Origin of the sequence: Promicromonospora sp. NPDC050880, from assembly GCF_044456525.1 — a bacterium.
Taxonomy (GTDB): Bacteria; Actinomycetota; Actinomycetes; order Actinomycetales; family Cellulomonadaceae; genus Promicromonospora.
Genome location: NZ_JBITFV010000011.1, coordinates 110,301 through 166,472, shown reverse-complemented (window position 1 = coordinate 166,472; position 56,172 = coordinate 110,301). Strand labels below are relative to the sequence as shown.

Sequence of the window (56,172 nt, the reverse complement as noted above, 5' to 3'; positions counted from 1 at the left end):
ACGGCGGCCGCGGCGGGCGAGCCGGTCGCCACGCCGGACCTGGCGGGCGACGTGCCGTTCGGTCCGCTCCCGTTCGAGAAGTGGCTCACGGCATGAGCGCGGAGCTGGCCGAGGGCGAGTCGCGCCTCCTGTACCCGCCGCCGGGGCTCCCACCGGGGGCGGGCGGCCCGGCGTCGGCGGGCACCCCGGACGAGGACCTGCGCGTGGTGGGAGCCAGGCACCCGGGTCGCTGGGTCGCCACGGCGGTGGTCGGCGTCCTGCTGGCCATGGTGGTCTCGTCCCTGGTCACGAACGACCGCTGGGAGTGGGACGTCGTGGCCCGCTACCTCACATGGCCCTCGATCCTGGAGGGCGCGTGGGCCACGGTGCGGCTCACGGTGACGGCGTCGGTCGTGGGCTTCGCGCTCGGCACGGTGCTGGCCCTGATGCGGCTGTCCCGCTCGCCGCTCCTGCAGGCCGTGTCGTGGGCGTACACGTGGGTGTTCCGGTCGGTGCCGCTGCTGCTGCAGCTCCTGCTCTGGTACAACCTCGCGTACCTGTACCCGGTGCTGAGCCTGGGCATCCCGTTCGGACCGGAGCTCCTGTTCTTCGACACGCTCGACCTGATCGACAAGTTCTGGGCCGCGATCCTGGGCCTCGGCCTGTCGCAGGCGGCGTACAGCGCAGAGATCGTCCGCGCCGGCATCCTCGGCGTCGACCAGGGGCAGCACGAGGCCGCCGCCTCCCTGGGCCTGCCGCGGCACCGCCAGGTGCGGCGCATCATCCTGCCGCAGGCCATGCGGTCCATCGTGCCGACGGCCGTGAACGAGGTGATCGGCCTGCTCAAGGGCACCTCGATCGTGTACGTGCTGGCATACGGCGAGCTGTTCTACATCGTGAGCGTCATCTACGGCCGCAACGGCCGGGTGGTGCCGCTCCTGATCGTCGCCGCGATCTGGTACCTCGCGCTGACGACGCTCATCACGGTGGTCCAGTACTACGTCGAGCGGCACTACGCCAAGGGCGCGCTGCGCACCCTGCCGCCCACGCCGGTCCAGCGCGTGCGGTGGGAGCTCCAGGTCGGCTGGTCGCGCCTCACCGGCTCCCCCGTGCCCGACGGCGTCCCGCCCGCCCTGGCCGCACGCGTCCGGGTCGGCCGGTGGGTCGCGCCGCGCACCGCACCCACCGGACCGAAGGGAGGTGCCGCATGACCGGTGGACTGCTGGAGATCCGGGGCGTGCACAAGTCGTACGGCCTGCTGGAGGCGCTGCGCGGCGTGGACCTGACGGTCCGGCCGGGCGAGGTCGCCGCCATCATCGGCCCGTCCGGGTCGGGCAAGTCGACGCTGCTGCGCGCCATCAACCACCTGGAGAAGGTGGACCGCGGGTTCGTGTCCCTGGACGGCGAGCTCATCGGGTACGCCCGGCGCGGCAGCACCCTGCGCGAGCTCACCGAGCGCGAGATCCTGCGGCGGCGCACCCGCATCGGGTTCGTCTTCCAGAACTTCAACCTCTTCCCGCACCTCACCGTGCTGGAGAACGTCGTCGAGGCGCCGATCTTCGCCCAGGGCCGGCCCCGCGCCGAGGCCGAGGCGGAGGCGCGCGAGCTGCTCGCCCGGGTCGGGCTCGCCGACCGGGCCGGGGACCGCCCCCGGCAGCTCTCCGGCGGCCAGCAGCAGCGCGTCGCCATCGCCCGCGCGCTCGCCCTGCGGCCCGCCGTCGTCCTGTTCGACGAGCCGACGTCTGCCCTGGACCCCGAGCTCGTGGGCGAGGTGCTCGGCGTCATCAAGGAGCTGGCCGGCACCGGCACCACGCTCGTCGTCGTCACCCACGAGGTCGGGTTCGCCCGCGAGATCGCGGACACCGTCGTCTTCATGGACGAGGGCGTCGTGGTCGAGCAGGGGCCGCCCGCCGACGTGCTCGACCACCCCGCCAACGACCGCACCAGGGCCTTCCTGGAGAAGGTCCTGTGACCCTCGACCTCCGCCTGAACCCGAACCCCGCCCCGACCCTCGACCGCCGCCCGAACCCCGCCCCGACCCCCGCCCCGAAGGGAACCACCGTGACCGTCTCCCGACGCGCCACCCGCCGCCTCCTCGCCCTGACCGCCGTGCCGCTGCTCGCCCTGACCGCAGCCTGCTCGGCGGCCAGCACCGAGCGCCCCGAGACGGAGGAGTCCGCCGGCCTCGCCGGGAACGCACCCGAGTCCGCCGGTCTTCAGGTCAGCACCAGCCCCGACCAGGACCGCGTCCGCAGCACCGAGTCCGCCGACGCCGTGGCCCTGTTGCCCGACGAGTGGGCCGACAAGGACGAGATCACCGTCGCCGTCAGCGGCAGCGGCGCCCCGCCGCTCGTCTTCCTCGCCGACGACGACAAGACGCCGATCGGCCACGAGACCGACATCGCGCAGCTCGTCGCCGACGCCCTCGGCAAGGACCTGAACCTGGAGGTCAAGGCCTGGGCCGACTGGCCGCTCGCCCTCCAGTCCGGCGACGTCGACGCCGTCATCTCCAACGTCACCGTCACCGAGGAGCGCAAGGAGACCATCGACTTCTCGAGCTACCGCGTCGACGAGCTCGGCTGGCTCACCGCCGCCGACTCCGACCTGGTCATCGACTCCCGCGAGGACATCGCCGGCAAGATCGTCGGCGTCGGCTCCGGGACCAACCAGGAGAAGATCCTGCTCGAGTGGGACCGCCTCAACCAGGCCGACGGCCTGGAGCCCATCCAGGGCCCCGAGTACTACGAGCAGCTCTCCGACGTGCTGCTCGCCCTCCAGTCCGGCCGCGTCGAGGCCTACGTGGGCCCCAACGCGTCGCTCGCCTACCAGGCAGCCGTCTCCCCGGAGGACTTCAAGGTGGTCGGCACCCTGAACGGCGGCTGGCCCGACACCGCCCAGATCGCGGTGGCCACCAAGAAGGGCGCGGACGCCGCCGACGCGGTCACCGCCGCCCTCAACCACGCCATCGAGGACGGCTCCTACCAGCAGGTGCTGGAGCGCTGGGGCCTCGAGGTCGAGGCCGTGGACCGCGCCGAGACCAACCCGCCCGGCCTGCCCAAGACGGAGGAGTGAGCCCCATGACCGAAGCCATCCGCGTGCCCCTGTCCGTGCTCGACCTCGCCCTGGTCGCCGACGGCTCCACCGGCGCCGCGGCGATCCAGCGGGCCGTGGCGCTCGCGGTCGACCTCGACGCCCTCGGCTACCGGCGCGTCTGGTACGCCGAGCACCACCTCGCGCCCGGCGTCGCCTCCGCGGCGCCCGCCGTGCTCGCGGCCGCCGTCGCAGCCCGCACCTCGCGCATCCGCGTCGGCTCCGGGGCCGTGCTCCTGTCCACGACGTCGCCCCTGATCGCCGCCGAGCAGTTCGGCACCATCGCCGCCCTGCACCCCGGCCGGGTCGACCTCGGCCTGGGCCGCGCGTTCACCGTCCCCCGGCCGGCCCCGGCCGCGACCGGGGGAGACGAACGTGGGAACAGTCGCGCCAAGGCGGCCCAGAACCCGATCAAGGCCACGTTCGACGGTGGGCGGGCAGCGGCGAGCGCCGGCGCCGTACCGCGGCTCGTGGACGGGCTGTACGTGCCTCCCGCGCCGCCGAACGGGTTCAACGACCCCGCGCTGCGCGAGCGGATCCTCGCCCAGCAGGAGGTGATCGGCGCACAGCGCGAGCCGGCCGGCTTCCGCGAGGAGGTCGAGCTCGTGCTCGACGTCCAGCGCGGCACCTACCGCGACCGCAGCGGCGGCGCGTACACGAGCCCGCCCGTCGAGGGGGCCCAGTTCGACCTCTGGCTCCTCGCGTCCAGCGGCGGCGAGAGCGCCCGCGTGGCCGGCGAGCTCGGCCTACCGCTCGCGGCCAACTTCCACGTCAGCCCCGCCACCGTGCTGGACACCGTGGCGGCCTACCGGGAGGCGTTCCGGCCCGGGGTGCTCGCCGAGCCGTACGTCATCGTGTCGGCCGACGTCCTCGTCGCGCAGACCCTCGAACGCGCCCGCGTCCTGGCCGAGCCGTTCGCCGACTGGGTGCTGTCCATCCGCCGCGGCGAGCGCGGCGCCATCGCCTACCCGTCGCCGTCCGCCGCGACCGCCTGGACCGACCGGCCCGACGCCGAGCGTGCCCTCGTGGCCGACCGCGTGGACACCCGGATCGTCGGCGACCCGGACACCGTCGTCGAACGCCTGGAGACGCTCGTGCGCGTCACCGGCGCCGACGAGCTGCTGGTCACCACCGCCACCCACGACCCCGCCGAGACCCGCCGCTCGTTCGAGCTGCTGGCGCGGGCCTGGGGGACCGGTGAGCGGGCCGCGACGAGCCCCGGCCGGGTGGCCAGCGGCGTCTGAACCCGGTCCGCCGTCCGACAACCAACAACCCCGCACGGCCCCACGCGAAGGAGAACCCCATGCCCGTCGAGTTCCTCGGCATCGCCGCCACCAGTGACGCCTCCGAGACCACCGCCCGCACCACCGCGCCCTTCGACCCCGACTACCTGGTCCGCATCGCGCGCGCCCACCGGGACAACGGCTGGACCCGCATCCTGTTCGCCTACGGCTCCTCCGGGCCCGAGCCGGCGGCGCTCGCGGCCCACGTCGCCGCGCACGTGCCGGACATCGAGCTGCTGCTCGCGCACCGGCCCAACGTCTCCTACCCGACGTACGCCGCGAAGACGTTCGCGACGCTGGACCAGCTCTCGGGCGGGCGGCTGTCGGTGCACTTCATCTCGGGCGGCAACGACCACGAGCAGGGCCGCGAGGGCGACACCCTCACCAAGGACCAGCGGTACGCCCGCACCCGCGAGTACATCCAGATCGTGAAGCGGGCCTGGACCAGCGGCGAGCCGTTCGACCACCACGGCGAGTTCTACGACCTCGACGACTTCGTGCTCGACGTGAAGCCGGTCGAGGGGCACGTGCCGACCATCTCGTTCGGCGGCTCCTCCGAGGCCGCCTACCCGGTCGGCGCCGCGGAGGCCGACATCTACGCGGTGTGGGGCGAGCCGCTGGACCGCACCGCGGAGCAGATCGCCCGGGTGCACGTCGAGGCCACCGCGGCGGGCCGGGCGACGCCGCCGCGCATCCACGCCGCGTTCCGGCCGATCATCGCCCCCACCGAGGAGCTGGCCTGGGAGAAGGCGCACCGGGTGCTGGACCGGATCGAGGCGCGCAAGGCGGCCCAGGGCGGAGTCCTGAGCCGACGCCACCCGATCGACAAGCCGGAGAACGCGGGCTCGCAGCGCCTGCTGGAGATCGCCGCCCAGGGCGAGCGGTTCGACACGGCGTTGTGGACCGCCACGGCGAAGGCGACCGGTGGCGCCGGGAACTCGAACGCGCTGGTCGGCACGCCCGAGCAGGTCGCGCAGGCCCTCCTCGCGTACTACGACCTGGGGGTGCGGGTGGTCTCGGCCCGCGGCTACGACCTGCTGGACGACGCGATCGACTTCGGCCGCTACGTCATCCCCCTGGTCAAGGAGGGCGTGGCGGAGCGCGACCGCGCCGCGGCGGCGCAGGCGGCGGCCTGATGCGCTTCCAGGTCCTGGACATCGCGTTCAACCCGCCCCACCCCGTCACCGGCCGCGAGGTGCCGCCCGCCGACCGGCTGAACGGGATCGTGGACACCGCGGTGCTCGCGGAGGAGCTCGGGTTCGACTCGTTCGCGGTGGGGGAGCGGCACGCCGGCCCGGTGCTGTCCTCGGCCCCGACGGTGCTGCTGGGCGCCATCGCGGCCCGCACGTCCCGCATCCTGCTCTCCACGGGCGTCACGGTGCTGTCCCTGCACGACCCGATCCGGCTCGCCGAGGACCTGGCCACCATCGACCAGCTCAGCCGCGGCCGCCTGGAGATCGTCATCGGCAAGGGCAACGAGGACCTGCAGTACCCGCTGCTCGGCCTGGACATCGCCAAGCAGTACGAGTACCTGCGGGAGAACTACGAGCTGCTGCGGCTGCTGCTCTCCGCCGAGGACGTCACCTGGGAGGGGCGGTACCGGCACCGGCTGGAGCACGCGACCACGCTCCCGCGCCCGTTCGCGGGGCCGTTCCGCATCTGGCACGGCTCGGCGACGTCGCAGTTCGCCGTCGACCTGGCGGCCGAGCACGGCGACCCGATCGTCAGCGCGAACGCCCTGCAGCCACGCGAGAACTACGCCGTGCTCATCGACCGGTACCGGGAGCGGTACGCGGCCGCGGGGCACGACCCGGCCTACGGGTTCGTGGGCGCGGGCTCGGGTGGTCTTTTCCTGGCCGACACCACGGAGGCGGCCATCGAGCAGTACCGGCCCATCTACGAGGGCCAGGTGCGCCAGCAGGACCAGCGCAGGCACGCGCCGGGCGCAGTCGGCAAGGTGACGAGCTTCCGCACTCTCCAGGACGCCGTCGACCGCGGACCCGCGCTCGTGGGCTCGCCCGAGCGGGTGGCCGAGAAGATCCTCGACTACCACGCGTCGTTCGGGCACGTCCTGCAGTCCGTGTCCGTGAACCACCTGCTCGAACCGGCCCGGCAGGAGGACGTGCTGCGCCGGTTCGCGGCGGAGGTGGCGCCCGTGGTCCGTGCCGAGGTCGGCACGGAGCTGTGGGGTCCGCGGGACGCGCGGCGCGCCGCCGGGTTCACGGCCGCGCACGGCACGGGGCCGCTCGCCGAGGTAGGTCCGGGGGTGGACGGCCCCGAACGGCGACACGCCGGGACAATTGCCCCGAGTTTCCGCGATTCCACCCCGTCGGCCCGGCGGTGACCATGGCAGGATGACGCCATGGCGCTCACGGGACAGGTCAAGGAGGAGCTCGCTCGGGTGAGGGTTGCGAAGACGTCGTGCCGCAAGGCCGAGGTCTCCGCGACGCTGAGGTTCTCCGGCGGTCTCCACATCATCTCCGGTCGGGTCGTGATCGAGGCGGAGCTCGACACCGAGTCCGCGGCGACGCGGCTGCGGCACGCGATCCACGACCTGTACGGGCACAGCAGCGAGCTCATCGTGGTGCAGGCGGGCGGGCTGCGGAAGAGCTCGCGGTTCGTGGTGCGCGTGGTGCGCGAGGGGGAGTCGCTGGCCCGTCAGACCGGCCTGCTCGACGCCCGGGGCCGCCCCGTGCGCGGGCTGGCCCCGGAGGTCGTGTCCGCCGGGGTGCAGGAGGCCGAAGCCGTCTGGCGCGGCGCGTTCCTCGCCCACGGCTCCCTCACGGAGCCCGGGCGGTCGATGGCGCTGGAGGTGACCAGCCCCGGACCGGAGGCGGCGCTCGCCCTGGTAGGCGCCGCGCGCCGCCTCGGCGTCGCCGCCAAGTCCCGCGAGGTGCGGGGCATCGACCGCGTCGTCATCCGCGACGGCGACTCCATCGGCCGCATGCTGGAGCGCATCGGCGCTCCCGAGACGCTCAAGGTCTGGGAGGAGCGCCGCGAGCGCCGCGAGGTGCGCGGCACCGCCAACCGCCTGGCGAACTTCGACGACGCGAACCTGCGACGCTCGGCCCGGGCCGCGGTGGCGGCGGGGGCGCGCGTGCAGCGGGCGTTCGAGATCCTGGGCGACGAGCTGCCCGACCACCTGCGGCAGGCCGGTGAGCTGCGGCTGGCGCACAAGCAGGCGTCGCTGGAGGAGCTGGGCCGCCTGGCCGATCCGCAGCTTTCCAAGGACGCCGTGGCGGGCCGGATCCGCCGGCTGTTGTCGACGGCCGACAAGCGTGCCCTGGAGCTGGGCATCCCGGACACGGAGGCCGGCCTCCCCGCGGACCTGCTCGACCTCTGAGCGGAGCGGACCATACTTCACCCGGACCGTGCCGGATGTGCCACTTCCGGTTTGTGAGAACGAACAGAACCGGGAGTTCCACACTGTCCGGCTCGGGTCACGGTCGGGTGCGGTTCGGGTATAGGCTCGAAATCGTCAGGTGACGACGCCGTGACCATCGCGTTTCCCGTTCGGGTCGTCGCGAGGTCGCGGTGCCCGGAAAACCCTGACGAACGCACTTCACCGTCGGCCATCGACGGGAGTGGCGACAGATACAAGGAAACGTGTGCGCCGGGACGGCCGGCGCCCCTGAGGAGGGCATTGTGACCATCCGCGTCGGCATCAACGGCTTCGGCCGTATCGGCAGGAACTTCTACCGGGCTCTCGTGGAGTCGGGTGCGGACATCGAGGTCGTGGGCGTCAACGACCTGACCGACAACAAGACTCTCGCGCACCTGCTCAAGTACGACACGACGCTGGGCCGCTTCGGCAAGTCGGTCGACTTCGACGACGACAACATCATCGTGGACGGCAAGAAGATCCGTGCGCTGGCCGAGCGCGACCCCGCGAACCTCCCCTGGGGTGAGCTGGGCGCGGACATCGTCATCGAGTCCACGGGCTTCTTCACGGACGCCACCAAGGCGAAGGCGCACATCGACGCCGGCGCCAAGAAGGTCATCATCTCGGCCCCGGCCAAGAACGAGGACGCGACGTTCGTCATGGGCGTCAACCACGAGCAGTACGACGCCGCGGCGCACCACATCATCTCGAACGCGTCGTGCACCACGAACTGCCTCGCCCCGCTGGCCAAGGCCCTGAACGACTCGATCGGCATCGAGCGTGGCCTCATGACCACGATCCACGCCTACACGGGTGACCAGAACCTGCAGGACGGCCCGCACAAGGACCTGCGTCGTGCCCGTGCGGCCGCGCAGAACATCGTGCCCACCACCACGGGTGCCGCCAAGGCCGTCGCCCTGGTGCTGCCGGAGCTCAAGGGCAAGCTGGACGGCTACGCCCTGCGCGTGCCGGTCATCACCGGCTCGGCCACGGACCTCACCTTCGAGGCCCCCCGCGACGTCACCGTCGAGGAGGTCAACGCCGCGGTCAAGGCTGCCGCCGAGGGCCCGCTCAAGGGCGTCCTGGAGTACGTGGACGACGAGATCGTCTCGTCGGACATCGTGACCAACCCGCACCAGAGCATCTACGACGCGAAGCTCACCAAGGTGATCGGCAACCAGGTCAAGGTCGTCTCGTGGTACGACAACGAGTGGGGCTACTCGAACAGCCTCGTCTCGCTCACCGTGTTCGTCGGCGAGAAGCTCTGACGCCTCTCGTCCCGGCGTGAACCCCGACGTCCGCGTGCGCATCGGCCAGCCGGCGCACGCGGACGTCGTCATGTAACGAAGCTTCGACCGGCCTCGTGGCGGCCGGTCCCCGACCTGGAGTGCTCATGAAGACCATCGACTCCCTCGGCGACCTGCGCGGCAAGCGCGTCCTGGTCCGCTCAGACTTCAACGTCCCGCTCGACAAGGAGACCGGGGCGATCACCGACGAAGGGCGCATCGTCGCCGCCCTGCCCACGCTGCGGCGTCTGGCGGACGCGGGCGCCCGTGTGGTCGTGACCGCGCACCTCGGCCGGCCGAAGCCCACCGACGGCTTCACTCCGGAGGCGAAGTACTCGCTGGCGCCCGTCGCGGAGCGCCTGGGCGAGCTGCTCGGCGCCCCCGTCGCGCTGGCCGAGGACCTTACCGGCCCGTCGGCGCAGAAGACCGTCGCGGAGCTGGCCGACGGCCAGGTCGCCCTGCTGGAGAACGTCCGTTTCGACCCGCGCGAGACCTCGAAGGTCGACGCGGAGCGTGCCGAGCTCGCGGGCGAGCTGGCACAGCTCGCGGACGCCTTCGTCTCGGACGGCTTCGGCGTGGTGCACCGCAAGCAGGCCTCGGTGTACGACGTCGCGCAGGTGCTGCCCGCCGCGGCCGGCGACCTGGTGCTCAAGGAGGTCGAGTCGCTCTCGAAGGCGACCGGCGACCCGGAGCGGCCCTACGCCGTGGTGCTCGGCGGCTCCAAGGTCTCGGACAAGCTCGGCGTCATCGCCAACCTGCTGACCAAGGCCGACCGCCTCCTCATCGGTGGTGGCATGGTCTTCACGTTCCTGGCGGCCAAGGGCCTGTCGGTGGGCAACAGCCTGCTGGAGAGCGACCAGATCGACACCGTCAAGGGCTACCTCGCCACCGCCGAGGAGAACGGCGTCGAGATCGTGCTGCCGGTCGACATCGTCGCGGCGGACTCGTTCGCCGCGGACGCGCCGCACCAGGTCGTCGCCGCCGACGCCATCCCGGACGGCACCATGGGCCTCGACATCGGCCCTGAGTCGGGCAAGCTCTTCGCCGGCAAGCTCGCGGACGCGCGGACCATCGCGTGGAACGGCCCCATGGGCGTGTTCGAGTTCGAGGCGTTCGCCGCGGGCACGCGTGCCGTGGCGCAGGGCATCGTGGACGCGACAGCCGCCGGCGGGTTCTCCATCGTGGGCGGTGGCGACTCCGCCGCGGCCGTGCGTGCGCTCGGCTTCGACGAGGCCGGGTTCAGCCACATCTCGACCGGTGGCGGCGCGAGCCTGGAGCTGCTGGAGGGCAAGGAGCTCCCCGGCCTCACCGTGCTCGCCGACTGACCGTCCTGATCCCAGAAGAAAGAAGAAGAACGTGGCAACCACCCGCACGCCCCTGATGGCGGGCAACTGGAAGATGAACCTGGACCACCAGCAGGCGATCAGCACGGTCCAGAAGCTCGCGTGGTCCCTCAAGGACGCCAAGCACGACTACGCGGCGGTCGAGGTGGCGGTGCTGCCGCCGTTCACCGACCTGCGGTCGGTGCAGACCCTCGTGGACGGCGACAAGCTCGAGCTCGTCTACGGTGCGCAGGACGTGTCCAAGCACGAGTCCGGTGCGTACACGGGCGAGATCTCCGGGGCGATGCTGTCCAAGCTGGGCTGCACCTACGTCGTCGTCGGGCACTCGGAGCGCCGGGAGTACCACGCCGAGTCGGACGAGCTGGTCAACGCCAAGGTCCGTACCGCGTTCGCGCACGGCCTGACGCCGATCCTGTGCGTCGGTGAGGGCCTGGAGGTGCGCAAGGCGGGCGACCAGGTCTCCTACACGCTGGCGCAGGTCGAGGCGGCGCTGGCCGACGTCCCGGCCGAGCAGGTCGCCCAGATCGTCATCGCGTACGAGCCCGTCTGGGCCATCGGCACCGGCGAGGTCGCCACACCCGAGGACGCGCAGGAGGTCTGCGGTGCGATCCGCCGGGTGCTCGGCGAGCTGTGCGACCAGACCGTCGCCGACGGCGTCCGCGTCCTGTACGGCGGCTCGGTGAAGTCGGGCAACGTCGCGCAGATCATGGCGCAGCCCGACGTCGACGGCGCCCTGGTGGGCGGCGCGAGCCTGGACCCCGAGGAGTTCGCGAAGATCGCGCGGTACCAGTCTCACGTCACCGCCTGAGACCGGAGCTGAGCGCACGTCAGGCGTGCAGGTCACCCGGGTGATCTGCACGCCTGACACGTCGTGGTTCCGAGACCGGTACGCAACCTGGCTGAGGTACTCTCACTCGGGCGCGATGTTCCAGGTACGGCTCCCTTTCCAGGCTTCACGAAGTCCTGAACAGGGGGTTCGCACTGTGAGGTACGTCTCGCTTACTCTTGACCGGAAATCCGCCGCCGGGTGACGCCCGGCACACCTACAACCGAGGACGTGAACCCGTGGACGTGCTCCGCATCATCCTGGAAGTCCTGCTGGTCCTGACCAGCGGCTTCCTCACCATGCTCATCCTGCTCCACAAGGGCAAGGGTGGCGGGCTGTCCGACATGTTCGGTGGCGGTATCTCGATGGGCGCCGGCTCGTCCGGCGTGGCCGAGCGAAACCTCAACCGCATCACCATCGCCTTCGCCCTCGTGTGGGCCGTGGTGATCGTCCTGCTCGGCCTCATCCAGAAGGTCAGCTGACCCGGTCGCCAAGCGCCTAGCAGCTGACGGCCACACACAGAGGGGACGACAGACGTGGCATCAGGCGGTCATGCGATTCGAGGGAGCCGGGTAGGCGCCGGCCCCCTCGGGGAGACGGAGCGGGGCGACACGGCCCCGCGCGTCCGAGTTTCTTACTGGTGTGCCAACGGGCACGAGACGGCGCCGAGCTTCTCGGTGGGTGAGGATGTGGAGGCCCCCGCACAGTGGGACTGCCCACGCTGCGGCTTCCCCGCCGGGATGGACCCGGTCAACCCGCCTTCCCCCGTGCGCAACGAGCCCTACAAGACGCACCTCGCCTACGTGAAGGAGCGCCGGTCCGACGAGGACGGCGCAGCACTCCTGGAAGAGGCGCTGGAAGCGCTGCGCGTCCGCCGTGGCGGCCGCGTCGCAGGCTAAGAGAATTAGCACGCCGAGGGAGAACCACGGCGACGTAGAACTGGAGCGGAACGAGCACCCGGGAAAGGGGCCGTTCCGCTCCAGTTCTCTGTTCTCCCTCGCCGTCGTTCTACGTCGGCGGGGTCCCGGCGGCCTCGGCGTCCAGGAGCCACAGCGTCCGGGACAGCCCGACGGCGCCCGCGGCGGGCACCTCCGACACCGGGTCGCCGGCCAGCGCGGCCGCGACCCGGTCCGCCTTCTCGGCACCGGCCGCCACGACCCACACCTCACGCGCGGACCGGATCGCGTCGAACGTCAGCGAGACCCGCTCCGGCGGAGGCTTGGGCGAACCGTGCACGCCCGTGGTCACGCCCTGTGCGGCCAGACCCTCGTGCCCGGGGAACAGCGAGGCCACGTGCCCGTCCGGGCCCATGCCGAGCAGCAGCACGTCGAACGTGGGCACGGGCACCGACCCGTCGCCCGGCGCCGCGTGCTCGCCCAGGAGCGCGGCGTAGGCTGCAGCCCCCTCCTCGGGTGTCGCCACCGACGACGGGCCGGGCATGGGGTGCACGTTGGCCTCCGGGAGGCCGTGCCCGGCGACGAGCGCGTCGAGCAGGGCCTCCCGTGCCTGCGTCTCGTTCCGGTCGGGATCGCCGTCCGGGAGGAACCGCTCGTCGCCCCACCACAGGTGGACGCCCGACCAGTCGACGGCCGGCACCAGCGGGCTCGCGGCCACGGCCGCCAGGGTCGCGATACCGACCGTGCCGCCCGTGAGCACGACGTGCACGGGGGAGCGGACCGACTGCACGTCCAGCACCCGCGTGAGCAGCCGTGCGGCCGCCGCCTGGGCGAGCACCTCCTTGTCGGGGTGCACGACGACGAGCCGCACGCCGGTCGCCTGGGACATCAGGCCGCCGTCCGCGTCGTGACGGTTCCCAGGCCCCGAATGAGGGTCTCCTCGAAGACCTCGTCCGGGTCGAGCCGCCGCAGCTCCTCGATGAGGGCCTCGTTGAGCGCCCGGATCGGCAGGGCGATCCGTCGCGCCGGCTTGCCGGGCTGCGTGATCGTCACCGTGCGCCCGTCGGGGCGGTCGAGGACGATCGGCCCGCTCTTGCGCTCCAGCGTCACCCGCGTGATCGCGTCGTCGCTGTCGGTGCGCACCACCTCGGCCGGGCAGTTCAGCCGGGCGCCCAGCCAGCCCGCCAGGAGGTCGAGCGACGTGTGCCGCTTCTGCCCCTCGACGGTCACGCCGAGCACCGGCTCGTACGGCGGCTGGTCCACGGCCGCCGCGATGAGCGCCCGCCACAGGGTGACGCGCGCCCACGCGAGGTCCGTGTCCCCGGGGGCGTACGCCCCTGCGAGGTTGCCCAGCATCTCCACCGGGTTCTTGGCCACCGTGCTGTCGATGATCCGCCGCGTCGCCATGGCGCCCACCGGGTCCTGCGACGGCACCGCCGGCGCCTCGCGCGGCCACCAGGCCACGATCGGGGCGTCGGGCAGCAGCAGCGGCATCACGAGCGTGTCCGTCCGCTCCAGGAGCGGGCCGAAGGCGCGCAGCACCACCACCTCGGAGGCACCGGCGTCACCGCCCACGCGGATCTGCGCGTCGAGCCGTGCGTCCGTACCGCGCGCCGCGGGGGCCACGACGATGACCCGGCACGGGTGCTCACGGCTCGCGTCGTTGGCGGCCTCGACCGCCTCCTCGACGTCCCGTTCGTCGGCCAGGACCACCAGGGTGAGCACGCGGCCCAGGGCCACCGCCCCGCCCTCGTCACGCAGGCGCACCAGGCGCTTGTTGACGTCGTTGGTCGTCGTGTCCGGCATGTCGATGATCACGGTCGCCTCCAGGTCCTGCCGTCGCGCTCCATCATGGCGTCTGCCGACGCCGGACCCCAGGTGCCGGACGCGTACGGCTCGGGCTGACCCTTGCGCGCCCAGTACGACGTGATCGGGTCGAGGATCTTCCAGGAGAGCTCGACCTCCTCCCGCGTCGGGAACAGCGGCGGGTCGCCCAGCAGCACGTCCAGGATGAGCCGCTCGTAGGCCTCGGGGGAGGACTCGGTGAACGAGTGCCCGTACCCGAAGTCCATGGTCACGTCACGCACCTGCATGGCCGTGCCCGGCACCTTGGCGCCGAACCGCATCGTGACGCCCTCGTCGGGCTGCACGCGGATCACCAGGGCGTTGTTGCCGAGCTCGGACGTCAGGGACGACTCGAACGGCAGGTGCGGCGCCTTCTTGAACACCACGGCCACCTCGGTGACGCGGCGGCCCAGGCGCTTGCCGTGGCGCAGGTAGAACGGGACACCCGCCCAGCGGCGGTTGTCGACGTCGACCCGGATGGCGGCGAAGGTCTCCGTGGTGGAGTCCTTCGCGATGCCGTCCTCGTCCAGGAAGCCCTGCACCTGCTCGCCGCCCTGCCACCCGGCCTCGTACTGGCCGCGGGCGGTGTGCTTGCCGAGGTCGCGCGGCAGGCGCACCGACGAGAGCACCTTGATCTTCTCGGCGCGCAGCTCGGCGGCGTCGAAGTTCACCGGCTCCTCCATGGCCACCAGGGCCAGGAGCTGGATCAGGTGGTTCTGGATGACGTCGCGGGCGGCGCCGATCCCGTCGTAGTACCCGGCACGGCCGCCGATGCCGATGTCCTCGGCCATCGTGATCTGCACGTGGTCCACGTAGCTCGAGTTCCAGATGGGCTCGAACATCGTGTTCGCGAACCGCAGCGCCAGCAGGTTCTGGACGGTCTCCTTGCCCAGGTAGTGGTCGATGCGGAACACCGAGTCCGGGTCGAACACCTTCGACACCACGGCGTCGAGCTCGCGCGCGCTGGCCAGGTCGTGGCCGAACGGCTTCTCGATGACCACACGGCGCCACGCGTCGACCCCGTCGCCGTCGGCGTCGTTGTCGGGGCGCGACAGCCCGTGCTTGGAGAGCTGCTCGCACACCACCGGGAACGCCGACGGCGGGACCGACAGGTAGAACGCGTGGTTGCCGCCGGTGCCGCGCTCCTTGTCCAGGGTCTCGACGGTCTCCCGGAGGCGCTCGAACGCCTCGTCGTCGTCGAAGGAGCCCTGCACGAAGCGGATGCCCTCGGCGAGCTGGCGCCACGTCGCCTCCCGGAACGGGGTGCGGGCGTGCTCCTTGACGGCGTCGTGCACCACCTGCGCGAAGTCCTGGTCCTCCCAGTCGCGCCGGGCGAAGCCGGTCAGGGCGAAGCCGGGCGGCAGCAGCCCGCGGTTGGCGAGGTCGTAGACGGCCGGCATGAGCTTCTTGCGCGACAGGTCACCCGTCACACCGAAGATCACGAGACCGCTCGGGCCCGCGATGCGCGGCAGCCTCAGGTCGAGAGGGTCGCGCAGGGGGTTGACCCCCTGCGCGATCTTGGCTGGCCTCACCGCTCGCCGGCCCCGTCGAGCCCGGCCTTGGTGGTCGTCAGGAGCTCGTCCCAGCTGACCTCGAACTTCGTCACGCCCTCGTCCTCCAGCTGTGCGGTCACCTCGGCCATGGAGATGCCCTGCGCCTCGATGGCCGCGATGGTCGCGGCCGCCTGCTCGCCCGAGCCGGTCACGGTGTCCGCCAGCACGATGCCGTGATCGGCGAACGCGTCGAGCGTCTTCTCCGGCATGGTGTTGACGACGCCGGCCACGACCAGCTCGTCCACGTACATCGTGTCGCGGTACGCCGGGTCCTTGACGCCGGTGGACGCCCACAGCGGACGCTGCGGCTGGGCACCGGCGGCCGCGAGGGCGGCCCAGCGCTCACCGGCGAAGACGTCCTCGTAGGCGGCGAACGCCAGCCGGGCGTTGGCGATGGCGGCCTGGCCGCGCAGCGCGAGCGCCTCGTCCGTGCCGATCGCGGTCAGGCGCTTGTCGATCTCGGTGTCCACACGGGACACGAAGAACGACGCCACCGAACCGATCACGGACAGGTCGTGGCCCGCCTCCTTGGCCTGCTCCAGGCCGGCCAGGAAGGCGTCCATCACCGCCCGGTACCGCTCGATGGAGAAGATCAGCGTCACGTTGACGCTGATGCCCTTCGCGAGGGTCGACGTGATCGCGGGCAGACCCTCGACGGTGGCGGGGATCTTGATCATCACGTTCGGCCGGTCGACCGTCTCCCACAGCCGGACGGCCGTGGTCTCGGTCGCCGCCGTGTCACGGGCGAGCCGCGGGTCCACCTCGATGGACACCCGGCCGTCCACGGCGGACGTGGCGTCGTAGACCGGGCGCAGCACGTCGGCGGCGTCCCGGACGTCGTCGGTGGTGATGCGCTCGACCGCGGACTCCACGTCGGACCCGGCCAGCTCGGCCAGGATGCCGTCGTACGCGTCGCCGTGGGCGAGCGCGGCCGCGAAGATCGTCGGGTTGGTCGTCACGCCCACGACGTTCTTCGTGGCGACCAGCTCCGCGAGGTTGCCGGTGCGCAGCCGCTCACGGGACAGGTCGTCGAGCCAGATGGCGACACCCGCCTCGGACAGCCGCTCGGTGGGGCTGACGTTCTCGCCGCTGTCGCTGGTGCTGTCAGTCATCGTGCCCTTCCTCTCTCGTGTCCAGGTGTTCCGGCGCGGTTCAGGACGCCGCCTCGATCGACTCCTTGGCGGCCTGGGCGACCGCCTCGGCCGTGATGCCGTACTCGGCGTACAGGGTCTTGTAGTCCGCCGAGGCGCCGTAGTGCTCGAGCGACACGATGCGGCCGGCGTCGCCGACGACCTCGCGCCAGCCCTGCGCCACGCCGGCCTCGACCGACACGCGGGCCTTCACACCGGACGGGATGACCGACTCGCGGTAGGCCTCGTCCTGCTTGTCGAACCACTCGCGCGACGGCATGGACACCACGCGGGCCTGGACGCCGTCGGCCGCGAGGATCGCGCGCGCCTCGACGGCGAGCTGCACCTCGGACCCGGTGCCCACCAGGACGACGTCGGGCGTGCCCTCGGTGTCCAGCAGCGTGTAGGCGCCCTTGAGGGTGCCCTCGGCGCCGGCGAAGCCGTCGGTGCCGCGCGGGTAGGTGGGCACGTTCTGCCGGGTCAGCACGAGGCCGGCCGGGTTCTTCGTGTTCTCCAGGATGCCGCGCCACGCCCAGGCGGTCTCGTTCGCGTCCGCCGGGCGGACGACGTCGAGGTTCGGGATGGCCCGCAGCGCCGCGAGGTGCTCGACCGGCTGGTGCGTCGGGCCGTCCTCGCCGAGACCGATCGAGTCGTGCGTCCAGACGAACGTGGACGGGATGCCCATCAGCGCGGCCAGGCGGACCGAGGCCCGCATGTAGTCGGCGAACTGCAGGAACGTGCCGCCGTACGGGCGGGTCAGGCCGTGCAGGACGATGCCGTTGAGGATCGAGCCCATCGCGTGCTCGCGGATGCCGAAGTGCAGGGTGCGGCCGTACGGGTCGCCCGGGAACTTCTTGGTCGCGTGCTCGGTGGGCACGAACGACGGCACGCCGTCCATGGTCGTGTTGTTGGATCCGGCCAGGTCGGCCGAGCCGCCCCACAGCTCGGGCAGCACGTCCTTGAGGGCGGTCAGCACCTTGCCCGACGCCGCACGGGTCGCGACGCCCTTCTCGCTCGCCTCGAACTCGGGCAGCGAGTCGGTCCAGCCCTCAGGCAGCTCGTGCGTGCGCAGGCGCGCCAGGAGCGCGGCCTGCTGCGGGTTGGCCTCCGACCAGGCGGCGAAGGCGGCCTCCCAGGCCTCGCGCTGCGTGGCCTGGCGCTCGGCGACGGAGCGCGTGTAGGCCAGCACCTCGTCGTCGATGGCGAACGTCGCCTCGGGGTCCAGGCCGAGCGCGGACTTGAGACCCTTGATCTCGTCGGCGCCCATGGCCGAGCCGTGGATGCCACCGGTGTTCTGCTTGGTGGGCGACGGCCAGCCGATGATGGTGCGCAGCGCGATGATCGACGGCTTGCCGGTCTCCGCCTTGGCGGCGTCGAGCGCGGCGGCCAGCGCGTCGGTGTCCTCGGCGTAGCCGCCGTCGCCCGAGGTCCAGTCCACGCGCTGGGTGTGCCAGCCGTAGGCCTCGTAGCGCCCCAGCACGTCCTCGGTGAACGCGATGTTGGTGTCGTCCTCGATCGAGATCTTGTTGTCGTCCCAGATCACGATGAGGTTGCCGAGCTGCTGGTGACCCGCCAGCGAGGAGGCCTCGGAGGTCACGCCCTCCTGCAGGTCGCCGTCGGAGGCGATGACGTAGACGTGGTGGTCGAACGGCGACTCACCGGGGGCGGCGGCCGGGTCGAGCAGGCCCCGCTCGCGGCGCGCGGCGAACGCCATGCCGACGGAGGACGCGAGGCCCTGGCCCAGCGGGCCGGTGGTGATCTCGACGCCCGCGGTGTGGCCGTACTCCGGGTGGCCCGGGGTCTTGGAGCCCCAGGTGCGCAGCGCGGCGATGTCGTCCATCTCGAGGCCGTAGCCCGCGAGGAAGAGCTGCAGGTAGATGGTCAGTGACGAGTGGCCGGCGCTCAGCACGAAGCGGTCGCGGCCCAGCCACGACGGATCGGCCGGGTCGTGGCGCATCGCCTTCTGGAAGAGGAGGTACGCGGCCGGCGCGAGCGAGATCGCGGTGCCGGGATGTCCGTTGCCCACCTTCTCGACGGCGTCCGCGGCCAGCGCCTTGATGGCCTTGACCGCTCGCTCGTCGAGCTCCGACCACTCCAGGGGCTTCAGCACGGGGTCGAAAGCGTTCACGAGTCCTCTTTCTCTCCGCCGGCGGCCCCTGTCCTGCCCGGAGAGCGGACGGGCCTCGGAGCCGTGCAGCGTGCGTGCGGCGGCGGCGGGATGCCGGCCGCCCTTCATTCGATGGCGTCAACAACCCTATACGCGCGTGTCTTCCGTCGCGCAGGGCTGTCCACAGGCTGCACAGGCCCCTGGCCGGGGACATATCTCACAGGCTGCTGCGGGAATGCGGGGCGCGACCGGGTCGCGGGGCGACGTACCATGGGCACGCACCGCGTCGGCAACAGGGCCTACCAGGTGCGACACCGACCTCCGGACCCTCCCGAACGGAACTGCGACGCGCGTGAGAACGAGCCACCCGACCACCGGCCAGACCGCGCGTGCCGAGACGTCCGGCGCCGAGGAGCCCACCGCCGACGTCGGACAGCGCCCGGGCGGCTGGTTCCTGCGGAGGGCGGGTGCGTACGTCGCGCTGACCAAGCCCCGCGTCATCGAGCTGCTGCTGGTGACCACGGTGCCCACGATGATCCTGGCCGCGGACGGCCTGCCGGGCTTCTGGCTGATCGTGGCCACGCTGATCGGCGGCGCCGGCGCCGCGGGCAGCGCCAACGCGTTCAACATGTGGTGGGACCGGGACATCGACCAGGTGATGAACCGGACCAAGAAGCGCCCGCTGGCGACCGGAGAGATCACCCCGCGCGCGGGCCTGGTGTTCGCCTCGATCCTCGGCCTGCTGTCGCTGGCGTGGTTCGCGCTGGTCATCAACTGGGCCGCGATGTGGCTCACCCTCGCGGCCATCGCCATCTACGTGGTCGGCTACACGATGATCCTCAAGCGCCGCACGCCGCAGAACATCGTCTGGGGCGGCATCGCGGGCTGCATGCCGGTCTTCATCGGCTGGGCCTCGGTGACCGGTGGGCTGAGCTGGTCCGCGCTCGCGCTGTTCGGCATCATCTTCTTCTGGACGCCGCCGCACTACTGGCCGCTGTCGATCAAGTTCAAGAAGGACTACGCGAACGCGAACGTCCCGATGCTGCCGGTGGTCAGCGACGACAAGCGCGTGGCCGCCGAGATGGTGGGCTACACGCTCGCGATGATCGCCTGCTCGCTCCTGCTGACGCCGCTGGCCGGGATGTCCTGGGTCTACACCGTGGTGGCCGCCGCGCTGGGTGCGTGGTTCCTGTGGTCCACGATCGCGATGCTGCGCCGGGCACAGGGCCGCGCGAGCGGCAAGCTCGGCGCCATGAAGGTGTTCCACGCGTCGATCACCTACCTGTCGCTGCTCTTCGTCGCGGTCGCGGTGGACGTCTTCCTGCCGTTCTGAGGTCGCCACCGGGGGTGTTTCGTCAAGGCGGTCTTCTGTTCATATTGTTCGGGCCCATGTAGTGGTTCATGATTCGGCCCGTGTCGGTGTCCCCGCCTAGGCTGACCTGGTGACCGAGACCCCAGCCGACCGAACCACCGCTCCTGCCGACCAGCCGGCCCCGCAGTCCTCGGGCTACTCCGCGGGTCTGCCGACGGCGTCCGCCGTCGTCCCCGAGAACGACCTCGGGCCGCGCCGTGCCGCCCGTGAGAAGTCGCGGGTCGCCCCCGACTACGCGCGGGCCTGGCTCCTGCTCTCCGCGATGCGGACCGAGCTCTTCGACAAGGCGCAGCTCTCCCGCGCGGACCAGGTGATCCTGGACTGCGAGGACGCCATCGACGTCTCGCTCAAGGACGAGGCGCGCGAGAACGTCATCCGGTGGATCAAGAGCGGTGGCAGCGCGTGGGTGCGGATCAACGACCGCACCGCGCCGTCCTGGGCGGACGACGTCGCCTACCTGCGTGGTCTGGACGGGCTGAACGGCGTCATGCTCGCCAAGACCGAGAGCGCGGACGACGTGGTCGACACCGCCCAGCGGCTCGGCGGCGACGTCCCGGTGATCCCGCTCGTGGAGTCGGCCCTCGGCATCGAGGAGGCCGTGCACATCGCCAAGGCGCGCGGTGCGTTCCGGCTCGCGTTCGGCTCGGGCGACTACCGCCGCGACACGGGCGCCGCCAACGAGCCCATGGCCATGGCCTACCCGCGCACGCGGCTCGTGCTCGCCAGCCGCATCGGCGGCCTGCCCGGTCCCGTCGACGGCCCCACGGTGGGCTCCTCGCACGCCCTGCTGCGCGAGCAGTCCGCCGACGCGGTCAACCTCGGCATGACCGGCAAGCTCTGCCTGGACTTCGAGCAGTCCAGCGTCATCAACGAGTCGTTCGCGCCCAGCCCGTCCGACGTCGCCTGGGCCGTCGACTTCTTCGCCGAGTTCGAGGCCGCCGGCTCGGTGATCCGCGACGGCAGCGACAAGCCCCGTCTCGCCCGCGCCCAGGTGATCCGGTCGCGCGCGGAGCTGTTCGGCATCAACCCGGCCTGACCGCGCCATCGCGCCGGGCCGGGCCCGTCGTGCCCGGCCCGGCGTGGCGTCCTCCCGGCGTGCCCCGCCCCCGTGGCGGGCCGGGCTCGGCATGATGGGGCGGTGTCCACCGCCACGGCCCACCTGCAGCCGTCCCACCCGCAGCGGTCCCACCTGTCCCACCAGGCGTCGTCCCGCCGGGTCTCCGACCGGCCCCGGGCCGACGTGCTCGACCGCGCCCTGCGGGACTACCTCGCGCACCTGAGCGTCGAGCGTGGCCTCTCGGCCAACACCGTGGCGGCCTACCGGCGCGACCTGGTGCGGTACACGGCGTTCGTGGACGCCGCCGGACGCACCGACCTCGCGGGGGTCACCGAGGCCGACGTCACCGGCTTCGTCGAGGCGCTGCGGCAGGGGTCCGACGGCGGCCGGCCGCTCTCGCCGTCGTCCACCGCCCGCGCCCTGGCCGCCGTGCGGGGCTGGCACCGGTTCGCCCAGGCCGAGGGGCTCGCGGTCGACGACCCGTCGGCCGAGGTGCGGGCACCCACCCAGCTCCGGCGTCTGCCGCACGCGCTGTCCGTGGACGACGTGGCCGCCCTGCTCGACGCCGCGGGCACCGGCGACGGGCCGCTGCCCCTGCGTGACCGGGCACTGCTGGAGCTCCTGTACGCCACGGGCGCGCGGATCTCGGAGATCGCGGGGCTCGACGTCGACGGCGTGGGCGACCCGGGTGCCGTCCGGCTGCTGGGCAAGGGGTCCAAGGAGCGTGTGGTGCCGGTGGGCTCGTTCGCCCGCGACGCACTGGAGGCCTACCTGGTGCGCGCCCGCCCGGAGCTGGCCGCGGCCGGCCGGGGGACACCCGCGCTGTTCCTCAACACGCGCGGCGCGCGGATGTCCCGCCAGACCGCCTGGGCGGCGCTGCAGGCCGCCGCCGCGCGGGCCGGCCTGACCGAGCACGTCTCGCCGCACACGCTGCGGCACTCGTTCGCCACCCACCTGCTGTCCGGAGGCGCCGACGTGCGCGTGGTCCAGGAGCTGCTGGGGCACGCGTCGGTGACCACCACGCAGATCTACACGATGGTCACCCCCGACGCGCTGCGCGAGGTCTACGCCGCCGCCCACCCGCGCGCCCGCGAGCGGTAGCCGCCGTCCGAAGGACGCCACGCCGAGGCTTCGACCCGGCGGTGCCCACACTCTGGTATAGCGTGGCGGGCGTGAGCGAGGCACCCAGCCAGGAGGGAGCGGGCACGATGACCGACATGCTTCTCGGGAAGACGGTCGTCGGCGCACCCGAGGACGCAGACGCGGTGCGCGACGTGGTCGGGCGCGTGATGCCCGACCTGCCGGAGCCCGCGCCGCTGACGAGCCACGGCCCGGCCCGCATCATCGCGATGTGCAACCAGAAGGGCGGGGTCGGCAAGACCACCACGACCATCAACCTGGGCGCGTGCCTGGCCGAGTACGGGCGCAAGGTGCTGCTGGTCGACTTCGACCCGCAGGGCGCCGCGTCCGTGGGCATCGGCGTGAACCCGCACGAGCTCGACCTCACGGTCTACAACCTGCTCATGGAGCGGGGCGTGGACATCCGCGACGTGCTCATCCCGTCGGGCATCGAGAACCTCGACGTGCTGCCCGCGAACATCGACCTGTCGGCCGCCGAGGTGCAGCTCGTGGGCGAGGTCGCCCGGGAGTCCGTGCTGGCCCGCGCGCTGCGCCCGGTGATGGACGACTACGACGTGATCCTCATCGACTGCCAGCCGAGCCTCGGCCTGCTCACGGTGAACGCCCTGACGGCGGCGCACGGCGTGCTGATCCCGCTGGAGTGCGAGTTCTTCGCGCTGCGCGGTGTCGCGCTGCTGGTGGAGACCATCGAGAAGGTGCGGGACCGACTCAACCCGGCCCTGGAGATCGACGGTATCCTCCCCACCATGTACGACTCGCGCACCCTGCACTCCCGGGAGGTCGTGGCCCGGGTGCACGAGGCCTTCGGCGACACCCTGCTGCACTCCGTCATCGGGCGCACCGTGAAGTTCCCCGACGCCACCGTCGCCGCCGAGCCGATCACCGCCTACGCCCCGGGCCACCCCGGTGCCGCGGCGTACCGTCAGCTCGCCCGGGAGCTCGTGGCCCGTGGCGACGCTGCCTGAGGCGGAGGCGCCGCCCGAGGCCGACACGCCTGCCGACGAGCGGCGCTCCTCCCGCACCTTCCAGGTCCGGCTGCACAACTTCGAGGGGCCGTTCGACCTGCTGCTCTCGCTCATCGCGAAGCACAAGATGGACGTCACCGAGGTGGCGCTCGCCGTCGTGACCGACGAGTTCGTCGCGCACATCCGGGAGGCCGAGCGCGCCTCGCGCGAAGCGGCGGAGCGCGGTGAGGTGCACGAGTCCTGGGACCTGGGCGTGGCCAGCGAGTTCCTGGTCATCGCGGCCACGCTGCTCGACCTCAAGGCGGCCCGCCTGCTGCCCGGCGTGGTGGACGAGGACGCCGAGGACCTGGAGCTGCTCGAGGCCCGGGACCTGTTGTTCGCCCGGCTGCTGCAGTACCGCGCGTACAAGGAGGTCTCCAAGCTCGTCGCGGAGCGGATGGCTGCGGGCGGACGCCGCGTGCCGCGCCTGGCGCCCCTGGAGCCGCACCTCGCCGCGATCCTGCCGGAGCTGGTGTGGGACACGACGGGGGAGCAGCTCGCCGAGCTCGCCGCGAAGGTGCTGGCGCCGAAGCCGCCGCCCGTGGTGGGCCTCGCGCACCTGCACGGTTCCGCCGTGAGCGTGCGCGAGGAGGCCGGCGTCATCGTCCGGCGGCTGCGCACCGAACGGTCGGTGACGTTCCGCGCGCTGACGGCGGGGACCGAGCGGCTGGTCACGGTGGCCCGGTTCCTGGCGCTGCTGGAGCTGTTCCGCGACGCGCTGGTCGGCTTCGAGCAGGTCAGCCCGCTGGGCGAGCTCACGGTGCGGTGGACCGCGGGCCCCGCGGACGGGGAGAAGTACCTCGATCCGGCCGCCGGCCCGAGCGAGTTCGACGAGGACGACGAGACCGAGCAGCCCGGAACGGAGGCGACAGCATGACCGTCGAGGAACAGGCCCTGGCCGACGCCCCGGCCCCGGACACGGAGGCCGACGCCGCTCCTGCCCCCGCGGCACCGGACGAGCCCGCGCTCGTCGACGTGCACACGCTCCCGGGCGGGGCGCACGCCGCGATCGAGGCGGTGCTCATGGTGGCGGACGCGCCCATCGGCGCGGACCGTATCGCGGCGGCGCTGAACCTGACCCAGGACGAGACGGACGACGTCCTGCACGAGCTGGCCGACGAGTACGCCGGCCACCTCGGCGGCCGGCCGCGCGGCTTCGAGCTGCGCCGGACCGTGGACGGGTGGCGCATCTACTCCTCCTCCGCGCACGCGGACCCCGTGGGCCGGTTCGTGCTGGACGGTCAGTCGGCGAAGCTGAGCCAGGCGGCGCTGGAGACGCTCGCGGTGGTCGCCTACCGGCAGCCGGTCACCCGGGGCCAGGTCAGCGCCGTGCGCGGGGTGAACGTGGACGGCGTGGTGCGGACGTTGCTGACCCGGGGGCTGATCGCCGAGATCGGGCAGGACCCGAGCTCGGGTGCGGTGTTGTTCGGAACCACGGGATACTTCTTGGAGCGGATGGACCTCTCGTCGCTCGACGAGCTGCCTCCGCTGGCGCCGCACCTGCCGGACCTCGACACGATCGACGGGCTGGACGGGCTGGATTCCTAGGTACCTGCGTGGTGCCGGGCCGCCCGGGCGGCGTCCTTCCCGACTCACCGAGAGACGAATCATGAGCAACGAACGCCGCGGCGGGAGCCGCCGCGAATCCAGTGGTGGCCAGCAGCCCCGCCGTGCCGACCATGCAGGCAAGGGCGGCAAGAACTTCCGGGGCGGCAGCTCCGCGAAGAGCCGCGCCCAGGCGAACGCGCCCCGGCGTCGGCCCGCGAAGCCCGCGGAGCAGGGCCGTGACGTGCACGTCGAGGACGGCGTGCGGCTGCAGAAGGTGCTCGCCCAGGCTGGTCTGGGCTCCCGCCGGGCCTCCGAGGAGCTCATCGCGAGCGGACGCGTCGAGGTGGACGGCCAGATCGTCACGGAGCTCGGGGTGCGGATCGACCCGGCGACCGCCGTCGTGCACGTGGACGGGCTGCGGATCCAGCTCGACCAGGCGAAGGTGACGATCGCCCTGAACAAGCCGCTCGGCGTGGTCTCCACGATGGACGACCCGAAGGGGCGCCCGACCGTCGCCGACCTGATCAAGAACCGCGAGGAGCGCCTGTTCCACGTGGGCCGGCTCGACGCGGACAGCGAGGGCCTGCTGCTCCTGACGAACGACGGCGAGCTGGCCAACCGGCTCTCGCACCCGAAGTACGGCATCGCCAAGACCTACCTGGTCACCGTCGAGGGCGAGGTGTACCCGCGCACCGGCCGCGAGCTGCTGAAGGGCGTCGAGCTGGAGGACGGCGTCGCGAAGATGGACGCGGTGCACGTGCTCCAGCAGATCGACGGCCTCGCGATGCTGGAGGTCGTGCTGCACGAGGGTCGCAACCGCATCGTCCGGCGCATGTTCGAGGCGGTCGGCCACCCGGTGACGCGCCTGGTGCGCACCCGCATCGGCCCGATCCCGCTGGGTGACCTCAAGCCGGGCCGCACCCGGGTGCTGGGCCGCACGGAGCTGGGCACCCTGATGAACGCGGTGGACCTGTAACCTCGTCCGCTGAGTGCTGGGTACTCGTGGCCCGGGACGCACTCCAGCAACAGATATCCAGCACTCAACGGAAGTGAGCGAGTACGTGACCAGTCCTGTGGTGATCGCCATCGACGGCCCCTCCGGGTCCGGCAAGTCCAGCGTGTCCAAGGCGGTCGCGGCGCGGCTCGGGCTGGCCTACCTCGACACCGGTGCCATGTACCGCGCGGCCACGGTGTGGAGCATGGAGACGGCGGACCTGGACGACGCGACGGCGGTGGCGACCGCCGTCCGCGCGATGCCGCTGGTCATGGGGCTCGACCCGGCCGCGCCCGGTGTGGAGCTGGACGGGCGGGACGTCTCGGTGACGATCCGCAGCACCGAGGTCACGACGAACGTGTCCAAGGTCGCCTCCAACCTGGAGGTGCGTGCCGAGCTCAAGCGGCTCCAGCGGGAGCTCATCGACCAGGAGTCGAGCACGACGCAGGCCGTGCGCTCGGGCGGGCGCGGCATCGTCGCTGAGGGGCGCGACATCACCACGGTCGTGGCGCCCGACGCCGACGTCCGCGTGCTGCTGACCGCCTCGGAGGAGGCACGCCTGCGCCGCCGGTCGCTGGAGGTGCACGGCGCCGCCGACGACTCGGCCGTGGACGCCACGCGCGACCAGGTGCTGCGCCGTGACCAGGACGACGCGAAGGTGACGCAGTTCCAGGTCGCCGCGGACGGCGTGGTGACCGTCGACTCCAGCGACCTGGACTTCGAGCAGACGGTCGACGCCGTGCTCGCGGTGGTCGCACGGGCGACGGGGCGCGAGGTCGCGCCGTCGGCGTGAGCCGCGGCGCGGTGTGGCAGGTCATACCCGCGTGGGTCGGCCTCAGGGCGGCGGGCCTGCGACAATAGGGAGCATGACCCACGACTCCTCTGCATCGGAGGCTGCTGCGCTGGACGCCGCGGCCCGAGATGATGCTGCCCTCGAGCTCGACCTGAACGAGACGGAGGACGACCTCGCGCGCGAGCGGGCGCTGCGCGCCGGCCTGGCGGAGTTCGAGCTCGACGAGGCGGACCAGGAGCTCCTGGACGCCGAGTGGTCCGACGAGGAGTCCGAGGCCGAGCAGATCCTGCCGGTGCTCGCGATCATCGGACGGCCGAACGTCGGCAAGTCGACCCTCGTGAACCGCATCCTCGGCCGCCGCGAGGCCGTCGTCGAGGACAAGCCGGGCGTGACGCGCGACCGCGTGTCCTACCCGGCGGAGTGGTCCGGCCGCCGGTTCATGCTCGTGGACACGGGCGGCTGGGAGGTCGATGTCGCGGGCATCGAGTCCAAGGTCGCCGAGCAGGCCGAGGTGGCCATCTCCCTGGCCGACGCCGTCGTCTTCGTGGTCGACGCCGCCGTGGGCGCCACCGCGACCGACGAGCGCGTGGTCGAGCTGCTGCGGCGGTCCGGCAAGCCCGTGGTGCTGGCCGCCAACAAGGTGGACGGCGCCTCCGGCGAGGCGGACGCCGCCTACCTGTGGTCCCTCGGCCTGGGGGAGCCGTACCCCGTCTCCGCGCTGCACGGCCGAGGCACCGGCGACCTGCTCGACGCCGCGATCAAGGCACTGCCCACGACGTCGGCGCACGGCACGCTGCGGCCCGCCGGCCCGCGCCGCGTGGCGCTCGTCGGGCGGCCCAACGTCGGCAAGTCGTCGCTGCTGAACAAGATCGCCGGCGAGGAGCGCGTCGTCGTCGACGAGGTCGCCGGGACCACGCGCGACCCCGTCGACGAGCTCATCGAGCTGCGCGGCACCCCGTACTGGTTCGTGGACACCGCGGGCATCCGGCGCCGCGTGCACCAGACCCGGGGCGCCGACTTCTACGCGTCGCTGCGCACCGCCGCCGCGATCGACAAGGCGGAGGTCGGCGTGGTCCTGGTGGACGCGTCCAACCCGCTGACCGAGCAGGACATCCGCGTGATCCAGCAGGTCGTGGACGCCGGTCGTGCGCTGGTCATCGCGTACAACAAGTGGGACCTCATGGACGAGGACCGCCGCCCCTACCTCGAGCGGGAGATCGAGAAGGAGCTCGTGCAGATCCAGTGGGCCCCGCGGGTCAACCTCTCGGCGCGCACCGGCTGGCACGCCGAACGCCTGGTGCCCGCGATCGAGCGGTCGCTGGCGTCCTGGGACCGGCGCATCCCCACCGGCAAGCTCAACGCGTTCCTCGGCGAGCTCGTCGCCGCGCACCCGCACCCGCTCCGGGGCGGCAAGCAGTCGCGCATCCTCTTCGCGACGCAGGCCTCGACGCGTCCGCCGCGGTTCGTCATCTTCGCCACCGGGTTCATCGAGGCCGGGTACCGCCGGTTCATCGAGCGTCGCCTGCGCGAGACGTTCGGCTTCGAGGGCACCCCCATCGAGATCTCGGTCCGCGTCCGCGAGAAGCGCCGCCGCTGACGACTCGGGCGGTCCGATGCCCACCGGGCCGCCCGATCGCGGTACCTTCGGGTCGTGCTTCCGGCCAGTATCCCCAGCCCCGACCCCGTGTGGTCGCAGTTCAGCCTGGGCCCGCTCACCATCCACACCTACGCTCTGTGCCTGCTGGCGGGTATCGCCGCCGCCGCGTACATCACCGACCGGCGCCTGCGGGCGCGGGGTGCCGCGCCCGGGCTCGCGCTCGACGTCGCGATGTGGGCAGTGCCGATCGGCATCGTCGGCGCCCGCATCTACCACGTGCTGACCCACCTGGGTGACTTCACGGGGCCCGGCGTGGACCCGTGGGCCTGGGTGCGGATCTGGGAGGGCGGCAACGCCCTGTTCGGGTCCCTGCTCGGCGGCGCCGTCGGTGTCTGGATCGGGTGCCGCATCTCCGGCCTGCGCTTCTGGTCCTTCGCCGACGCCCTCGCGCCCGGCCTGCTGGTCGCCCAGGCGATCGGGCGGCTCGGCAACTACGTGAACCAGGAGCTGTTCGGCCTGCCGACCACGCTGCCGTGGGGCCTGGAGATCCGCTCCGACGCGCCGATGTTCCCCGAAGGGACTCCTGAGGGCACACTGTTCCACCCGCTGTTCCTGTACGAGATGATCTGGAACCTCGTCGGCGTGGCCGTGCTGCTCACGATCGAGCGGCGCGTGACCCGCCGGAACGCGGCACTGGACACGCCTGGCTCGGGCCTGCGCTGGGGCCGCCTGTTCGGTCTCTACCTGGTCTGGTACGGCCTGGGCCGCAGCTGGCTGGAGGCCATCCGCATCGACCCGACCAGCGACGCGCCGCTGGGGATCCCTGCGAACATCTGGACGTCGGGGATCGCGGTGCTGCTCGGCGTGGCGATCGTCGTCGTCCAGGGGCGTCGGCACACCGAACCGGAGCTGTCGGTCTACGTGCCGGGCCGCGAGCCGGCCGACGACGAGGATCCGGACGCGGAGACCACCTCGGCCGAGGCTGACGGCAAGGCCGACCGCAAGGCCGACGACAAGGCCGAGGACAAGGCCGACGGTGGCGTGGAGACCGACGAGGCCGACCGCCCCGTGGATCCCGACGCGAGCCCGGTCGACCCGGCCGGGGCCAAGTAACAGGCGGTCCAGAGGTGCCCGGGAGGCACCCCCCCCGGGGGGGGGGGGGGGGGGGGGGGGGGGGGGGGGGGGGGGGGGGGGGGGGGGGGGGGTGTGGTGGTCCACCACCCCCCCCCCCCCCCCCCCCCCCCGCGGGGCACATCTTCTCGGGCCGGTCGGCCCGGGAAGCACGGCCCGCAACCCGCCTGCCCCCCGCGCGGCCCGTACCCCCGGACACACCCCGCACGCCCGGGCACACCCCGCACGCCCGGGCACACCTCGCACCCCCGGGCGCACCTCGTACCCACCCGTCGTGTGCTCACCCTCACAGTGGCCCCGCTTGTTCCCCGTGCACCGTCCTGCGGAGGATGAGGGCATGCCACCTACGAGCCCCGGGGACACCTCTGCCGTCGTTCCCGCCGGACGCCGGGCCTGGTGGGCGGTGGCCGCCGTCCTGCTCGCGGTGGCCTGGGGCGGCAACGAGTTCACGCCCCTGCTCGTGATGTACCGCGAGCGGGGCGACATCGGCCCCGTCATGGTCGACGCGCTGCTGGCCGTGTACGTGTTCGGTCTGGTGCCGGCGCTGCTGCTCGGCGGGCCGTTGTCCGACCGGTTCGGCCGCCGTCCGCTGCTGCTGCCCGCCGCACCGGTGTCGGCGGTCGGGTCGCTCGTGCTCGCCCTGGACCCGTCCAGCCCCGTGGTGCTCTCGATCGGCCGCCTGCTGTGCGGCGTCGCACTCGGTCTGGCCATGGCGGTGGGCTCCACCTGGGTCACGGAGCTCAGCGCCGCCGCGGGCGACCGGGCCGCCGGACCCCGCCGTGGCTCACTGTCGCTCACCGCGGGATTCCTCGCCGGTGCGGGCGTGGCCGCCATGCTCGCGCAGTTCGCGCCCTGGCCCACGCTCCTGTCCTACGCGCTGCACGCGGCCGGGGCGCTGCTCGCCGGAGCGGTGCTGCTGCGGGTCCCGGAGACCCGCCCGGCCAGGCCTCGTGCCGAGCGTGCCCCGCTGGTCGACGACCTGCGCATCACCGCCGCGCGGAACCCGCGGTTCCTGCGCGTCGTGGTGCCGCTGGCGCCGTGGGTGTTCGGCTGCGCCGGCTGCGCCTTCGCGGTGCTGCCCAGCCTGCTGACCGACCACGTCGGGGGCCTGCCCATCGCGTTCGCCGGGATGATGGCCATCCTGGCCCTCGGTTGCGGCATCGGCATCCAGGTGGTCGCCCGGCGGATCGACACGCCCACGTCGGCCCGGGCATCCGTCGTCGCGCTGGCGATCATCGCGGCGGGGATGGCGCTCGCCGCCTGGGCGTCCGGGTCACTGTCGCTGGCGGTGGGCGTCGCGGCCGCCGTCGTGCTCGGGACCGGGTACGGGCTGGCGCTCGTGGCCGGACTGAGCGAGGTCGCGCGGATCGCCGGGCCCGGGCAGCTCGCCGGGCTCACCGCCGTCTTCTACTCCCTGACCTACCTCGGGTTCTTCGTGCCGATGGCGCTCGCCTGGCTGCGCGACACCTGGACCTACGCCGAGATGTTCGGGTTCGGCGTGGTCGCCGTGCTGCTCTGCCTGACGGTCGTCGCGGCGTCGTCGCGCACCGCGCCCCCGGACCGGCTGCGACGGTAGCCGGTTCGGCAGGACCAGGTCCCACGCCGGACCTGCTACGGCCCGGCGATCGCCTCCGTCCTGCGTGCCACGTGCCGGGACAACAGCATCAGCAGCACGACCTCCAGCCCGATCGTGGCCGCGCCGACGGCAGCGGTGGCGGGCGAGCCAGGCATCATGAATGCGGTGTGTCCCACCAGGATGCCGCCCGCGAGCCAGACACGGTGCCGGTCGCCCCAGTCCGGGGCCGCCGTCCAGCACAGCACCACCCACCCCGCGCCGAGCCCGACGAGGGCGCCGGCCGTCACGGGTACCACCAGCGGCAGGGCGGTGCCCTCGAACGGCGACGCCGGAGCGAGCCCGGGCGGCAGGAGGAGCAGGAGGAACACGACGGTCGCCAGCCCGAGAACCGCGCCTACCACCCCGGGCCGAGGAACGGACGCCGCGGGCGCCGGGACGGTCATACGGACCCGGGGCACCACGCGCAGCGCCAGCCAGGCCAGCAGCACCATGGCCACCACGTACGCGGCCGTCCAGCCCCACGGGGTCAGGTACCCCGGGTCCTCGGTCCACGAGATGACCACCCGCAGGCCCACCACGCCCAGCACCGCCAGCAGGCCGACACCGGCGAGCCCACCGGCGCGCAGGTACGGCCGCCCGCGGTGGGCGGGGAACAGGAGATCCGTCAGCAGCACGGGGACGAGCACGCTGAACACGACGTGCACGCCGACCTGGGACACCCAGTAGCTCCAGTTCACGCCGAGTGCCCGCAGGCCCCAGTCGGCGGCGCCGTACATGTCCGGGCTGGTCAGGGCCTGCAGCCCGAGACCGTCCTCCGCGAGCTGGTAGACCAGGCCCAGCAGCACCAGGGTCGGCCAGCCACCTCCGGCGCGTACCGCGGCCTCGCGTACCACCAGCACGCCCGCGCCGTACATCACCAGCAGCAGCGGCAGGAGAAGCCACGCGCTCGGCACCGCCACGGCCGTGAACGTCAGCTCGGCGCACACCGTGGTCAGCAGCGCCAGCATCCAGGCGGCCCGCAGCCGCCCCGTCGGTGCCTTCACCATCGTTCCCCCTCGTGCTGTTCGTCGGCGTCCCTGTTCAGCGGTGCACCGGTGTCGGGTAGTCCTTCAGGGTGACCGTCCGAGCCACGCGGTCCATGCCGCGGCCGACCAGCGCCTGGGGCAGGTAGGGCAGCAGACGCACGGACAGGTTGCGCCTCCGGATCTGCCCGCGCGTCCGCGGCATCAGGCCGCCGTCGCCGGACGCGCGGGCGAATGCGTGCGCCCGGGCCGTGAACTCCCGCATCTCGTCCTCGTAGGCGCGGAACGCCCGGGTGTGGTCGCCGTCTGCCGCTGCGAGCTCCCCGGCCAGGACGTACGCACCCACCAGGGCCAGGCTGGTGCCGATCCCGGACATCGGGGACGCGCAGTAGCCGGCGTCCCCGAGCAGAACGGTACGGCCGCGCGACCAGCCGTCGACCTCGACCTGGACGACCCGGTCGAAGTAGAAGTCCGGTGCGTCCCAGATCGAGTCGAGCATCCGCGGGATCTCCCAGCCCTGACCCGCGAAGGCGCGCAGGACCGTCCGCTTCTGCTCGTCGACGTCCCGCCGGTCGTGGTCCAGCGGTGGCGAGGGCAGGAAGAAGCCCGCCAGCGCGGTGCCCGGCGTGCGCTGCGGGTACAGGCCGGCGGTCCGGCCCGGACCGCCGGCGCCGCCGGGCATGGTGTACATGAGCTGCCACCCGTCGAGGTCCACGTCCGTGGTGATGCTGTACATCGACAGGTACAGGCCCAGGTCGCGCACGTACTCCTCGTGCGGGCCGAACATCAGCCGGCGGACTGCGGAGTGCACACCGTCCGCTCCCACCAGCAGGTCAACGTGCCGTGGCTCGCCGTGGGCGAACTGGACGTGTACGCCGTCGTGGTCCTGCTGGGCGGCGATCACGGAGTCGTCGAACACGTACTCGACGTCGTTCAGGGTCGCCTCGTACAGGATCCTGGCCAGGTCGGTGCGCTTGATCGCGAGCTCGGCGACGGGGCCGCCCGAGTCGCCGAACACGGCGGGGTCGAACGACGCGACGCGGGTGCCGCGCTCGTCGACGAAGGCCATGCCGCGAGCGCCGGTGTGCGCCGCGCGGACGGCCGGGACGATCCCGGTGCGCGCGGCCACCTCCCGCGCGGTGCCACGGATGTCCACGGCATGGCCGCCCGTGCGCGGGGCCGCGGCACCTTCCACCACTGTGACGTCGAAGCCGTACCGGTGCAGCCAGTAGGCGAGGGTTGGTCCGGCGATCCCGGCGCCGGAGATGAGGATGCTCCGGTTCTTCGTGTGCTCTCCCTGTGTGTCGTGGGTGTGGCGGTGCGTGTCTCGGTGCGGCGGGAACCGCAGATGCGTACGGCGTATCGCTGTTGTGCCGCGTCTCGACCGTAGCGAGGATTCACGCAGAACAGTGGACGAACGGGGAGACAAGTGTTCTGGGCGGGTGAGAAACCGACCTAGTACACTTGGGGCGTCCCCTCGAACCGTCGGAGGAGTGCCATGTCGTCGCAGCAGTCCGCACCGCCCTACCGGACGATCGCCGCCGAGATACGTGCCCGGATCGTGTCGGGCGAGCTGCGACCGGGTGACCGGGTCCCGTCGGTCCGCCAGATCGCGTTGCGCCGGGGCGTGGCGCTCGCGACGGCGACGCGAGTTATCGCCGTCCTGCGCGACGAGGGGCTGGTCGAGTCCCGGGTGGGTTCCGGCACCGTGGTCGGCGTGTCGGCCGGGCGCACGGTGCCGGCCCGGCGGGACCGGCCACCGGCCCTCCCGCTGCCGTCGGCATCCGTCGGGCCCGCCCAGGGGCAGGCCGAGCGGGTGCTGGGCCGTGTCGACGTGGTGCGCGCGGCCATCGCGCTGGCCGACACCGAGGGGCTGGCCGCGGTGACGATGCGGCGTCTGGCGGCCCAGCTCGGGGTCGGCCCGATGTCGTTGTACCGGCATGTGGCGAACAAGGACGAGCTGCTGGTCGAGATGGCCGACCTGGCGGTGGGGGAGGCGGTCCTGCCCGACCGGTTGCCGCCGGGGTGGCGAGCCAGACTGACCCTGGTCGCGCGTCGGCAGTGGGAGCTGTGCCGCCGGCATCCGTGGCTGCCGCGCACCGTCTCGTTCACGCGCCCGCTGCTGGTGCCCGCGATGATGGCCCATACGGAGTGGACGCTGCGCGCGCTGGACGGGTTGGGGCTCTCCCCGGCCGTTCGTATGCGGGAGGCGCTCGCCCTGCACGCGACGGTGCTCACCGTGGCCCTGTCGGTCGCCGCCGAGGCGGAGGCCGAGCTGGACACCGGCGTCACGCTCGACCGGTGGACCGTGGCGCACGGTGCCCGGAGGCGCGAGCTGCTGGGCAGCGGCCGGTTCCCGATGCTCGCGGCTACGCCGGAGCGGGCGGGCGAGGACCTTGACGTGCTCTTCGAGTACGTCCTCGCCCGCCATCTCGACGGGTTCGCGGTGCTGGTGGGGGAGCCGGTCAGCCGACCCGCGTGAGCCGGAAGACCTGCGTCGCCGCCCCCGTGCAGGGCTGCTGCGTGAATCGCGTCCCGTCGGACCCCGTCGCGGCGCCGAGGGTGAGGCACGAGCCGCTGTGCCGGGCGGTGAAGGTGAGGCCGCCGCTGGTCGCGGTCGGGCGCCACTGCTGGTTGGTGCCGCCCACGAAGGACCAGAGGTGCACGGGGGCTCCGGCGCCGACCGCGCCCGGTCCGCCGTCGACGTCCCAGACCTTGCCCGCGTGCTGGTTGGTGACCTGGTACCAGCCGCCCGTGGTGGGGGTGAAGCGCCAGCGCTGGTTCGCCTGGTCCGCGGCGCCGCAGGTCCACTGCTGCAGGCCGGTGCCGTCGGCCGTGCCCCAGTCGGCGGCGTCGAGGCACTTGCCGCTGGCCGTGGGCGCGACCTGGTACCAGGACGCCGGGTCGGGGTCGGCGGGGTCGGTGGACGCCTGCGGGTCCCAGGTGAAGGTGGCCACCGCGCGGCCGGGCAGGGTGTGGGTGAGCGAGCGGCCCTCGTCGGTGATCGAGAAGGTACGGCTGCCGGACGAGGCGTTCACGACGAACGCGACCCGGGTGCCGTCCGGGTTCTGGAGCACGACGTTCTGCAGCCCGCCGGGCTGCTCGGTGGTCGAGCCGATGCGCCGGGCGCCGGGGTCTGCGAACTTGCTCAGGTGGCCCAGCACGTAGAACTCGGCATTACGTGTCACGGAGCTGCCCGCGATCTCGACGACGCCGTTGCACCGGGTGCCGCAGTGGCCCTGGTGCGGTCCGCCGTTCTGGTCGAGCGCGAGATTCCAGGTGATGACCGTCTCGCCGCCGTTGCGCAGGTTGCGCACCACGAGGTTCTCCGCGTGCCAGATCAGCGTGTCCCCGAACGTGTTCGCGGCGTTGTCGCTGTCCGTCCCGGAGCACTCGGTGAAGTAGACCCGCTTGCCCGCCGCCACGACCTGGGCCTGCGCCTCCGGCGAGCCGCCGTAGCAGTGGAACGCGGCGCCGATCACGCGCGAGATGCCCTGCGTGCCCGCGAACACGTCCAGCGGGTAGTCGGGCCGGTCCCAGTTGTGGTCGTAGGCGAGGATCTGGGTGCCCAGCCCGGCAGCGGTCAGCCGGGCGTCGAGCACCCGGAGGAACTCGGCCTGCTGGGCCGCCGTCATGCTCGTGGACGGGTAGCTCGTGGCGAAGAGCGGTTCGTTCTGGACGGTGAGGTCGCTCAGCGTGACGCCCTGCTGCGCGTACGCCTGGATCGCCCGGACCAGGTAGTCGGCGTACTCGTCGTAGTTCTCGGGGCGCAGGCTGCCGCCGTTGAGGGAGCCGCCCGTCTTCATCCAGGCCGGCGGCGACCAGGGGCTGCCCATGAACCGGATGCCGGGGTTCACCGCCAGGGCCTGTCGCAGGACGGGCAGGATCTGCTGCTGGTCGCGGGCGATGCTGAACTGCCCGGGCGTGTCCTCGTAGGTGTAGAAGCCGCCCGCGTTGAAGTCGGTGCTGCCGAGCGGTTGGCGCAGGTAGCTCAGCCCGATGCCGTCGCCCGTGCGGGAGAACAGCGACCGCAGCAGCGTGTCGCGGGTCCCGGAGGGCAGGGCGCTGATCAGCGCGGCGGACGCCTCGGTCACCGAGGCCCCGGCGCCCGTGAAGCGCTGCGCCACCTGGCTCGGGTCGACGCGGATGTCGGTGGCCTGCGGGCCCGTGTCGAAGGCGAGGGCGCCGCCGTCGGTGAGCCGCTGGGTGCCGTCGGCGGTCGTGGTCCAGACGTGGGCACTGGTCGGGGCGGCGAACGGGGCCGCGGTCCCGCGGCCGGCGGACCGGTCGTCCGGGGTGAGGCTGGCCGCGGCGGCCGGGACCAGCCCGACGGCCGCGAGGGTCAGGACACCGAGCGTGGCGAGCGCGGTGCGGAGGGGCCCGGTGCGGGTGGTGCGCGTCATTGCGACTCCCATCTGTGGGTGGTGTGCCGCGAGCCTACCCCTACCTACCGAGTGCTCGGTAGGTAGGGAATGCCCTGATGTGCGCCACCGGGTCCGTAGACTCGCTCGGATGACACGAGAAGCCGGTGCGGGCCGGGTGCGGCGTCCTCCCGCGGAGCGCCGGGCGGAGATCCTGCGCATCGCGATGGAGACCTTCGCCGAGCGCGGTTACCAGAGCGCGTCGCTGGCCGAGATCGCGTCCCGGGTGGGGCTGACCCAGGCCGGTGTGCTGCACTACTTCTCGTCGAAGGCCGGTCTGCTCACCGGCGTGCTCGACCTGCGCGACTCGACCGACATCTCGGAGCTCGGCCACGAGCGCCCACGCGGCCTGGCTTTCCTGCGCCATCTCGTCGACACCGTGCGCCGGAACGCCGGGCGCGAGGGGATCGTGCGGCTCTACACCGTGCTCGCCGCGGAGAGCGTGACCGCCGGCCACCCCGCACAGGAGTGGTTCCGTGGCCGCTACGCGGGCCTGCTCGACCTGGTGGTCGAGGCGCTCGACGACGCCGCGGGCCAGGGCGAGATCCCCGCCGACGTCGACGCCGCCACCACCGCCCGGGTGATCGTCGCGACGATGGACGGCCTCCAGCTCCAGTGGTTGCTGGCGCCGGGCTCGGTCGACATGGCCGAGGCGACCGAGGTGGCGATCGTGCGGCTGATCGGCCGCGACCTGCCGCCGTCGCCGGACCGCTGAACGCAGGCCGCCCACGTGGCGCCGTGAGCCGTACCGGTTCGTCAGGTCGAGGGTCTGCGGGCCAGGTCGAGACGGGCCTCGCCCGGGCCGTCCGTGTCGTAGGCGACCCACCAGGTGCCGTCGTGCGATCGGGTCACCTCCCGCAACCCCGCCTGCGTGGTGACCCGCACCAGCAGCGAGGGGAGACGCCACGACCTCGCGGTGAGGGCGATCGCGGCCGTCGTGGCGCCTGACGGCTCCGGCGCTGAAGGTTCCGGGCCCGCGGTACCTCCGGGGCGCACCTGGAACCGGATCGTGCCCGCGCCGGTCCAGCGGAGCGTCGCCGTCGCCGTGTCCGGTTCGCCCGTGGGGCGGGCGGCGGCGTCGATCGTCAGATCGCTCACCAGGCGGAACCAGCCGACCGGTCCCGGCTCCTCGGGGCGCCAGTGCGCGGTCAGCGGGTGGAACTGGCCGTCGAGCCGGCCCCGGTCGCCCCCGACGTCCTCCGCGCCGACCATGAGGTGCGGCTCCAGTACCGCGGTGGCCACCCGGCGTGCCGTGATCACCTGGCGGGTGGCCCGTGGTCCGTCGAACGTCTCCAGTGCTGCCCGGGTCCGGGCCGGCAGGTCGGGCGCGCCGAGTGCGGCCACCAGCGGGGCCAGCGCGAGGTCCCGGTGATGGCCGATAGGCCCCGTGTGGTCGGGGAACGGGGCGCACTCGCGCCCCACCACCGACCAGATCCAGACCCCGACGCCGGAGGCGTACTCCTGCAGGTCCATCCCGTAGGACCGGTCGTACGGGCCCACCATGTTCGCCAGCCCCGCGTGGTAGTGCCGCGCGATCTCGTCCCACAGTGCGAGCTCGACGGCGGCCGCCCGCGCCGCCGTCGCCGGGTCGAGGCCGTGCCGCCGCCAGAGGGCCAGCCCGTACAGGTCGATGCCGTAGTACGTGGGGGAGTTGTACTCCTCGAACGTGCCGTGCTCCGCGAAGCGGTCGAAGACCTCGCCCGCCAGGTGCAGGCCCTGCTGGTCCCATGCCGCGTTCCCCGTGCGGCATCCGACGGCATGCAGCAGGAAGGCCGCCATGAGCGCGATGTTCGAGTAGCCGGGACTCACCCGCCGTGCACTGGTGCCGGTGATCGCCCGGACGAGGGCGGTGTCGATCCGGGCCAGCAGCGCGGGCGGGAGCACGTCGGCGTGGGCGGCCACGACCTGGAGCAGCGTGCAGCCGATGAACTCACGCCAGTTCGGGTCGTAGTCGCGCCACTCCCGGGCGTGCTCGGGGGAGGGGTCGGGTTCGGCGGGCGAACGGCGCCACGTCCCGTGCCACGGCACCGACGGGTCGTCCCACTGCTGGTCCAGCACGGCGTCGAGGGCGGCGACGGCGCGGTCGACGTCGGCCGTCGCCCCGCCGTCCGCCGCCCGGGACAGGAGGCCCAGGGCGTACCAGCAGGTCTCGCGCACGTGATGGTCGTGCGGTCCCGCCGCCCAGGCGGGGTCCGCGAGCAGCGACGCCCGCGGGTCCCACCAGCCGTCCAGCACCTCCAGCGGTCCGGAAGGACCCATCAGACGTCCCGCAGCCGGGGCACGACGTCCTCGGCCAGGCGGGTCGCCCACGGCACCGGGTCCTGGTACAGCGGCGGCATCAGGGCCACGAGCGTGATGCCGAGCGCGCGGTACCGCTCCATGTCGGCGAGGAAGCCGTCGACGTCGCCGGTGGGGTCGCCCTGGAAGAGCATGGTCTTCTCGATGGCGTCGTAGTCGGTGCCGAGCCGGTCGCAGTGCTCGCGGAGCACGTCGAGCTTGTGACCGACCATCTCCACCCCCTCCGGGCCCGGCGCGCCGAAGAGATTGCACGCCTGGGCGTACTGGGCCACCAGCCGCAGGGTCTTGCGCTCGCCGCCGCCGCCGATCATGACGGGTACCGCACCACGGGGCGGGCGCGGCAGGTTGATGGTCTCCGCGAGGTGGTAGTGCTTGCCGTCGTAGGCGCCGTCGTCGTCGGACCACATCTGGCGGCAGATCTGCAGGGTCTCCTCCAGGCGCTCGAAGCGCTCGGCGACGGGCGGGAACGGCACGCCGAGGCCCGCGTGCTCACGGTCGTACCAGGCCGCTCCGATGCCCAGCATCGCCCGGCCGCGGGACAGGACGTCCAGCGTGGAGACCGTCTTGGCCAACAGCCCGGGGTACCGGTAGGTGACACCCGTGACCAGCAGGCTCAGCCGGACGTTCTTCGTGACGCCGGCGAGGTAGCCGAGCGTCGTGTACCCCTCCAGCATCGGCTCGTGGGGGCCACCCGTGTGGAGCATCTGGAACCAGTGGTCCATGACGGTCATGAGGCTCACACCGCCGTCGTCGGCGATCCGCGCGGTCTCGGTGAGTCGGTCGGCCAGGGTGGTCTCCCACTCGGGGTGCGTGAACGTGGAGTAGTGCAGTCCTAGGTCCATGGTTCCCGACGCTATGCCGTCGCGGCCCCGTCAGCCAGGCCTCGCCGATCCCCGGACCAGGACGGCACCGGACCGGCGGGCGTACTCCTGAGGGACGACCACAAGATCCACCCGTCGGGGGAGGTGCACGCGGCAGGGTCTGGCCTACGGTGACGACATGGCGACCGGAGGACCCGACGAGGAGCGCGACGACGACACCACGCCGACCGCGGGCTCGAGCTGGGGCGTGGGGATCGCGGTCGGCCTCGGCATCGGGGTGGCGTTCGGCGTGGCGCTGGACAACATCGCCCTGGGCATCGTGTTCGGGGCGGCGTTCGCGCCGGTGTTCGCGATGCTGAACGCCGGGTCCGGGCCGGGGCGGCGCAAGGAGCCGGGCGGCGACCCGCAGCGGCCGGGCACCACCCCGCCGGACTCCCGCGCCCGCTGACCGGCGGGCCGCACCCGTTCAGCAGCGCAGTCGCCCAGCAGTCCGAGGCCCGCCCCGCGCCGGTGTCGCGATCGGGTCAGCGGGTCAGGGAACGGACCGTACGGTGCGGCCGGAAGCCCAGGCGTGCGTACAGGTGACCCGGCGTGTCACCCACCTCGGCGGCGATCCCGACCGGGCCGGCACCCTCGGCGCGCAGCGCCCCGACCGCGTGGCGCAGCAGTGCCCTGGCCACGCCGTGCCCCCGGTGCTCCGGGGCCACGAAGACGTCCTCGACCACGCCCTGCCCCGACGGCGCACGCCAGGCGCACACGAATCCGGCGACGTCCCCCCGCCGTTCCGCGCAGAAGTAGGTCGCGTGCCGTTCGAGGGCCTGCCGGTGGGCGACCGTGGCGTCGGTGTCGGCCACGGGCCGCTCCGGCACGCCGTGGCGCGCGTCCTCCTCGAGGTGGTCCGTGCGCAGCATGGCACGCCGCGCCGCCCAGCCGGGGTCGGCGTCCTCGGCGCGCAGCACGCGATGCTGCGGTGCCGTGCCGGCGAGCGCCTGCCGGTCCGGCAGCACGAGGCGGAGCTCGTCCTCGGCCGCCCAGCCGTCGAGCAGCAGCTCCGCCTCGACCCAGCGTGGTGTACGGTCCTCGACCACGACCCGCCGGCATCCGCGCGCCGCCGCCGTCGCGAGGTCGTGCCGCAGCACCTCGGCGTCGCGGGGTGTCACGGCGTACAGGAAGGTGGCCAGGCCGAGCCGTGGTGCGGCCTCCCGGCGGGCCAGGCAGGAGCCGTCGAGCTGCTCGTGGGTGCTGGCCAGGCCCCAGAACCGGACCGTGTCGTCCTCGGGTGCGGGCATGGGCCCACCGTAGCGGCGGTCGCCGTCTCCCCGCGCCGACCCCGGCCCGTCGTGCCAGTCTGCTGCGTGGGGCACGCGCACCGGCGCACGGACCGCGCCGTCCGCCCGGGACCTGGGAGGCGCCGCATGACCGCACCGATCGCAGAGGCAGGACCGCAGGCGTTGCCGAAGGGCAGGGTCTGGGCCATCTTCGGCGGGCTGATGCTCGCGATGCTGCTCGCCGCGCTCGACCAGACCATCGTGGCCACCGCGCTGCCCACCATCGTGTCCGACCTGGGCGGCGCCGAGCACCTGTCCTGGGTCGTGACGGCGTACATGCTGGCCAGCACCGCGACCACCGTGCTCTGGGGCAAGCTCGGCGACCTGTTCGGGCGCAAGCCGCTCTTCCTCGCCTGCATCGTCATCTTCCTCGCGGGATCGGTGCTGGCCGGCACGTCGCAGACCATGGGTCAGCTCATCGCCTGGCGTGCCCTGCAGGGCGTCGGGGGCGGTGGGCTCATGGTGCTGTCGCAGGCGATCATCGGCGACGTGGTGCCACCCCGGGACCGCGGCCGGTACCAGGGTCTGTTCGGGGCGGTCTTCGGTGTCTCGTCGGTCGCGGGGCCGCTGCTGGGCGGGTTCTTCGTCGACAACCTCGACTGGCGCTGGGTGTTCTACGTCAACGTGCCCGTCGGCGTCCTCGCGCTGGTGGCCGTCGCCGCGGTGCTGCCGCGCATCGCGACCGGGACGCGGCCGCGCATCGACTACGCGGGCATCGTCCTGCTGGCCACGGTCTCGACCGCGATCGTGCTGCTCACGAGCCTGGGCGGCACCACGTGGGGGTGGAGCTCGGCGCCCGTGTACGCGATGGCGGCGCTCGCGGTGGCCGGCCTCGTCGCGTTCGTCGCCGTCGAGCGGCGTGCCCCCGAGCCGGTGCTGCCGCTGCACCTGTTCCGCGACAAGGTGTTCTCCGTCGCCGCGGTGATCGGGTTCGCGGTGGGCTTCGCGATGTTCGGCGCCATCACCTACCTGCCGCTGTACCTGCAGACGGTCAAGGGTTCCACGCCCACCGAGTCCGGGCTGGAGATGACGCCGATGATGCTCGGCCTGCTGCTCACGTCGATCGGCTCGGGCCAGCTCATCTCGCGCACCGGCCGCTACAAGGTCTACCCGATCCTCGGTACGGCGGTGACCGCAGCGGGCCTCTACCTGCTCTCTCTCATGGACCAGGCCACGACGACGTTCCAGGCCGGCCTGAGCATGTTCGTGCTCGGCGCGGGGCTCGGCATGGTGACGCAGGTGCTGGTCATCGCCGTGCAGAACGCCGTGAGCTACCGCGACCTGGGTACCGCGACGTCGGGCACCACCTACTTCCGCACCATCGGTTCGTCCGTCGGCGTGGCGGTGTTCGGCACGGTGTTCGCGAACCGGCTCGCGGCCGAGCTGGCCCGGTCGGTCCCGGGCGGGGCGCAGGGCCCGTGCGGGCCCGAGTCGCTGTCGGCGTCCACGCAGGCGCTCGCGCAGTGCCCGCCCGAGGTGCAGACGTGGTTCCTCGACGCGTACACGGGCGCCCTGCACGTCGTGTTCCTCGGGGCGGTGCCCGTGGCGCTGCTGGCGTTCGCGCTGACGTGGCTGCTGCCCGAGGTGGAGCTGCGCACGGCCACGCGCGGCGGCGACGGCACCGAGGCGGGGCATGCGGCGGGAGCGTCCTTCGCGCTGCCGTCGTCCCGCACGTCGCTGGAGGAGCTGCGCATGATCCTGTGGCGCCGCGTGGGCAAGCGCGACCCGCTGCGGGTCTACGACCTGGTCGCGGCCGACGTCGGGCTGTCGGCGCGGGAGGCGTGGATGCTCACGCGGGTCTCGCTCAAGCGGACCCGTTCCCTGCGGCTCATGGCCGAGCGCACCGGCGCCGACCAGGACGTGGTGCGGGTCGTGGCGGGTTCCCTCGAGACCCGGGGCCTCGTGACGGTCGACGGCGACACCGTGCGGGCGCTGCCGGCCGGTGACGCCGTCGCCGAGGCGATCCGGGAGGCCGAGCGGGAGCGGTTGCGGCGGTACGTCGCCGAGTGGCCCGACGGCGACGAGCCGGAGGTCGCGCAGCTCGTGGACCAGCTCACGCGCGACCTCCTGACGGACGCGGCCGACCGCCCCTGACGGCCGCCCGCCGCCGGCCTCGTCGGTCAGTCCTCCACCACCGCCGTGACGCGGATCTCGACGCGCATCCCGGGCGCCCCCAGGGCGGACACACCGGTCTCCGTCCAGACCGGTGCCCGGTCGCCCATCCGGGCGCGGAACTGCTCGACCATCACGCGGTTGGTCGCCTCCCCGATGTACCCGGCCTCCTCGGGCAGGTGGTAGGAGTTGACGTGCACCACGTCGCTCCACGACGCACCGGCCGCCTGCAGCACGCGTTCGACGTTGTCGAAAGCCCGGACGATCTCCTCCTCCAGGTCGTCCGGGAACGTGAGGTCGTCGTCCCAGCCGCCCTGGCCCGAGATCTCCACCCGGTTCCCGACGCGGACCGCCTGGTGGTACCGCATCCGCTCCAGCATCCGGTCGCCGTACCCGGGCACGGTGAAGAACCGGGGCTCGTCGTCGACCACGGCTGTCGCCTCGATCTCGACCAGGTGGTCGGGCACGTCCAGGGCGGCGACGCCGATGAGCGTCGCGGGCGGAGGCGCCGTGATCCCGAGCCGGGCGGCAGCGCGTGCCATGCCGTCCAGGAGCTGGGGCATCTTGTCCGGCGTCCAGTCCACGACGTACACGGTCAGCCGCACGACGTCCGCGAGGCCGGCGCCCGCGTCACGCAGCGCCACCTCGACGTTCGCATAGCTCTGCTCGACCTGGGCGGCCAGGTCCCCGGCGCCCACGGTGCCGCCGTCGGCGTCCCAGGCGACCTGCCCGGCGACGAAGACCTGCCGGGTGCCCGTCGTGACGGCGACCTGGTGGTAGGCCGCGCTCCGGACGAGGCCCTCGGGGTTGCTGAGGGTGACGCTCATGATCTCCTGCTCCTTGGTTACTCGGTTACCAGTGGTTACTCAGAAACCATAGGAGAGTTAAGGTGGGTGCGGAAGGACGCACTTCTCGGTGACGGAGGAACCAGATGGTGACCACGCAGGTCGACGAGCCGGCCCAGGACGACATCATGCGCGCGGGGACGCTGGCGCGGGAGATCTTCTCCGACGTCGCGAACAAGTGGGCCCTGCTCATCATCGAGACGCTGGGCGACCGGACGCTGCGGTTCAGCGAGCTGCGGGACGCCCTGGAGGGGATCAGCCACAAGATGCTGACCCAGAACCTGCGGATGATGGAGCGCAACGGCCTGGTCGAGCGCACCGTGCACCCCGTGGTGCCGCCGCGGGTCGAGTACACGCTCACCGGGCCCGGCCGGGGCCTGCGCGCCACGGTCGACCTGATGTGCGAGTGGACCCGGCAGAACATGGGGCACATCGAGTCGTCCCGCCGGGGGTTCGACGCCTGAGGGGCCGGGTCCGAGTTCTCGACGTGCACTTTTGACCCGATCGTGACCGTTGTGGTGTTGACCACGTCGGCACGGCCCGGCACCGTTCTCCCCGGCACGCCTGTTCGTCGTACGTCCGCGCGCCCGCGTACGCGGGCGCGCTGTGCCGCATCCCCCGGGCAAGTGCAAGTTCGAAGGAGAACCCCCAGTGCGTCGAAAGATCCCGCTCATCGCGACGGCGGCAGCCGTGGCCGTGGCCCTGGCCGCGTGCGCCACGCCGTCCGGTGCGTCCCCGGACAGCTCCTCGTCCGCCACCGGCGGGCGCCAGGCGGTCACCGTCGGCGTCATCCCCATCGTGGACGTCGCCCCGATCTACCTCGGTGTCCAGGAGGGCATCTTCGCCAGGCACGGGCTGGACGTCACGCTCGAGCTCGCCGACGGCGGGGCGGCGATCGTGCCCGCCGTGGTGAAGGGCGACTACCAGTTCGGGTTCAGCAACGTGACCTCCCTCCTGATGGCCTCGAACCAGGGTGAGCCGCTCAAGATCGTGGCGCCCGGGAACTTCTCGACCGGGCAGGACGGCGTGGACTTCAGCGCGGTGGTCGCCCCCGGTGACTCCGACATCGCGACGGCGGCCGACCTGGCCGGGCGGACCGTCTCGGTGAACTCGCTCAACAACATCGGCGACACGACCGTGCGCAACGTGGTCGACGCCTCGGGCGGCGACCCGGCGGCCGTCGAGTTCGTCGAGATGCCCTTCCCGGAGATGCTCCCGGCCCTCAAGGGCGGGCAGGTCGACGCGGCCTGGGTCGTGGAGCCGCACCTGACCACGGCGGTGCAGCAGGGCGCGAAGATCATCAGCTCCAACTTCGCCCAGACCGACCACGACCTGCTCGTCGCGGCGTACTTCACCTCCGACCAGACCCTCGAGCAGGACCCGGAGACGGTGGCCGCCTTCACGGCGGCGGTCAAGGAGTCGCTCACCTACGCGCAGGACCACCCGAACGAGACGCGGGCCGTGCTCGACACCTACACGGAGATCGACCCGGTCGTGAAGTCGGTGATGGTGATGCCGCGCTTCGCCGCGGACATCGAGCCCACCTACCTCCAGGTGCTGGCCGACCTCGGCCTGAAGTACGGCCTGTTCGACAAGCCCGTGGACGTGACCAAGCTGCTCGTCCAGGAGCCCGCGCAGTGACCGCGGCCCGCCGGCCCGGCTGACCCCCGGCCGGCGGGCGGTGCCGCACCGCTGAGGGGTCACGGGCTGCGACGCGTTCCTGACCTGCGGTTTCGTCCTGCCGTGACGGTCTCGTGGTGGCCCGGTCGTGGTGACCGGATCGTGACAAAACGGGGTGTTGACCCCGGCTGCTGATCCTGCGAGTGTTCTCCCTGAGCACAGGCGTTCGGATGCCGCACACCTGCGAACCGCAGTGGCGCGCCGAATCTCAATCGCAATCACCATGTCTCGAAGGAGAACCACAGTGCGTCGCACGTTCCCTCTCGCGGTGGTGGCCTCGGCCGCAGCCCTCGTCCTGGCCGCCTGCGGCGGCACCTCCGACGCCGGAGGGGAGGGGGACGCCCCGGCCGACGGCGAGCTCACCCCGGTGACGGTCGGTGTCATCCCGATCGTCGACGTCGCCCCCATCTACCTCGGTGTCCAGGAGGGCTTCTTCGAGGAGCAGGGTCTCGACGTCACGCTGGAGCTCGCCCAGGGCGGCGCAGCGATCGTGCCCGCCGTGGTCAGCGGCGAGTACCAGTTCGGCTTCAGCAACGTGACCTCCCTGCTCGTCGCGTCCTCGCAGGGCCTGCCCCTCAAGGCCGTCGCGGCCGGCAACTACACCACCGGCACGCCGGGCGAGGACTTCGGCGCCGTCGTGGTGCCGGAGGGCTCGAAGATCAAGGACGCGGCCGACCTGGCCGGCAAGACCGTCGCCGTCAACACGCTCAACAACATCGGCGACACCACGATCCGCAAGGTCGTGGGCGACGCGGGCGGCGAGGCGGACGACGTCGAGTTCGTCGAGATGGGCTTCCCCGACATGCCGGCCGCCGTCGCGGGCGAGCAGGTGGACGCCGCCTGGGTGGTCGAGCCGCACCTGACCACCGCCCTGGAGCAGGGCGCCGAGGTCGTGGCCTCCAACTTCGCGGAGACCGACCCCGACCTGATGATCGCCGCCTACTTCACCTCCGACCAGCAGATCGCGCAGGACCCGGAGACCGTCGAGGCGTTCACCGCCGCCATGGAGCAGTCGCTCACCTACGCGGAGGAGCACCCGGACGAGACCCGGGCCGTCCTGGACACCTACACCGAGATCGACCCCGCCGTGAAGGAGGCCATGGTCATGCCGAAGTTCTCGGCCGACCTGACCGACGCCTCGTTCCAGCTCCTGGCCGACCTCGGCACGGAGCAGGGCATGTTCGACGAGCCCGTCGACGTGAGCAAGCTCCTGCCGTGACCCGCACGCACCGGCTCGCCGGTCGCCGCACCCCCGCCTGGGCCCTCGGCCTGGCGGGGGTGGCGGTGCTCCTGCTCGTGGTCGAGCTCGCGCCCCGGCTCGGGCTCGTGGACGCGCGGTTCCTGCCGCCGACGTCGCGCATCCTGACGGCACTCGGCGAGCGGCTCGGCACGCCGGAGTTCTGGACGGCGCTGGGCCAGACGCTCACCACGTGGGTCACGGGCCTGGCGATCTCGCTGGTCGCCGGCGTGGTGCTCGGCGTCGTCATCGGCTCCGTACCGGTGCTGCGCGCCGTGACCGCCTCGACCATCGAGTTCCTGCGGCCGGTGCCGTCGGTCGCGCTGATCCCCGTAGCCGTGCTGCTGTACGGCACGGGCATGGTCTCGACGCTGCTGCTGGTGGTCTACGCCAGCTTCTGGCAGGTGCTGGTCCAGGTGCTCTCCGGCGTGCGGGACGTCGACCCCGTCGCCTCCGACACGGCGCGCTCCTACCGGTTCTCGACGCTGACCCGGATCCGCACGGTCGTGTGGCCCACCACGCTGCCGTACGCGATGACGGGCCTGCGCCTGGCCGCGAGCGTCGCCCTGATCCTCACCGTGACCGGCGAGCTCCTCATCGGTACGCCGGGCATCGGCAAGCTGCTCGGCGTCGCACAGTCCTCGGGTGCCGTGGAGTCGATGTACGCGTACGTGGTGGTGGCCGGCCTGCTCGGGGTCGCCGTCAACGTGCTCGCGCGGGCCCTGGAGGGGCGCGTGCTGTTCTGGCACCCGTCGGTGCGCGGGGAGGTGGCGGCATGAGCAGCGCCTGGAAGGTCCTGCGGCCCGTGCTCGTGACGCTCGGGCTGCCCGCCGTGATCGTGGCGACGTGGTGGTTCACGAGCGCCGGGAGCACCTCGTTCTTCAACCCGCCGCTGAGCACCATCGTCGGCACGTTCCGCGAGACGTGGTTCTCCGCGCCGCTCGGCGAGAGCCGCCTGGCCGTGGACGTGGTCCCGTCGGTGCTGCGCCTGCTGGCGGGCTACGCCGTCGCCCTGGTGGCCGGCATCGCGCTCGGCGTCGCCATCGGGTCCTCCCGGGCGCTGCGCGCCTTCGCGGAGCCCGTGCTGGAGTTCTTCCGGGCCGTGCCGCCGCCGGTGCTCGTGCCCATCCTCATGCTGTTCTTCGGCATCGGCGACACCATGAAGATCGTCGTGATCGCCATCGGCTGCCTGTGGCCCATCCTGCTCAACACGGTCGAGGGCGTGCGCGGACTGGACCCCGTGCTGCGCGACACCGCCCGGGCCTACCGGCTGGGCCCCGTGGCGACGCTGCGCCACCTGGTGCTGCGGGGCGCCAGCCCGCAGATCGTGACGGGCGCCCGGCAGGCCCTGTCCATCGGGATCATCCTCATGGTCATCAGCGAGATGTTCGCCGCCAAGGACGGCCTCGGCTTCTCCATCGTGCAGTTCCAGCGCAGCTTCGCCATCCCGGAGATGTGGAGCGGGGTCATCCTGCTCGGCGTCGTCGGCGTGCTGCTGTCCCTCGTCTTCCGGGCCGTGACGGACGCGGTCCTGCGCTGGTACCTCGGGTACCGGCAGTCCCAGCACGGAGGTGCCTGACATGTCCAGCCCCGCGAACACGGCCGCCGGCCGCGCCGCTCCGGACCGTGCCGCGGCCGAGCACCCCGGCGGCGCACGCCTCGACGTCCGCAACCTGCGCAAGGTCTACACCGGCCGCGGCGAGCCCGTCGAGGCCATCGCCGACCTCACGTTCGAGATCCGGCCGGGCGAGCTGGTGTGCGTCGTCGGCCCCTCGGGTGCCGGCAAGACGACGCTGCTGCGCTGCATGGCCGGCCTCATGCCCGCCACCTCCGGCGAGCTGGTGCTCGGCGACGTCGCGATCACCGGCCCCCCGCCGGGCATGGCCGTGGTGCTGCAGGAGTACGGGCGCTCGCTGTTCCCCTGGATGAGCGTGGCCCAGAACGTCGAGCTGCCCCTCAAGGAGAAGGGTGTCGGCAAGGCCCGCCGGGCGCAGCTGGTGGGCGAGACGCTCGCGGCGGTCGGCCTGGCCGACGTCGCGGCGTCCTACCCGTGGCAGCTCTCCGGCGGCATGCAGCAGCGCGTGGCCATCGCCCGGGCCGTGGCCTACGAGCCCCAGGTGCTGCTCATGGACGAGCCGTTCGCGGCCGTCGACGCGCAGACCCGCTTCGAGCTCGAGGACCTGGTGCGCACGCTGTGGAAGCGCCTGGGCATCACGGTCGTGTTCGTGACCCACGACATCGACGAGGCCATCTACCTCGGCGAACGCGTGCTCGTCCTGTCGGCCCGGCCCACGGTCGTGCTGGAGGACGTCGCCGTCGGCCTGGGTGCCGAGCGCGACCAGCTCGAGACGCGCGGCGACGCCGAGTTCGCGCGCCTGCGCACGCACGTGTACGAGCTCGTCCAGCAGGCCAAGAAGGGCGTACGTAGCCTGGCCGACGCGCACCTCACGCATCCGGCGGACGTCCCGCCGCGAGCCGGGGCGTGATCGATGGACCGAGCCGAGGGGGACCTCATGGTCGAGGAGACGAGTGACGCGGGTGGCCGCTCGCCCGAGTTCGTGCAGTCGCTGGAGCGCGGGCTGGCGGTGATCCGGGCGTTCGACCAGGACCACCGGTCGCTCACGCTGAGCGACGTGGCGCGGGAGGCAGGGCTGAGCCGCGCCTCGGCGCGCCGGTTCCTGCACACCCTGGTCGAGCTCGGGTACGTCGCGAGCGACGGGCGGGAGTTCACGCTGCGCCCGGCGATCCTCGACCTCGGCTACGCCTACCTGTCGAGCCTCACGCTGCCCGAGATCGTGCAGCCGCACCTGCGGGAGCTGTCGGCGCAGGTGGGGGAGTCCTCCTCGGTGGCGGTGCTCGACGGCGCGGACATCGTCTACGTGGCGCGCGTGGCGACGCACCGGATCATGAACGCGGCGATCCGGGTGGGCACCCGGTTCCCCGCGTACGCCACGTCGATGGGGCGGGCGGTGCTCGCCCACGCCGAGCCGGCCGAGGTGGACGCCTACCTCGCCTCGACCACGCTCAGCGCGCTGACGTCGCGCACCGTCACCCGGCCCGACGACCTGCGTGCCGTGCTGGCGCAGGTGCGGGAGCAGGGCTGGGCCCTCGTGGACCAGGAGCTGGAGGAGGGGCTGCGCTCGGTCGCGGCCCCGCTGCGCGACGGCACGGGCCGCGTCGTCGCCGCGGTGAACGTGTCCGCGCCGGTCCGGCGCGGTGAGATCGCCGAGATCCTGGAGCACCTGCTGCCCCCGCTGCAGGCGGCCGCGGCCGCCATCGAGTCGGACCTGGCCCGGATGAGAGGAACGATCTGATGGCGACCGCCTATGTGTTCGACGCGGTCCGGACCCCGTTCGGCCGGTACGGCGGGGCCTTGTCCGGGGTGCGGCCCGACGACCTGGCCGCCTTCGTGGTCGGCGAGCAGGTGCGGCGCGCCCCCGGGCTGGACCCCGCCGTGGTCGACGACGTGATCCTGGGCAACGCGAACGGCGCGGGCGAGGAGAACCGGGACGTGGCGCGCATGGCCGTGCTGCTCGCGGACCTGCCGATCACCGTGCCGGGCACCACCGTCAACCGGCTGTGCGGGTCCTCGCTGGAGGCCGCCGTGCAGGCGGCCCGGGCGATCGAGGCCGGGGACGCCGACGTGGTCGTGGCCGGCGGCGTGGAGTCGATGAGCCGCGCCCCGTGGGTGCTGCCCAAGACCGAGCGGCCGTTCCCGGCGGGCGACCTGAACCTGTCCTCGACCACGCTGGGCTGGCGCCTGGTCAACCCGCGGATGCGCGCCGACTGGACCGTCTCGCTCGGCGAGGCGACCGAACGGCTGCGCGAGAAGCACGGCGTCACGCGCGCGCGGCAGGACCAGTACGCGCTGCGCAGCCACCAGCTCGCCCACGCGGCATGGGAGGCCGGGCACTACGCCGACCTCGTCACGCCGTACCCGGGCACCGACCTGACGCGCGACGAGCCGATCCGTCCCGGCACCTCGCTGGAGCGGCTGGCGGCCCTCGCGCCGTCGTTCCGCCCGGCGGGGCACGGTCCGTCCGGCGGCACGGTCACCGCGGGCAGCTCCTCCCCGCTGACGGACGGTGCCTCGGCGGCGCTGATCGGCTCCGAGCGCGCGGCCGCGCTCACCGGCCTCGAACCGCTCGCCCGCATCGCGGGGCGGGCAACGGTGGCGGGCGAGCCGCAGTACTTCGGGTACGCCCCGGTCGCGGCCACCGAGCGGGCCCTGGAGCGGTCGGGCATCACGTGGGACGACGTCGCCGCCGTCGAGATCAACGAGGCCTTCGCCGCGCAGACCCTGGCGTGCCTCGACGCCTGGCCGGTCGAGGAGGGGATCGTCAACGCCTGGGGCGGCGCGATCGCCGTCGGGCACCCGCTCGGGGCGTCCGGGACGCGCGTGCTCGGCACGCTCGCCCGCCGCCTGGCGGCCACCGGCGGCCGCTGGGGCGTGGCGACCATCTGCATCGGCGTGGGGCAGGGCATGGCCGTGGTGCTGGAGAACGTGACCGGCGGGGCCGCATGAGCGCCACCGTGTTCGGCACCGGCGCCCTCGACGCGCTCGGGGACGTCGCCGACGGATCGACCGTGATGATCGGCGGCTTCGGCCCGGCGGGCCAGCCCGCCGAGCTCGTGGAGGCCCTGCTGGAGCAGGGCGCCACCGACCTCGTGGTGGTGAGCAACAACGCCGGCAACGGCGAGGACCCGCTCGCCCGGCTGATCCGGCACGGGCGCGTGGCCAAGATGGTCTGCTCGTTCCCGCGGCAGGTCGACTCCTGGCACTTCGACGCCGCCTACCGGTCCGGCGCCGTGGAGCTGGAGCTCGTGCCGCAGGGCAACCTGGCCGAGCGGATCCGGGCCGCCGGCGCCGGGATCGGCGCGTTCTTCACGCCCACCGGCTTCGGCACCCCGCTCGCCGAGGGCAAGGAGCACCGGCGCATCGACGGCGTCGACCACGTCCTGGAGTACCCGATCCACGCCGACCTCGCCCTGGTGCGCGCCGACCGGGCCGACGGTGCCGGGAACCTCGTGTACCGCAAGACGGCGCGCAACTTCGGACCGATCATGGCGACCGCCGCCCGGCGGACCGTGGTCCAGGTGCGCCAGGTCGTCCCCGTCGGGGCGCTCGACCCGGAGGCCGTGGTGACGCCCGGCATCTACGTGGACGCCGTGGTCGAGCTGCCCGCCCGCGCCGCCACGACGGAGATCACGGCATGACCCCCCTGGACGACACCCGCACGGTCACGGACGCCCCGCTCACCAAGGCGCAGATCGCCGCCCGGGTCGCCGCGGACATCGCGCCCGGGTCGTACGTCAACCTCGGCATCGGGCTGCCCACGCTCGTGGCCGACCATCTCGCCACGGGCAGCGGCATCACGCTGCACACCGAGAACGGCATGCTCGGCATGGGCCCCTCCCCGGACGCCGACGCCGTCGACCCCGACCTGGTCAACGCCGGCAAGGTCCCCGTCACGGAGCTGCCCGGCGCCTCCTACTTCCACCAGGCCGACTCGTTCGCCATGATGCGCGGCGGTCACATCGACGTCTGCGTGCTGGGGGCCTTCCAGGTCTCGGTCACGGGCGACCTCGCCAACTGGTCCACGGGCGAGCCCGGGGCCGTGCCCGCCGTCGGCGGGGCGATGGACCTGGCCGTCGGCGCCCGGCGCACCGTCGTGACCATGACGCTGCTGACCAAGGACGGCGCGCCCAAGCTCGTGGAGCGCTGCACGCTGCCGCTCACCGGCGTCGGCTGCGTCTCCCGCGTCTACACCGACCTGGCCGTGCTGGACGTGGGCCCGGACGGCGCGCGCGTCGTGGAGACCTACGGCACCACGCACGACGAGCTCGAGACGCTGCTCGGCCTGACCCTGGGAAGGACCCCGTGACCGCATCGCCCGCCCCGGAACGCACACCCGTCGCCGTCGTGGGCGGTGGTCCCGCCGGGCTGCTGCTCTCGCACCTGCTGCACCGCTCCGGGATCGAGCACGTGGTGCTGGAGGCCCGCACCCGCGACGAGATCGAGCACACGCACCGCGCCGGCATCCTCGAGGCGTCCTCCGTGCAGGTGCTCGCGGACAACGGCATGGACCGCGTGCTGCGCGAGGGCGACCGGCACGACGGCATCGTGCTGCGCTTCGACGGCGCCGACCACCGCGTGGACCTGACCGGGCTGACCGGGCGCAGCGTGTGGCTCTACCCGCAGACCGCCGTCTTCACCGACCTCGCCACGCGCCGGGAGGCCGACGGCGGCGACGTGCGCTGGGGCGCCACCGTCACCCAGGTGCTCGACGCCGGCACCGACCGGCCCGGCGTGCTGTGGACCGACGCGGACGGTGCGGAGCACGAGCTGCGCTGCGACGTGCTGGTCGGCGCCGACGGGTCGCGCTCCACGCTGCGGCACACGCTGCCCGAGTCGCAGCGGCACACGTACGCCCACGAGTACCCCTACGCCTGGTTCGGCGTCATCGTCGAGGCCTCGCGCAGCGCCCCCGAGCTCGTCTACACCACCTCCGAGCACGGGTTCGCGCTGATCAGCCAGCGCACCGAGACCCACCAGCGGATGTACTTCCAGTGCGACCCCGGCGAGGACCCCGCCGGCTGGACCGAGGACCGGATCTGGGCCGAGCTCCAGCGCCGCGTCGCCGGCCCCGACGGGTTCCGGCTCGTCGAGGGCCCCGTCCAGGAGCGCTCCGTGCTGCGGTTCCGGTCGTCCGTGGTCGAACCCGTGCGGCACGGCCGCATGCTCCTGGCCGGCGACGCCGCGCACACCGTGCCACCCACCGGCGCGAAGGGCCTCAACCTGGCGCTCGCGGACGTGGTGGTGCTGCACGACGTGCTGGAGACCTGGTTCGCGAAGCGGGACGACGCCGTGCTCGACGAGTACGGCCGGCGCGTGTCCGAGCGGGTGTGGCGTGCACAGCACTTCTCCGCGTGGATGAGCACCATGCTGCACGCCCACCCCGGGGAGACCGGGTTCGCCGCCCGGCGGCGGCTGGCCGAGCTGCGCACCCTGGTCGCCTCCGAGGCCGGCCGGCGGTTCCTCGCCGAGGGGTACACCGGCTGGGGACCGGTGCTCGGGGACCCCGCGGGCGCCGCGTGACGGCACGGGGACGGACGACGACGTCGAGAGGACGAGGACGATGAACCACACAGCGACACAGGTGCCCGCGGCGCCGAGCACCGTGCTCGACGCGGCCGCCGACTCGCAGGCACAGCTCAGCGCCGAGATCGCGGCCGCGCACACCGCGTACGCCGAGGGTCTCGACCGGGGCGGCCCAGAGGAACAGGGACCGCGCCGCAACTGGCCCCCGTACCGCAGCTCGCTGCTGCGCCACCCGACCAAGGACCTGCACCACGCCGACCCGGAGACGATCGAGCTGTTCTCCCCGGTGTTCGGCGAGCGCGACATCGGGCCGCTGGAGGCCGACCTGACGGTGCAGCGCGACGGCGAGCCCATCGGGGAGCGCATCGTGGTGCGCGGCCGCGTCGTCGACGGCGAGGGCCGGCCGGTGCGCCGCCAGCTCGTGGAGGTCTGGCAGGCCAACGCCGCAGGCCGGTACGTGCACAAGCGCGACCAGCACCCTGCGCCGATCGACCCGAACTTCACCGGGATCGGCCGCATGCTGACCGACGACGACGGCTGGTACCGGTTCCAGACCATCAAGCCCGGGCCGTACCCGTGGAAGAACCACTTCAACGCCTGGCGGCCCGCGCACATCCACTTCTCGCTCTTCGGACGCCAGATCACCCAGCGCATCGTCACCCAGATGTACTTCCCCGGGGACCCGCTGTTCGCGCTGGACCCCATCTACCAGTCCATCCAGGACCAGCGCGCCCGCGACCGGCTCGTGGCGACCTACGACCACGACACGTCCGAGCACGAGTGGGCCACGGGCTACCGGTGGGACATCGTCCTGACCGGGTCGCACCGCACGTGGACCGAGCCGGAGGACGGCGATGAGTGACCTGCTGCCCCCGACGCCGGGTCAGACCGTCGGGCCCTTCTTCGGGTACGCCCTGCCGTACGCCCACGGCAACGAGGTGGTCGAGGCCGGCACCACGGGCGCCGTCCGCCTGCACGGGACCGTGCGCGACGGCGCGGGCACGCCGGTGCCCGACGCCCTGATCGAGATCTGGCACGCCGACCCCGCGGGCAACGTCGTGGGCCGCAGCGGCTCGCTGCTGCGCGACGGCACGTTCACCGGCTGGGGCCGCGCCGAGACCGACCGCGAGGGCGGGTTCTGGTTCCGCACGCTCACCCCGGGGCCCACCGCGCCCGGGCGTGCCGCGTTCTTCCACGTGACCCTCTTCGCACGCGGCCTCCAGGACCGCCTCTTCACGCGCGCCTACGTGCCCGCCGAGGACGAGGCGGGCGAGGCAGCGCTGGCCGCCGACCCGCTGCTCGCCTCGCTCGACGCGCAGCGACGCGCGACGCTGGTCACCGTGCGCGAGCCGGACGGCGCGCTGCGCTTCGACATCCGCATGCAGGGGGAGGGGGAGACCGTGTTCCTGACGTACGACGACGGCCCCGACGCGGGCCGGGACGGCGTCGGTGCCTGACGTCGGCCTCCTGCTGCCGGGCACGGCGGGCGACGAGGGGACCGACGACGTCGCCGTCCTGCGCGCGCTCCTCACCGCGGAGGCCGCCTGGGTGCGTGCCCAGGCAGCCGTCGGCCTGGTGCCGGACGGGGCGGCGGACGCCGTCGACGCGGCGGCCGCGGGGCTCGCCGGGACCGGAGCCTCCGGCCGGGACGCGGCCGAGGAGCTGGCCAGCGAGGTCGCCGCGCAGGCCGCGGCCGGCGGCAACCCCGTGATCCCCCTGCTCGCCGCGCTGCGGGCGGCCGCCCCCGAGCACGCCGCGACGATCCACGCCGGGCTGACCAGCCAGGACGTGCTGGACACCGCGCTGGTGCTGGTGCTCCGCGACGCCGCGCGCACGGCCGGTGCCGACCTGGACCGGGCGCGTACGGCCGCGGCCCGGCTCGCCCACACGTACCGGGACGCCCCGGCCCTGGGCCGCACGCTCGCCCAGGCCGCCGTGCCGACCACGCTCGGCGCCCGGTTCGCGGGCTGGCTCGGCGGCCTGCGCGCGGCACGCGACGCGCTCGCGAGCGCTGCCGCGGGGCTCCCGCTGGCGTACGGCGGGGCGGCCGGCGAGCTGTCAGGCGTCGCCCGGCTCACGGGCGACCCGTTCGCGCTCGTCGACGCGTGGGGTGCGGAGCTCGGCCTGCCCGTGCCGCCCGGCCCCTGGCACACCGCGCGCACGCCCATGACGCGCGCCGCCGACGCCCTCGCCGAGACCTGCGCCGCGCTCGGGCACGTCGCGGGCGACGTGCTCCAGGGTGTCCGGCCCGGCACCGAGGAGCTGCGCGAGCCGGCGGCGCCCGGCCGGGGGGCGTCGTCGGCCATGCCGCACAAGCGCAACCCGGTGCTGTCCGTGCTGCTGCGCCGGTCCGCGCTCGCGGCCCCGCACCTCG

54 protein-coding genes (2 of these 54 running past the window's edge) are annotated in these 56,172 nt (G+C 73.0%); 42 read left to right on the top strand and 12 right to left on the bottom strand.

What is annotated here, in order from left to right:
• The 13 genes from ACIBBF_RS18080 to ACIBBF_RS18020 form a co-directional block, all read left to right on the top strand.
• A protein-coding gene (locus tag ACIBBF_RS18080) for a GNAT family N-acetyltransferase (protein ID WP_397415916.1) crosses the window boundary here: on the top strand, window positions 1-96 show its end. Its footprint begins 543 nt before the window's first position; the window shows 96 of its 639 coding nt (coding positions 544-639); its start codon lies beyond the left edge, outside the window; the stop codon is at window positions 94-96.
• Complete coding sequence (locus tag ACIBBF_RS18075; RefSeq protein ID WP_397415914.1) at window positions 93-1,190, top strand: amino acid ABC transporter permease; 1,098 nt, start codon at window positions 93-95, stop codon at window positions 1,188-1,190. The genes ACIBBF_RS18080 and ACIBBF_RS18075 overlap by 4 nt, the downstream gene beginning before the upstream one ends.
• Window positions 1,187-1,951 carry an amino acid ABC transporter ATP-binding protein gene (locus tag ACIBBF_RS18070; protein WP_397415912.1) on the top strand — a complete coding sequence of 255 codons (765 nt, stop codon included), beginning with the start codon at window positions 1,187-1,189 and terminating at the stop codon, window positions 1,949-1,951. The genes ACIBBF_RS18075 and ACIBBF_RS18070 overlap by 4 nt, the downstream gene beginning before the upstream one ends.
• On the top strand, window positions 1,948-3,051 hold the full coding sequence (locus ACIBBF_RS18065; RefSeq protein ID WP_397415910.1) for an ABC transporter substrate-binding protein: 1,104 nt from the start codon (window positions 1,948-1,950) through the stop codon (window positions 3,049-3,051). The genes ACIBBF_RS18070 and ACIBBF_RS18065 overlap by 4 nt, the downstream gene beginning before the upstream one ends.
• A 5-nt stretch (window positions 3,052-3,056) precedes the next feature.
• Window positions 3,057-4,313, top strand: a complete 1,257-nt coding sequence (locus ACIBBF_RS18060) for an LLM class flavin-dependent oxidoreductase (protein WP_397415908.1) — start codon at window positions 3,057-3,059, stop codon at window positions 4,311-4,313.
• Between the two features lie 59 nt (window positions 4,314-4,372).
• The gene (locus ACIBBF_RS18055) at window positions 4,373-5,488 is read left to right on the top strand and encodes an LLM class flavin-dependent oxidoreductase (protein ID WP_397415905.1); all 1,116 of its coding nucleotides are present in this window, start codon (window positions 4,373-4,375) and stop codon (window positions 5,486-5,488) included.
• Window positions 5,488-6,696, top strand: a complete 1,209-nt coding sequence (locus ACIBBF_RS18050) for an LLM class flavin-dependent oxidoreductase (RefSeq protein ID WP_397415903.1) — start codon at window positions 5,488-5,490, stop codon at window positions 6,694-6,696. Before ACIBBF_RS18055 ends, ACIBBF_RS18050 begins: the two co-directional genes overlap by 1 nt.
• A gap of 18 nt (window positions 6,697-6,714) precedes the next feature.
• Window positions 6,715-7,695, top strand: coding sequence for a DNA-binding protein WhiA (gene whiA / locus ACIBBF_RS18045; protein ID WP_119144784.1), 981 nt, complete (start codon window positions 6,715-6,717; stop codon window positions 7,693-7,695).
• 302 nt (window positions 7,696-7,997) lie between these two features.
• Window positions 7,998-9,002 carry a type I glyceraldehyde-3-phosphate dehydrogenase gene (gene gap / locus ACIBBF_RS18040; protein WP_397415901.1) on the top strand — a complete coding sequence of 335 codons (1,005 nt, stop codon included), beginning with the start codon at window positions 7,998-8,000 and terminating at the stop codon, window positions 9,000-9,002.
• 125 nt (window positions 9,003-9,127) lie between these two features.
• Window positions 9,128-10,345, top strand: coding sequence for a phosphoglycerate kinase (locus ACIBBF_RS18035; RefSeq protein ID WP_397415898.1), 1,218 nt, complete (start codon window positions 9,128-9,130; stop codon window positions 10,343-10,345).
• A 55-nt stretch (window positions 10,346-10,400) separates the two neighbouring features.
• On the top strand, window positions 10,401-11,171 hold the full coding sequence (gene tpiA / locus ACIBBF_RS18030; RefSeq protein ID WP_397415970.1) for a triose-phosphate isomerase: 771 nt from the start codon (window positions 10,401-10,403) through the stop codon (window positions 11,169-11,171).
• A gap of 257 nt (window positions 11,172-11,428) precedes the next feature.
• Window positions 11,429-11,671 carry a preprotein translocase subunit SecG gene (gene secG, locus ACIBBF_RS18025; protein WP_119144792.1) on the top strand — a complete coding sequence of 81 codons (243 nt, stop codon included), beginning with the start codon at window positions 11,429-11,431 and terminating at the stop codon, window positions 11,669-11,671.
• 54 nt (window positions 11,672-11,725) lie between these two features.
• Entirely contained in the window at window positions 11,726-12,088 is a 363-nt protein-coding gene (locus tag ACIBBF_RS18020) for an RNA polymerase-binding protein RbpA (RefSeq protein WP_397415896.1), read from the top strand.
• A 109-nt stretch (window positions 12,089-12,197) separates the two neighbouring features.
• Here ACIBBF_RS18020 and pgl read toward each other — a convergent pair whose 3' ends face one another.
• Genes pgl through tkt form a run of 5 tightly spaced genes read right to left on the bottom strand, consistent with a single transcriptional unit; the run spans window position 12,198 to window position 18,741 of the window.
• Window positions 12,198-12,974 (bottom strand): 6-phosphogluconolactonase, encoded by a 777-nt coding sequence (gene pgl / locus ACIBBF_RS18015; RefSeq protein ID WP_397415894.1) that lies wholly within the window; start codon window positions 12,972-12,974, stop codon window positions 12,198-12,200.
• Window positions 12,974-13,903 carry a glucose-6-phosphate dehydrogenase assembly protein OpcA gene (gene opcA, locus ACIBBF_RS18010; protein WP_397415892.1) on the bottom strand — a complete coding sequence of 310 codons (930 nt, stop codon included), beginning with the start codon at window positions 13,901-13,903 and terminating at the stop codon, window positions 12,974-12,976. The genes pgl and opcA overlap by 1 nt, the downstream gene beginning before the upstream one ends.
• A complete protein-coding gene (gene zwf, locus ACIBBF_RS18005) occupies window positions 13,900-15,462 on the bottom strand; it encodes a glucose-6-phosphate dehydrogenase (RefSeq protein WP_397415890.1) in 1,563 nt (520 codons plus the stop codon). The genes opcA and zwf overlap by 4 nt, the downstream gene beginning before the upstream one ends.
• Window positions 15,459-16,595: a transaldolase gene (tal, locus tag ACIBBF_RS18000; protein ID WP_397415888.1), complete on the bottom strand. Its 1,137-nt coding sequence runs from the start codon at window positions 16,593-16,595 to the stop codon at window positions 15,459-15,461. The genes zwf and tal overlap by 4 nt, the downstream gene beginning before the upstream one ends.
• A 40-nt stretch (window positions 16,596-16,635) precedes the next feature.
• Window positions 16,636-18,741, bottom strand: coding sequence for a transketolase (gene tkt / locus ACIBBF_RS17995; protein WP_397415886.1), 2,106 nt, complete (start codon window positions 18,739-18,741; stop codon window positions 16,636-16,638).
• Window positions 18,742-19,072: 331 nt separating this feature from the next.
• Here tkt and ACIBBF_RS17990 point away from each other — a divergent pair, with 331 nt between their 5' ends.
• The 11 genes from ACIBBF_RS17990 (at window position 19,073) to ACIBBF_RS17940 (ending at window position 30,932) form a co-directional block, all read left to right on the top strand.
• Window positions 19,073-20,053 carry a heme o synthase gene (locus tag ACIBBF_RS17990; protein ID WP_397415884.1) on the top strand — a complete coding sequence of 327 codons (981 nt, stop codon included), beginning with the start codon at window positions 19,073-19,075 and terminating at the stop codon, window positions 20,051-20,053.
• Window positions 20,054-20,342: 289 nt separating this feature from the next.
• Entirely contained in the window at window positions 20,343-21,128 is a 786-nt protein-coding gene (locus ACIBBF_RS17985) for an HpcH/HpaI aldolase/citrate lyase family protein (protein WP_397415968.1), read from the top strand.
• A gap of 153 nt (window positions 21,129-21,281) precedes the next feature.
• Window positions 21,282-22,250, top strand: coding sequence for a site-specific tyrosine recombinase XerD (xerD, locus tag ACIBBF_RS17980; protein ID WP_397415966.1), 969 nt, complete (start codon window positions 21,282-21,284; stop codon window positions 22,248-22,250).
• A 116-nt stretch (window positions 22,251-22,366) separates the two neighbouring features.
• Complete coding sequence (locus ACIBBF_RS17975; RefSeq protein WP_397415963.1) at window positions 22,367-23,254, top strand: ParA family protein; 888 nt, start codon at window positions 22,367-22,369, stop codon at window positions 23,252-23,254.
• A complete protein-coding gene (locus ACIBBF_RS17970) occupies window positions 23,238-24,170 on the top strand; it encodes a segregation and condensation protein A (RefSeq protein ID WP_397415882.1) in 933 nt (310 codons plus the stop codon). The genes ACIBBF_RS17975 and ACIBBF_RS17970 overlap by 17 nt, the downstream gene beginning before the upstream one ends.
• Window positions 24,167-24,841: an SMC-Scp complex subunit ScpB gene (locus tag ACIBBF_RS17965; RefSeq protein WP_397415880.1), complete on the top strand. Its 675-nt coding sequence runs from the start codon at window positions 24,167-24,169 to the stop codon at window positions 24,839-24,841. The genes ACIBBF_RS17970 and ACIBBF_RS17965 overlap by 4 nt, the downstream gene beginning before the upstream one ends.
• Window positions 24,842-24,902: 61 nt before the next feature.
• Complete coding sequence (locus ACIBBF_RS17960; protein WP_397415878.1) at window positions 24,903-25,817, top strand: pseudouridine synthase; 915 nt, start codon at window positions 24,903-24,905, stop codon at window positions 25,815-25,817.
• Window positions 25,818-25,890: 73 nt separating this feature from the next.
• The gene (cmk, locus tag ACIBBF_RS17955) at window positions 25,891-26,628 is read left to right on the top strand and encodes a (d)CMP kinase (protein ID WP_397415876.1); all 738 of its coding nucleotides are present in this window, start codon (window positions 25,891-25,893) and stop codon (window positions 26,626-26,628) included.
• A gap of 73 nt (window positions 26,629-26,701) precedes the next feature.
• On the top strand, window positions 26,702-28,225 hold the full coding sequence (der, locus tag ACIBBF_RS17950) for a ribosome biogenesis GTPase Der (protein WP_397415874.1): 1,524 nt from the start codon (window positions 26,702-26,704) through the stop codon (window positions 28,223-28,225).
• Between the two features lie 54 nt (window positions 28,226-28,279).
• Window positions 28,280-29,338 (top strand): prolipoprotein diacylglyceryl transferase, encoded by a 1,059-nt coding sequence (gene lgt / locus ACIBBF_RS17945; RefSeq protein WP_397415872.1) that lies wholly within the window; start codon window positions 28,280-28,282, stop codon window positions 29,336-29,338.
• A 355-nt stretch (window positions 29,339-29,693) separates the two neighbouring features.
• The gene (locus ACIBBF_RS17940; protein ID WP_397415870.1) at window positions 29,694-30,932 is read left to right on the top strand and encodes an MFS transporter; all 1,239 of its coding nucleotides are present in this window, start codon (window positions 29,694-29,696) and stop codon (window positions 30,930-30,932) included.
• A 35-nt stretch (window positions 30,933-30,967) separates the two neighbouring features.
• Here ACIBBF_RS17940 and ACIBBF_RS17935 read toward each other — a convergent pair whose 3' ends face one another.
• Both ACIBBF_RS17935 and ACIBBF_RS17930 read right to left on the bottom strand, forming a co-directional pair.
• Window positions 30,968-31,978, bottom strand: a complete 1,011-nt coding sequence (locus ACIBBF_RS17935) for a hypothetical protein (RefSeq protein WP_397415868.1) — start codon at window positions 31,976-31,978, stop codon at window positions 30,968-30,970.
• Window positions 31,979-32,012: 34 nt separating this feature from the next.
• Window positions 32,013-33,383, bottom strand: coding sequence for an FAD-dependent monooxygenase (locus tag ACIBBF_RS17930; RefSeq protein WP_397415866.1), 1,371 nt, complete (start codon window positions 33,381-33,383; stop codon window positions 32,013-32,015).
• A 69-nt stretch (window positions 33,384-33,452) separates the two neighbouring features.
• Here ACIBBF_RS17930 and ACIBBF_RS17925 point away from each other — a divergent pair, with 69 nt between their 5' ends.
• Window positions 33,453-34,436 (top strand): GntR family transcriptional regulator, encoded by a 984-nt coding sequence (locus ACIBBF_RS17925; RefSeq protein ID WP_397415864.1) that lies wholly within the window; start codon window positions 33,453-33,455, stop codon window positions 34,434-34,436.
• Here the strand turns inward: ACIBBF_RS17925 and ACIBBF_RS17920 are convergent.
• Window positions 34,420-36,357 carry an RICIN domain-containing protein gene (locus tag ACIBBF_RS17920; RefSeq protein WP_397415862.1) on the bottom strand — a complete coding sequence of 646 codons (1,938 nt, stop codon included), beginning with the start codon at window positions 36,355-36,357 and terminating at the stop codon, window positions 34,420-34,422. The genes ACIBBF_RS17925 and ACIBBF_RS17920 overlap by 17 nt on opposite strands.
• 109 nt (window positions 36,358-36,466) lie before the next feature.
• Here ACIBBF_RS17920 and ACIBBF_RS17915 point away from each other — a divergent pair, with 109 nt between their 5' ends.
• On the top strand, window positions 36,467-37,090 hold the full coding sequence (locus ACIBBF_RS17915) for a TetR family transcriptional regulator (protein WP_397415860.1): 624 nt from the start codon (window positions 36,467-36,469) through the stop codon (window positions 37,088-37,090).
• Between the two features lie 41 nt (window positions 37,091-37,131).
• Here the strand turns inward: ACIBBF_RS17915 and ACIBBF_RS17910 are convergent, their stop codons facing one another.
• The gene (locus tag ACIBBF_RS17910) at window positions 37,132-38,634 is read right to left on the bottom strand and encodes a hypothetical protein (RefSeq protein ID WP_397415858.1); all 1,503 of its coding nucleotides are present in this window, start codon (window positions 38,632-38,634) and stop codon (window positions 37,132-37,134) included.
• Window positions 38,634-39,515, bottom strand: coding sequence for an LLM class F420-dependent oxidoreductase (locus tag ACIBBF_RS17905; RefSeq protein WP_397415856.1), 882 nt, complete (start codon window positions 39,513-39,515; stop codon window positions 38,634-38,636). Before ACIBBF_RS17905 ends, ACIBBF_RS17910 begins: the two co-directional genes overlap by 1 nt.
• Before the next feature lie 157 nt (window positions 39,516-39,672).
• Here ACIBBF_RS17905 and ACIBBF_RS17900 point away from each other — a divergent pair, with 157 nt between their 5' ends.
• Window positions 39,673-39,942 (top strand): hypothetical protein, encoded by a 270-nt coding sequence (locus ACIBBF_RS17900; RefSeq protein WP_397415854.1) that lies wholly within the window; start codon window positions 39,673-39,675, stop codon window positions 39,940-39,942.
• Window positions 39,943-40,018: 76 nt separating this feature from the next.
• Here the strand turns inward: ACIBBF_RS17900 and ACIBBF_RS17895 are convergent, their stop codons facing one another.
• The gene (locus ACIBBF_RS17895) at window positions 40,019-40,783 is read right to left on the bottom strand and encodes a GNAT family N-acetyltransferase (protein ID WP_397415852.1); all 765 of its coding nucleotides are present in this window, start codon (window positions 40,781-40,783) and stop codon (window positions 40,019-40,021) included.
• A 126-nt stretch (window positions 40,784-40,909) separates the two neighbouring features.
• On the opposite strand from ACIBBF_RS17895, the gene ACIBBF_RS17890 reads away from it, so the two are divergent.
• Window positions 40,910-42,916 carry a DHA2 family efflux MFS transporter permease subunit gene (locus ACIBBF_RS17890; protein WP_397415849.1) on the top strand — a complete coding sequence of 669 codons (2,007 nt, stop codon included), beginning with the start codon at window positions 40,910-40,912 and terminating at the stop codon, window positions 42,914-42,916.
• 26 nt (window positions 42,917-42,942) lie between these two features.
• On the opposite strand, the gene ACIBBF_RS17885 is transcribed toward ACIBBF_RS17890, so the two are convergent.
• Window positions 42,943-43,761 (bottom strand): Rid family hydrolase, encoded by an 819-nt coding sequence (locus ACIBBF_RS17885; RefSeq protein WP_397415846.1) that lies wholly within the window; start codon window positions 43,759-43,761, stop codon window positions 42,943-42,945.
• A 104-nt stretch (window positions 43,762-43,865) separates the two neighbouring features.
• Here ACIBBF_RS17885 and ACIBBF_RS17880 point away from each other — a divergent pair, with 104 nt between their 5' ends.
• From ACIBBF_RS17880 to ACIBBF_RS17815, 14 genes are all read left to right on the top strand, one after another.
• On the top strand, window positions 43,866-44,243 hold the full coding sequence (locus ACIBBF_RS17880; protein WP_397415844.1) for a winged helix-turn-helix transcriptional regulator: 378 nt from the start codon (window positions 43,866-43,868) through the stop codon (window positions 44,241-44,243).
• A 187-nt stretch (window positions 44,244-44,430) separates the two neighbouring features.
• Window positions 44,431-45,420 carry an ABC transporter substrate-binding protein gene (locus ACIBBF_RS17875; RefSeq protein ID WP_397415842.1) on the top strand — a complete coding sequence of 330 codons (990 nt, stop codon included), beginning with the start codon at window positions 44,431-44,433 and terminating at the stop codon, window positions 45,418-45,420.
• Window positions 45,421-45,703: 283 nt separating this feature from the next.
• Entirely contained in the window at window positions 45,704-46,678 is a 975-nt protein-coding gene (locus tag ACIBBF_RS17870) for an ABC transporter substrate-binding protein (RefSeq protein WP_397415840.1), read from the top strand.
• The gene (locus tag ACIBBF_RS17865; protein ID WP_397415838.1) at window positions 46,675-47,475 is read left to right on the top strand and encodes an ABC transporter permease; all 801 of its coding nucleotides are present in this window, start codon (window positions 46,675-46,677) and stop codon (window positions 47,473-47,475) included. Before ACIBBF_RS17870 ends, ACIBBF_RS17865 begins: the two co-directional genes overlap by 4 nt.
• Complete coding sequence (locus ACIBBF_RS17860) at window positions 47,472-48,275, top strand: ABC transporter permease (protein ID WP_397415836.1); 804 nt, start codon at window positions 47,472-47,474, stop codon at window positions 48,273-48,275. Before ACIBBF_RS17865 ends, ACIBBF_RS17860 begins: the two co-directional genes overlap by 4 nt.
• 1 nt (window position 48,276) lies before the next feature.
• Window positions 48,277-49,182: an ABC transporter ATP-binding protein gene (locus tag ACIBBF_RS17855; RefSeq protein WP_397415834.1), complete on the top strand. Its 906-nt coding sequence runs from the start codon at window positions 48,277-48,279 to the stop codon at window positions 49,180-49,182.
• Window positions 49,183-49,185: 3 nt separating this feature from the next.
• Window positions 49,186-50,010, top strand: coding sequence for an IclR family transcriptional regulator C-terminal domain-containing protein (locus tag ACIBBF_RS17850; protein WP_397415832.1), 825 nt, complete (start codon window positions 49,186-49,188; stop codon window positions 50,008-50,010).
• On the top strand, window positions 50,010-51,221 hold the full coding sequence (locus ACIBBF_RS17845; protein ID WP_397415829.1) for a thiolase family protein: 1,212 nt from the start codon (window positions 50,010-50,012) through the stop codon (window positions 51,219-51,221). The genes ACIBBF_RS17850 and ACIBBF_RS17845 overlap by 1 nt, the downstream gene beginning before the upstream one ends.
• A complete protein-coding gene (locus tag ACIBBF_RS17840; RefSeq protein ID WP_397415827.1) occupies window positions 51,218-51,913 on the top strand; it encodes a 3-oxoacid CoA-transferase subunit A in 696 nt (231 codons plus the stop codon). Before ACIBBF_RS17845 ends, ACIBBF_RS17840 begins: the two co-directional genes overlap by 4 nt.
• Entirely contained in the window at window positions 51,910-52,581 is a 672-nt protein-coding gene (locus ACIBBF_RS17835; RefSeq protein WP_397415825.1) for a 3-oxoacid CoA-transferase subunit B, read from the top strand. The genes ACIBBF_RS17840 and ACIBBF_RS17835 overlap by 4 nt, the downstream gene beginning before the upstream one ends.
• Complete coding sequence (locus tag ACIBBF_RS17830; RefSeq protein ID WP_397415823.1) at window positions 52,578-53,795, top strand: 4-hydroxybenzoate 3-monooxygenase; 1,218 nt, start codon at window positions 52,578-52,580, stop codon at window positions 53,793-53,795. The genes ACIBBF_RS17835 and ACIBBF_RS17830 overlap by 4 nt, the downstream gene beginning before the upstream one ends.
• Before the next feature lie 40 nt (window positions 53,796-53,835).
• Window positions 53,836-54,660, top strand: coding sequence for a protocatechuate 3,4-dioxygenase subunit beta (pcaH, locus tag ACIBBF_RS17825; protein WP_397415821.1), 825 nt, complete (start codon window positions 53,836-53,838; stop codon window positions 54,658-54,660).
• Window positions 54,653-55,255, top strand: coding sequence for a protocatechuate 3,4-dioxygenase subunit alpha (gene pcaG / locus ACIBBF_RS17820; protein ID WP_397415819.1), 603 nt, complete (start codon window positions 54,653-54,655; stop codon window positions 55,253-55,255). The genes pcaH and pcaG overlap by 8 nt, the downstream gene beginning before the upstream one ends.
• On the top strand, window positions 55,248-56,172 hold the 5' portion of the coding sequence (locus ACIBBF_RS17815; RefSeq protein ID WP_397415817.1) for a lyase family protein. 272 nt of this gene lie beyond the right edge of the window; only the first 925 of its 1,197 coding nucleotides appear in the window; the start codon lies at window positions 55,248-55,250; its stop codon lies beyond the right edge, outside the window. Before pcaG ends, ACIBBF_RS17815 begins: the two co-directional genes overlap by 8 nt.

Excerpts from the sequence above, each read along its gene's own strand:
- ACIBBF_RS18075 (WP_397415914.1), top strand. The coding sequence starts at position 93 with ATGAGCGCGGAGCTGGCCGAGGGCGAGTCGCGCCTCCTGTACCCGCCG.
- ACIBBF_RS18070 (WP_397415912.1), top strand. The coding sequence starts at position 1,187 with ATGACCGGTGGACTGCTGGAGATCCGGGGCGTGCACAAGTCGTACGGC.
- ACIBBF_RS18060 (WP_397415908.1), top strand. The coding sequence starts at position 3,057 with ATGACCGAAGCCATCCGCGTGCCCCTGTCCGTGCTCGACCTCGCCCTG.
- ACIBBF_RS18055 (WP_397415905.1), top strand. The coding sequence starts at position 4,373 with ATGCCCGTCGAGTTCCTCGGCATCGCCGCCACCAGTGACGCCTCCGAG.
- ACIBBF_RS18050 (WP_397415903.1), top strand. The coding sequence starts at position 5,488 with ATGCGCTTCCAGGTCCTGGACATCGCGTTCAACCCGCCCCACCCCGTC.
- whiA (WP_119144784.1), top strand. The coding sequence starts at position 6,715 with ATGGCGCTCACGGGACAGGTCAAGGAGGAGCTCGCTCGGGTGAGGGTT.
- ACIBBF_RS18035 (WP_397415898.1), top strand. The coding sequence starts at position 9,128 with ATGAAGACCATCGACTCCCTCGGCGACCTGCGCGGCAAGCGCGTCCTG.
- tpiA (WP_397415970.1), top strand. The coding sequence starts at position 10,401 with ATGGCGGGCAACTGGAAGATGAACCTGGACCACCAGCAGGCGATCAGC.
- pgl (WP_397415894.1), bottom strand. The coding sequence starts at position 12,974 with ATGTCCCAGGCGACCGGCGTGCGGCTCGTCGTCGTGCACCCCGACAAG.
- tal (WP_397415888.1), bottom strand. The coding sequence starts at position 16,595 with ATGACTGACAGCACCAGCGACAGCGGCGAGAACGTCAGCCCCACCGAG.
- ACIBBF_RS17975 (WP_397415963.1), top strand. The coding sequence starts at position 22,367 with ATGCTTCTCGGGAAGACGGTCGTCGGCGCACCCGAGGACGCAGACGCG.
- ACIBBF_RS17965 (WP_397415880.1), top strand. The coding sequence starts at position 24,167 with ATGACCGTCGAGGAACAGGCCCTGGCCGACGCCCCGGCCCCGGACACG.
- ACIBBF_RS17960 (WP_397415878.1), top strand. The coding sequence starts at position 24,903 with ATGAGCAACGAACGCCGCGGCGGGAGCCGCCGCGAATCCAGTGGTGGC.
- der (WP_397415874.1), top strand. The coding sequence starts at position 26,702 with ATGACCCACGACTCCTCTGCATCGGAGGCTGCTGCGCTGGACGCCGCG.
- ACIBBF_RS17940 (WP_397415870.1), top strand. The coding sequence starts at position 29,694 with ATGCCACCTACGAGCCCCGGGGACACCTCTGCCGTCGTTCCCGCCGGA.
- ACIBBF_RS17935 (WP_397415868.1), bottom strand. The coding sequence starts at position 31,978 with ATGGTGAAGGCACCGACGGGGCGGCTGCGGGCCGCCTGGATGCTGGCG.
- ACIBBF_RS17925 (WP_397415864.1), top strand. The coding sequence starts at position 33,453 with ATGTCGTCGCAGCAGTCCGCACCGCCCTACCGGACGATCGCCGCCGAG.
- ACIBBF_RS17920 (WP_397415862.1), bottom strand. The coding sequence starts at position 36,357 with ATGACGCGCACCACCCGCACCGGGCCCCTCCGCACCGCGCTCGCCACG.
- ACIBBF_RS17915 (WP_397415860.1), top strand. The coding sequence starts at position 36,467 with ATGACACGAGAAGCCGGTGCGGGCCGGGTGCGGCGTCCTCCCGCGGAG.
- ACIBBF_RS17910 (WP_397415858.1), bottom strand. The coding sequence starts at position 38,634 with ATGGGTCCTTCCGGACCGCTGGAGGTGCTGGACGGCTGGTGGGACCCG.
- ACIBBF_RS17905 (WP_397415856.1), bottom strand. The coding sequence starts at position 39,515 with ATGGACCTAGGACTGCACTACTCCACGTTCACGCACCCCGAGTGGGAG.
- ACIBBF_RS17900 (WP_397415854.1), top strand. The coding sequence starts at position 39,673 with ATGGCGACCGGAGGACCCGACGAGGAGCGCGACGACGACACCACGCCG.
- ACIBBF_RS17895 (WP_397415852.1), bottom strand. The coding sequence starts at position 40,783 with ATGCCCGCACCCGAGGACGACACGGTCCGGTTCTGGGGCCTGGCCAGC.
- ACIBBF_RS17890 (WP_397415849.1), top strand. The coding sequence starts at position 40,910 with ATGACCGCACCGATCGCAGAGGCAGGACCGCAGGCGTTGCCGAAGGGC.
- ACIBBF_RS17885 (WP_397415846.1), bottom strand. The coding sequence starts at position 43,761 with ATGAGCGTCACCCTCAGCAACCCCGAGGGCCTCGTCCGGAGCGCGGCC.
- ACIBBF_RS17880 (WP_397415844.1), top strand. The coding sequence starts at position 43,866 with ATGGTGACCACGCAGGTCGACGAGCCGGCCCAGGACGACATCATGCGC.
- ACIBBF_RS17860 (WP_397415836.1), top strand. The coding sequence starts at position 47,472 with ATGAGCAGCGCCTGGAAGGTCCTGCGGCCCGTGCTCGTGACGCTCGGG.
- ACIBBF_RS17855 (WP_397415834.1), top strand. The coding sequence starts at position 48,277 with ATGTCCAGCCCCGCGAACACGGCCGCCGGCCGCGCCGCTCCGGACCGT.
- ACIBBF_RS17850 (WP_397415832.1), top strand. The coding sequence starts at position 49,186 with ATGGACCGAGCCGAGGGGGACCTCATGGTCGAGGAGACGAGTGACGCG.
- ACIBBF_RS17845 (WP_397415829.1), top strand. The coding sequence starts at position 50,010 with ATGGCGACCGCCTATGTGTTCGACGCGGTCCGGACCCCGTTCGGCCGG.
- ACIBBF_RS17840 (WP_397415827.1), top strand. The coding sequence starts at position 51,218 with ATGAGCGCCACCGTGTTCGGCACCGGCGCCCTCGACGCGCTCGGGGAC.
- ACIBBF_RS17835 (WP_397415825.1), top strand. The coding sequence starts at position 51,910 with ATGACCCCCCTGGACGACACCCGCACGGTCACGGACGCCCCGCTCACC.
- pcaH (WP_397415821.1), top strand. The coding sequence starts at position 53,836 with ATGAACCACACAGCGACACAGGTGCCCGCGGCGCCGAGCACCGTGCTC.
- pcaG (WP_397415819.1), top strand. The coding sequence starts at position 54,653 with ATGAGTGACCTGCTGCCCCCGACGCCGGGTCAGACCGTCGGGCCCTTC.